This window comes from Corynebacterium sp. LK31 (genome assembly GCF_014335015.1).
Classification (GTDB): Bacteria; Actinomycetota; Actinomycetes; order Mycobacteriales; family Mycobacteriaceae; genus Corynebacterium; species Corynebacterium jeikeium_D.
This window is the reverse complement of the sequence record NZ_PDGW01000014.1, coordinates 1-57,671: the sequence shown is the minus strand read 5'-3', so window position 1 is coordinate 57,671 and position 57,671 is coordinate 1. Positions and strand designations below refer to the sequence as shown.

Below are 57,671 nucleotides of genomic sequence, written 5' to 3'. Positions count from 1 at the left end.
GATTTTGCTGCCACGGATGATGCCTGCGTCGGCAAGCGATTCCCATGCGTCGGTGAGTGCAGTTTGCGCCTGGTGATGAACGGCGAACGATGTCGAGTCTGACTTTTCCATCGCGTCGATGGCTGATTCAAGGGATTCGACAGCCGCCATCTCGGGGCCATGCGGATTCCACAACCGCGGTGCCATGCCGATGACTATCGCGGAAAGCACGCCAACGGTAGCCCACATGGCGGTTTCCACCGGGTTGAAGCCAAGGCGGGCGACCATTGTTGTGCCGCCGGAGACCATCACAATAAAAAATGAACCCGGCGGTGGCAGGCGCAGTGCGTTTTGAATAAAAGCGCCGATGGTGGCCAGTATCGTCGTAAAAAGCGCAATGAGCAGCAGCCATAGATTGCTGCCGCCGGAAGCGATCTCACCGTGGACCACTGATCCGACAAAACTGCCGGACATAACTCCGGCGATCAGGCATAGCCCGGCGATGGCCATCACGCGCAGACGACTGCGGTAGGGGTGGCCTTCGCCATAGATGACCACGCACCCACCAGCGGCGATAAGGAGCATCTCCGAGCCATGTCCGGTGAGAAGTGCCACGGCACCCGGCAGGAATAGCGCGAGTGCTGCGCGGAGGGCGCCTGGCCATCTCTGTGCACGGGAGTGGAAGGCAGTAAAAAGTTGCCATGCACTTGGTTGTGGAGGAAGCTCAACCGTTTGGCTCAATGTTGGTGAAATCTCCTTAAAACTCTAGTCTGCGACCAGCGTCTCGAGCGTGAACTCCGGGTGCTCCTTCTCAATGAAGGACAGCTTCCACTTGTCCCCGAAGAGCGCGATGAGGGCGCCGTCGGAACGCGTGAAGATCTCCACGCCGCGCTGCTTTGCCAGCTCAGGCGCGGTCTCTTCGTCCGTGCGGCGGGCGACGGAGTAGGGGATGGGCTCGGCGATGGTCTCGACGTTGTACTCGTTTTCCATGCGTGCCATCATGACCTCGAACTGCATCGGGCCGACCGCGGCCATCACCGGGGCGGCATCGCCGCGGGCATCGTTGCGCAGAATCTGCACCACGCCCTCGGCATCGAGCTGATCGACAGCTTTGCGGAACTGCTTGTACTTGCCCAGGCTCTTGGCGCGCAGAGTGCGGAAGTGCTCGGGCGCGAACTGCGGCATCGGCTTGAATTGAACCTTGCGGCCCTCGTAGATCGTGTCACCCGGCGCCAGTGAACCCGCATTGACCAGGCCGACAATGTCGCCCGGGTAAGCCGTCTCCACGGTCGAACGTGTCCGGCCGAAAACGGTCAAAGCATACTTGGTGGAGAAACTACGTCCCGACTGCGCATGCGTGACCTGCATGCCGCGGTCAAACTCGCCAGAGACAACGCGCATGAATGCCAGCTTGTCGCGGTGGTGCGTATCCATACCCGCCTGCACCTTGAACACGACGCCCGAAAAATCATCCGTCGGCTCGCGCTTTTCGACGATAGCTCCCTGGCCGCCAGCCGCCGCAGCGGCAACGGCAGCCGGGTCGGACACGCGGGCACCAGGTGCCGGAGCCAGCTCGCAGAGAGTGTCCAGGATCTGGTGGACACCCCAGTTCAGCATGGCGGAGGCGAAAATCACCGGAGAGGTGTCGCCAGCGAGGTACATCTCCTGGTCGTGGTCAGCGCTATCGGCGGAGAGCAGCTCGGACTCCTCGGCTGCCGTCTCCCAGGCGTCGCCCTGCTCTGCGGCGGCCTCATCTGGGGTGAGGTGACGCTCAGCGGCAATAGTGGCGCCACCGGCAGTGCGCTCGAAGCCGATGAACTGCTTGGCTTCGCCGTCCTCACCACGCTCCAGCAGACCGCGGAAGTCGCCGGCCTCACCAACTGGCCAGTACAGCGGAGTCGGTTGCAGTCCAATCTCCGCGACAATCTCATCCATCAACTCCAGGGGAGCCTTACCCGGGCGGTCCCACTTGTTGATGACGGTGACGATGGGAATTCCGTTGGACTTACAAACCCGGAACAGCTTCAACGTCTGAGGCTCGAGACCCTTGGCACCGTCGACAAGCATGACAGCGGCGTCGACAGCGGTGAGCACACGGTAGGTGTCCTCGGAGAAATCAGCGTGACCAGGCGTATCGACGAGATTGATCATGTACGGCTCGCCGTCGTGCCCCTCTGGCTGGTACTCGAACTGCAGCGCGGAAGAGGCAATCGAGATGCCGCGATCCTTCTCCATGTCCATCCAGTCGGACACAGTCGACTTGCGGCCGGCCTTGCCGTGGACAGCACCGGCTTCGTTAATGACATGAGCATGTAGCGCCAGCGCCTCGGTGAGCGTGGACTTACCGGCATCCGGGTGTGCGATGACGGCGAATGTGCGGCGGCGTGCGGCTTCTTCGGCGAGAGTGGTCACAGGGAAACTACGCTTTCCTTAAAAAGAAAATCGGAATAAGGGAATCGGGTTCAACCTTTCTAACTTACCGCTCCAGTGGGGTAAGGGGTCAATTGCAGTTAGAGGTTGAACAGCTCGCGCAGCGTCGTGATGACGCCTTCCTCCGCGTTCGACGGTGAGATGTCGGTGGCGCGGCGTTTGATTTCCGGGTGACCGTTGGACATGGCAAACGAACGGCCTGCGTGGTCGATGAGCTCGAGATCATTCAGGTAGTCAACGAAGCAGACAGTTTCGGCAGGAGAGACACCTAGGGCCTCCTGCAGGGCGGCGAGTGCCGTGCCCTTGTTGGTGTTGGCATCGATGAGGTCGACCCAGTGGGCACCGGAGACTACCGCGCGCAAGTGCGAGCTTTGGGAACGCAGGTAATCGGCCGATTCCTCTTCGACGGAGTAAGGATCAAAGGCGGCAATTTTGACGATGCCGTCCTCGGCGGCAGCGGCGATGACATCATCGACCTTCTGCAGCTTCAGGTAGTACTTGGCGGCCTCGTTGAACTGCAGCTGCTGAACTTCCTCCGGAATATTGAAATGCGGCGGGAAAAACTCCACGTATGCGCTGGCAGCGCCGCAGATAATAACCGACAGGGGAGTACGGCCCGCCGCCACACGGTTGTCGTTGAACTGGCGGATCGCGTGTACCAACTGAGTGACGATGTCGTGGTCGATACTGGTAACCGAAACCACCTCGCCCGCATCCGCGACATAGTTGCCGTTTTCCGCAATGATTGGGATGCGGTGTGCAATGGGGGCGAACTGGTCGGCCAGAGTTGCGTACTGGCGGCCCGACGCGGGAGCGAAGTGGACACCGCGGTCGAGCAGCTCCGTGACTACCGGCCAAAAGGACTCCGGGATTTCCTTGTCTTCATTTAGTAGAGTCCCGTCCATATCCGTGACTACAAGGCGGTATGGCGGCTGGGCGGGAGATTGCTGCTGGATATCCAGGGGTTCCGTCATGGCTCTTATTCTAACGGGTAAGTAGGGTTCAATTTTCTTCCTTGAGGTGTCTCCCGGTGTCTCCCCCGATTGGGTGAAAGCTGGGCCACAATACGGGGTACCCAGTTGAGGGCGATAGCCGGTGAATAGCGTGTGCGGGGTATTTTGAGGGGGAACTCATACTCATTTAAGCCAGGAGGATTTATGTCGGATTCGGCCCCCATCAAGCGCAATGACTGGAATGAGCGCATCAGCCTTGCAGAGCAGATGATCCCCCTCCTGGGACAACTGCGCCGCAACAATGATGTCGTGACTTCAATCTTCGGCCGCCGACTGGAAAACGTTACCGAGACCGGCATCATTAAGTCGCACCGCTACGCCCGTCGCATCACCTCGCAGGAGCTGCCCCTGAGTCAGACCCTGCCGATTCTGCAGGAACTGGTGAAGATGGATCTCGGCACCGCCTCCATTGACCTGGGCGCCCTGGCTACCAGCTTCGAAGAGGAAGGCGGCGATCTGCGCGCATTCCTCGAGCGTGAGCTTGCCGACGTCATCGGTGCCGGGACACAGACCCCGAAGACCGACATTGTCCTCTACGGTTTCGGCCGCATCGGCCGTCTGCTGGCTCGCATTCTGCTGGCTCGTGAGGCACTGTTCAACGGCCCGCGCCTGCGCGCTATTGTGGTTCGCCAGAATGGTGAGGACGACATTGTCAAGCGTGCTTCGCTGCTGCGCCGTGACTCCGTCCACGGTGCATTCGACGGCACCATCTCGGTTGACCGCGAAAACAACATTATTTGGGCAAATGGCACCCCGATTCAGGTCATTTACTCCAATGACCCGGCAACTGTTGACTACACCGCCTACGACATTAACGATGCGATTGTCATCGACAACACCGGTCGTTGGCGTGACCGCGAGGGACTGTCACAGCACCTTCAGTCCAAGGGTGTTTCCAAGGTTCTGCTTACCGCGCCGGGCAAGGGCGATGTGAAGAACATCGTCTACGGAATCAACCACAACATCATCGAGGAATCTGACAACATTTTGTCGGCAGCTTCGTGTACTACCAACGGCATCACCCCGGTGCTGAAGGTCGTCAATGACAAGTGGGGTGTCGAGTTCGGTCACGTCGAGACCGTCCACTCCTTCACCAATGACCAGAACCTGATTGACAACTTCCACAAGGGTTCCCGCCGTGGTCGCGCAGCCACCCTGAACATGGTTCTCACTGAGACTGGTGCCGCAAAGGCCGTCGCCAAGGCTCTGCCGGAGTTCGAGGGCAAGCTGACCGGTAACGCCATCCGCGTTCCCACCCCGGACGTTTCCATGGCGGTGCTGAACCTGACCCTCGACACTGAGGTCGACCGCGACGAAGTCAACAACTACCTGCGTGAGGTTTCCCTCAAGTCCGTTCTGCGCCAGCAGATTGACTACATCCACTCCCCGGAAGTGGTTTCCACCGACTTCGTTGGCTCCACCCATGCTGGCATCGTCGATGGTCTGGCTACCATCGCCAACGGTAAGCACCTGGTGCTCTACGTCTGGTACGACAACGAGTTCGGTTACTCCAACCAGGTCATCCGCATTGCTGAGGAGATCGCAGGCGCTCGTCCGCGGGTCTACCCGAAGCGCAAGCACATCGACGAGCTCTAAGGCGGCGGACCTGAGCTTGAGCTGCTGAGCCCTCGAACGCCCTCTTCCCCCCTCCTAAACCACGGGGGTTGAGGCGATGGGGAGGGCAGGGGAGGGGGGCGGAGAGATTTTCCTGTCCATCGACGACGACCTGGATTCCGCGTATGAGCCGTTCGAGTTGGTGAGGATTGTGAACCTGCCGGAACTGGGCGACGAGGATCTGGTTTTCGGCCTCCAGTTCCGGGCCTCCGGCGACATCGAGCACCGGCGGGGGATGAAGATCCGGGAAAGTGATTTCGGGATCGTCGAATACGGCTCGGCGGAAGTGGCCCTGTTCGGCGTCTAGGTGACGGCCGCCACTCGGTCCCGATCCGCGTGGGGCCCTATGTGGATTGTCAATAGTCAGGCGGGACTTTCACGTACATCGTATGGGAGGGGTGTAGCCATGACTGATCGCCGGGCCGCATCGTGCGGGCCGGCGGTGATCAGCGCAGCGGTCTACGCAGCCGTGGCGATGGTTCTAGCAGGGATTTCTCGGAAGAACTCACGCCGAGTCAACAGGGCATAGATGTCGTTGCAGCGGCTCCGGGCAAGCCATATCACCGCGGCATTGTGCTTCTGTCCTTCAGCCCGTTTACGCAGGTAGTAGTCGCGCGATGCGGGATGGCAGTGCGACGCGATCCACGCCGATCGAAACATCGCGTTTTTCAACTGTTTATTGCCGGCCCTGGTGGGAAACTCGCCTCGGACCGACGTACCCGACTGCCGGGTGGTCGGCGTGATGCCGGCGTAAGCGGCCAAGTGCGCGGCGTCGGCGAAGTCCTGGCAATCGCCGATGGACAACACGATGTTAGAGGCGGTCTTGATGCCTACGCCGGGCATCGACATCAAGACCTGGGCAAGAGGGAACGATTCAAGCATCTCCTCGACTTGTCCGGCAATCGTGTCGCGCTGTGCTTGAAGCGCTTTGATGTTCGCCGCCAGCTGGGGAATGACCAATTCTGCTGCCGCAGTGTCGGGTACCGTGACGATTCGCTCGGCAAGGGCGGCGAAAAATGCGTCAACCAGGGCAGCAGGGTCCTTCTTGGCGCGGTTGCGCATCCACTTCAGGACCCGGCCTCGACCTGCGGCGGCCAGTTTTGTCGGACCTTCGTAGTGGATGAGCGAGTCCAGCACCAGCGTGCGGGAGAGAATCTCGCCTGCAAAGACGCGCTCGAGTACGGGGCGAATCTGTGTGAGCACGCTGGGAAGGCGGTTTTTCGTTCGGGGGGAGGCGGGGGTAATTTCAGTAAATTGAGCCTGGCGTAAGCCGATAAGCATTGCCTAACCTAATACTGTTTCAGGTGGTGTCCCCGATCGGGAATCGGCAACGGAAGCGAGGCGGCGACGATGAACGGAAAACGTGGATCGACCGGAGAACCCCTCTCCGGAGGGGGAGCCGGGGACGCGGTGGCGTCGCAGACGGATGACGGGTGGTTGGTGCACGTCGCACCGGTCGCAGCTGGTGGCCGACCATCCACCCGCGACATGCTCGTCGCCGCCGCGATCGGCGTCGCGGGGTCTCTCATCATCGTGCCCCTGACCTACCTGCAGGTGTTCGCCGGCATCGCCCACGTTTATCTCGTCGCGGCGACGCTCGGGTTGTGGTTCCTGCAGTGCGTTGTTCCCCTCATCGTCGTCCGCAAGCCTGGCGCGAGCCTTATCGCGTGCCTTGCCATGGGCGTCGTGTCCGCGGCGACCACCCCGTTCGGCGTCGCCGCAATCGGGGCGCTGACTATGGAAGGATTGCTCATCGAGCTTCCGTTCATGGTCACCCTGTACCGGCGGTGGACGCGTCCCCAGTTCGTGGCGTCGGCGATGTTGTTCTCCGCGCTGATGGGAACGATGGCCCCGCGCGCAGTCGGCGTCGACTCGCCGACCACGCCTATGACCCTGATTAGCTTCGCCGTAGCCTTGGCATCGAGCCTGGTGTTTTTGGTCCTGGGCTTTGCCGTCGCAAAGGGGCTTCGCAGCCGTGGGGTCACCCGGTGACCGGCGGAGCACCCGCGTGCGCCGGTGCGACACGCGGGACGGCCCCGGCCCGGTTACGGGTTAGTGGCGCGGGCGTCCGGCACGCCGATGGGCGATGGGCACCCGACATGGTGGATCTCTCCTTCGATTTCGGCACGATCAACGCCATCACGGGACCCGTGGGATGCGGAAAGACGAGCCTGGCCCACCTCATCGCTGGACTGATCCCCTCGCACATCCCCATCGACCATGCCGGATTCGTGCACATCGTCGATGCCGACGGCACCGAACGCCCCGTGGACGGGGACCGGGTCACCTTCGTCGGGCAAGACCCGTCGACGCAGGTGCTCACGCTCCGAGTCGTCGATGACGTGTCGATGGCCCTCGAGTTTTCCCTCGTGGAAGCCGGCATCGTCGCCAAGCAATCAGCCGAGGCCCTATCGGAGCTCGGGCTGTCAGAGCTCGCGGAGAAGGATCCGTGGGCTTTGTCGGGTGGGCAACGCCAGCGGATGGCCATCGCCGGTGCTGTGGCCAGGGCGCCGGAGGTCATGATCTTCGACGAGCCCGCGGCCCACGTTGACGAGGACGGTCGTCGGTCGCTGTTCGCCGCCATCCGTGATTTGCGGTCCCCGGGGCGCGTTATCCTGCTCATCGAGCACGACCTCCGCCCGTTCGACGGGTGGGTCGACACGGTGACAATCCTCGATGCGGACGGGAGCGTCGCCGCGCACGGAGCACCGGAGGGCATCGCGGTGAAGGGCATTGCGACGTCGGCCGCGCCCGCCGGAGCGCCGGACGCCAGTACGCCGGGCACGGGGGCACCGGACCGTCCCGATTTGGAATCGGAGGCGGATGCCGTTCCACTGCTGGCCTTGACCGGAACCCACGTGGCCCGAGGCGGGGAGAGGATTCTGGACGGGGCCGATCTGACACTGGAACGGGGCGAGATTCATGCCCTAGTCGGCGCCAACGGAGCCGGTAAGTCCACCTTGCTGGCGGTGCTGTCAGGCCAGATGAAGGCGGGAGCGAACTTCCGGATCGACGGCGCGTCCGCCCGGCGCGTCCCCGACGCCTTCGCGTCGTGGGCGTTCCAGAACCCCGAGCACCAGTTCACCCGCGCGACCGTCGCCGCGGAAATCGACTCCGCGCTGGCCGGCACGGACCCGCACGGACCACTCGGCGCCGATGAGCTGCGGAAACTGCGGGAAGCCCTGTGCCCCAGGGCACTTGACCCCGTCTCGCCGTTCGTCCTGTCGGGCGGACAGAAAAGACGGTTGGGCATCTTCCTGGCGGTGGCGGCCAATCGCCGTTTGCTGCTTCTCGACGAGCCGTTGGCGCACCTGGATTCGCCGAGCTCGCGCATCGTACTGGATGCGCTAGCGGAATACGCCGGGGCCGGCGGAACCGTTGTGTTCACGTGCCACGACCGCCGTGTCGCGCGAACGTGGGCAGATAGGGCGAGCATCGTCGCCGAAGGGAAGGTCGTCTGGTCCGGTCCCGCAGCCGACCTGCCGGCTTCCCCGGAGTCGTCCCGGCGGGATCGCCCACTGCCCGCGGCCGGTGCACGGACGTCCTTGGACGAAAGCCCCTGGACCAATGAATCCGCCGCTAGAAGGCGCGCGGGGTTGAACGCCATCACGATTGTCGCGGCGGTGATGTTCGTCCTCGTCGCCGGGCTGCTCTCCGGCGGAGACGCCGTTCTCGCCCTGACGGTGGTCGCGTTCCTCGCACTCGCTGCGATCGCGGAACGCGACGTTCGGGCGACGGCGGGGAAGGTCCTTTTTGTCCTGTTAATCGGGGTGTTCTTCGGCCTGCTCGGGTGGCGCTCCGAGTTCTACGGAGGTGGGGATGCGTCGGAAGCCGTCCGCCACGGCATCCATCACGGACTGCTGTTGATGGCCGTGTTCGCGGGGACGGTCCTGGTCTCCGCGTGCATGCGCGTCGAGGAGCTTTTCGACGCCATGGTGCAACGCCTCCGGGTGCCCTACACATGGTGCACCATAGCGATTTCCGGGGTGAGCATCGCAGCGTTCCTGCGCAGTGAAATCCCCCAGCTGACATGGGCGATTAGATTGCGCTCGATGCGACCGGAGCAGTCTTTCCGCTCCGGTTTCATTCGCGCGACGACGCCCGCGCGCATCGCTTTCCCGTTGTTCGTCAGCGCCGTGCGCTGCGCCGAAAAGCTGTCCCTGACCCTGGCGATGCGCAACTTCGGCCTCTATCCGCGGCGTACCTTCCGCACCGATCACCCCTGGCGAGTGCGTGACGGGTTCGCGGCCGCAGCGTCCGCCGCGGTCTTCGTCGCCGCCCTGGTGTCCGCAGTGACTTGACGGGCGCCTGGAACCGGCGGGTCCCGGGCCCGCGAGCGTTTCTGAGCTTGTGCGGAGACGCGCCCCACCCAGTTGCTTCACCCTTTCAACCCTTCAGACACATCCTCCGGGTCACGCCATGCGGGCCCGGTCCGCCCGGCACCGGCATGGCGCCGACAACCGAAAGAGGTACCAATGAACACGATCCGGACCATCAGCGACGTGCTTCGGGACAAGGCCGATGAGACGAAAAAGGGGATCACCTTCGTCGAGAATCGGCGGGACGTCTTCGTCCCGTATGGCCGGGTCCATGCGGAGGCGGTGGCGGCTGCGAATCGGTTGGCCGAAGCCGGCATCGGCCCCGGCGATCGCGTGATCTTCCAGGTTTCGGAGAACCGCGGGCTCATCCGGGCGTTCTGGGGCTGCGTCTACGCCGGCGCGGTTCCGGCGCTTGCGCCGCCGGTGTCGGGCCCGGTTGACGTCGACAGGGTGCGGACGCTCTCGGACATGATGCCCGGGGCCCCGATCCTGGTCGACGAACGCAGTTACACGCTGCTCACCGGCGCAAACGGTGCCGTGGTCGTGGGCGAGGATCGGCTGCTCGACGTGTCCATCGTCAATGACGCTGCCGCGGAACCGGATGCGGCGATGCCGGGTGATGCTGAATCGGACTTCTCTCAGGCGGGTGACGTGGATTCCGGGGATGGCGCCGGGGCGGTCCCCGCGTTCCCGGTGCGAGGTGGGACGGCAGGCGAAGCCCTCATCCAGTTTTCGTCCGGCTCCACGGGATCGCCAAAGGGCGTCATCGTAACCAACGAGTCCGTGCTGAACGGTCTGCGCGCGACGATCCCACGCCACGCGCACCGGTACGAGAACAAGATGCTCACGTGGCTGCCTTTGACCCACAACCTTTCGCTGATCGGCTTCCACGTCTACGCCCTTTTTCGTGGGTACGACCAGGTGTTGCTGCCGGTTTCCGAGGTGGTCGCCGATCCCCCGAGGTGGTTCGAGGCCGTGACCAGGCACCGGCCGACGGTGACAGTGTGCCCGAACTTCGCGTTCAAGCATTTCCTGCGCCATCTCGAGCGCCGGCCCCTCGGGGATGACCACGGTTACGACTTCTCCAACGTCCAGAAGCTGATGAGCGGTTCTGAGCCCATCGACGCTCCATTGGCCCGGAAGTTCCTCGCGGCGATGTCCTCCATGGGCCTCCGGGAGGATGCCCTGACCTCCGCCTACGGAATGTCCGAAGCTTGCCTGCTGGTCACGACCCGGGATATCTACTCGGGTCTGTCCACGGTGCGACTTGACCGGACGGGCATCGCCACGGGGCAGCGTTTCGAGGACATCGAGAGCGAGTCCGGAGCTGAGTTCGTCGCCTTGGGCAAGGCCGTCCCGGGGATTTCCTTGACCATCCGCGATGACGGGGGCGGGGTCCTCGGCGACGGCACCGTCGGTGAAATCCACATCGCCGGCGCTCCGATGACCCGCGCCGCGATCACAGCAGAGGGGATCGTGGAGCACGAGCTCACCGATGATGGGGCGTTCGCAACGGGGGACATGGGCATTCTCCGCGACGGCGAGTTGTTCGTCCTCGGCCGGAAGAAGGACATCATCTTCGTCAACGGCCGGAATTACTATTCGGCTGATTTGGAAGCCGTGCTGGAGAATGTGCTTGACCGCGATGTTGCCGTTCTCGGCCGGAGCAACCCAGCCACGGGCGAAGAGGAGATCGCCGTGTTCTTGGCCAGGCGGACCCCGACCGATCGTAAGGCCGACGATGCGACCGGTGCCGGGCAATCGGACGGGGATGAACCTCCGATCGATGAACAGGCGGTGGCCCGGTCCGCGACGACCGAGCTGATGCGCGTCGCCGGGGTGCCCGTCTCCAGGGTTCTGTGGGTCGACGAGCTGCCCGTCGCGTCGAACGGCAAGAAGCTCCGCCGCAAGCTCGAGGCTCTGCTCTGAGGCGATGACGATGACCAATGAAACGATCGCGCCGGCCGTCGCATCTACCGCCGTGGGAAGAGCCCGCACCGGGGCTCGAGTCGCCCCCGAACGGCTGTCGGAGTCCATCGCCGACGCCATCGGCGTGCACCTGGATTCGGCGGACGTGAAACTCCGCGACCACATCCCGAACTCCCTGACTTTCCTCCAGATGCTGCTGGCGCTGGAGGACGAGTACGGGGTCACCATCGATTACGCGGCGATGGACCCCGGGGTCACGGTCGCTGATTTGGCGGCCGTCATCGACGCCGCCCGGGGTGGCGCTGATGCCGGATCTGCCGCAGGCGCCGCTGCCGGGGCCGATCCCGCTGTAGCGACGGGTGAGTCGGATGACGGCTGTGCCGGCAAAAATGGGGCTGGTCCCGCGGATGCGGTCCCGCTCAATCCAATCCAGACCGCCTACCTGCTCGGCGCGGACGAGGACATCGAGCTTGGTGGCCAAGCGACGTACATCTACGCGGAATCCCGGCACGACTATTCGTTGCCGCAGGTGGAGGAGGCCGTGCGGGCGGTCTTCGGGCGTCACGACGTGCTGTTCCATCGGCTCGACGTCGATGCCGGGGTCTTGAGCCCGACCGGCGTGTGCCTCGCCACCGTCGAGGTAGTCGGGTCCGGCGACGATATCGACGCGGCGGTGGGGGAGATCCGTCGGGACATGCGAACCGCGGCGCGATCGTCGAACGAGGACGGCCCCATGGTCGCCGCGAGGCTGCTCGCAGATGCGGGCGGGTGCAGGATGTTCATCTACTTCAACATGATCGTCATGGATGCGGGTTCGGTGTACCTGTTCTTCGACGAGCTCGAATCCCTGCTGGCCGGGGAGCCGCCGGCTCCGGCTTCCAGATATGGGGATGCCCTGGCGGCAATCTCTGCGCGCCGGCGCGACGGGAAACGGGCCGAGGACCTCGCCTACTGGGAGAAGAAGGCCGCAGATCTGCCGCGGCGTCCGGAGTTCCCGGCGGCCGTGGGGGGTGGCGACGATTGGTCGACCCGGCGCTTGGGCACGGTGCTCGACGCGGAGGTCACCGCCAAGCTCAGCGAACGTGCCCGCCGCATTGGAGTTACCCTGTCGTCGCTGGTGATGGCCGTCAACGCCGCCGTCGTCTGCAGGTGGCTGCCCGAATCCGCGTTGACGGTCAACGTGACTGTCAGCGAACGCAGCGGCCTCGCCGCGGGCACGAGGGTGATGGGAGATTTCACTTCATCGATGCTTGTCGGCGTCGACGCCGGGAGAGCCGCGACCATCGACGGGTTGGCGGAGGCAATCGACCTGGACATCCGCGAAGGGCTGTCCCACCGCTGCGTTTCCGGTGTGGAGGTGCTACAGCGATTCCTCCGGGACGCGGCCAATCAGTCCCAGGCCACCGCTCCGGTGGTGTTCACCAGCTACCTCGGCGGCGAGCGGGGAAGCGGGCGCAGCCCGGTCATCGAACGCGTCTACACGCAAACCGCGCAGGTGTGCCTCGACATCCAGGTGATGCCGGCATCGGGCGGGATGGCGTTGTCGTGGGACGTGGTCGACGATTACTTCCCTGCGGTAGATGCGATGTTCGGAGCCGTTGCGGAGGCCCTGGACGTGGTGGCGGAGGGGGGAGAGGCTCTGCCCATCCGTCATGCGGAGACGGAGAGGGCCGTCGCCCGCTACAACGATGCTGCGGGCCCGATCCACAATGACACCCTGGTTTCGCTTGTCGAAGCCGCATGCGCGGCGACTCCGGATGCGCCGGCCGTGCGCCTAGCCGCCCGGGGCATCTCGTACACCTACGCCGAGGTCTGGGCCAGGGCCGGACGCATCGCCCGCCAACTCTCGGATTCCGGCGTCGGGGCGGGGGATGCGGTGATCGTGCGCTACACCAAGCATCCCGACGACATCGTCAACATGGTCGGCGCATTGCGTGCGGGAGCCGCATTCGTGCCTGTCGACGCGGGCATGCCGGCCCAGCGACAAGAATACGTAGTGGAAGCCTCAGGTGCGGCGGGCCCGATTCTGGACACCGGCGTGATCGATGAACTGGACCAAAGCGGAGTAGAGGGCGTCGGCAAGCCCGCAGCCGCGGAAGTCTGCGACCGCGCGGGCAGCGCGGGTGCGCACTCTTCGCCCGGCACTGCCCCTGACGACCTTGCCTATGTCATCTTCACCTCGGGGACCACGGGCCGGCCAAAGGGTGTGCGGATCAGTCATCGCAACTGTGTCAACACCATCCTCGACGTGAACCGGCGGTATGGGGTCACCTCCGCTGATTGCATCATCGGATTGTCGTCGCTGGGATTCGACCTGTCGGTCTACGACGTGTTCGGTGCGTTCGCGGCAGGCGCGACGGTGACGATGGTCGGAGACGAACGCAACGCCGATGAAATCCTCGACGTCTTGCGGGAAGAGCGGGTCACGCTGTGGAACTCCGCGCCCGCCCTGTTGGAGCTCGCCCTGGTCCGGGCGACGGACGACGACGTGTTCCCGGATGTGCGCACCGTATTGCTCAGCGGCGATCGCATCGCAGCGGGGCTTCCGGCGCGCGCCATGGACATGTTCCCGAACGCGTCGATTAATAGCCTGGGCGGTGCGACCGAAGGAAGTATTTGGTCCATCCAGTACCCGCTGCAACGCGACAGCCTGGAAAACCGCATTCCCTACGGGTACCCGCTGGCGAACCAGGGCATCCACGTGCTCGCGCCCGACGGGGTGCATTGCCCCGTCGGGGTGCCGGGGGAAATCCACATCAGCGGCCTCGGCGTCGCGCAGGGGTATGCGGCCGATCCGGAGCGGACCGCTGCCGCCTTCGGGTATGTCCCAGGCATCGGTCGCTGCTACCGGACCGGAGACGTGGGCATGTTCAACGCGGAGGGTTTTGTGGAATTTCTCGGCCGCCGCGATCGTCAGGTGAAAATCGCGGGCTTCCGCGTCGAACTCGGAGAAATCGAATCGGTCCTCGAGCGGTCCGGCCTGGTGACCGCGTCGATGGCGGCCGTCGTCGAATCGGGCGATCGGGGACTACTGGCGTGCCTCTACGTTCCGGTGGACGATATGACCGGCTCGCGGGATGCCGTCCGGGCCGAGCTTGCCCGCTGCTTGCCAGCGTACATGGTACCGACGGTCCTGCTGCCGGTGGCGCATCTGCCCGTTACCGTCAACGGGAAACTGGATCAGGAGGAAATTCGTAGGCACGTCGGCGCCGCGGGCGGCGGGGCAACGGCCGATGGCGAGGTCGCCGGGGCGGGGGCCGGAGCCGTGGGCTCGGCTGGTTCCGTCGCCGACCCCGGGGCGATCGAGTTGGTGTCCGGAGTCTTCGACGAGATTCTCGGGGAAGCCCCGTCGACGGGTGCCGCGGATCCGGCGTGCGGCGCGGGAGAGTCCTTCTTCCGCCGCGGCGGCGATTCCCTGCAATTCCAGGTTATGATGCGCGCGATCCGGCAGAAGACGGGAGTCCGGCTCCGTTTCCGCGACGTCATCGAAGACCCGACCATCGCGCACATCGCCGGCCTTGTCTCAGATGCCATGCGGGAGTCCGGGGCCGAGTCTGAAGCCGTCTCCGAGGCAGTGCCTTCCCCCGATTGTGCCGTCGGTGCCGGTTCAGCCGCAGGAGGCGCCCGAGAATGCCCCGCGAGTGCCCACGGAAAGGATCCGGTGGAACAATTCGGGGATGACCCCCACGCGCCGTTCCCCTTGACTGACATGCAGAAGGCCTACTACGTTGGCCGGAACTCTGGGTTCGAGCTGGGCGGCGTCACCGAGCACTACTACATCGAATCCGTCACCGAACCCGGTACCGACATCGATCGCCTGGAAGACGCCCTCGACAAGCTAATCCGCAGGCATCCGATGCTGCGCGTCGTGTTCACCGCACAAGCCACGCAGCGGATCCTGCCGGAGGTTCCGCGCTACCGTATTGATGTCGCCGACTACCGGACCGCCGATGAGGCGACCGTGGTCGAGGCGGTGCGGCGCAAGCGCGATGAGCTGAGCCACCAGGTATTCGATCTGGGCAGCTGGCCCTTGTTCCATCTGTCGGCGTTCGCGCTCCCGGACGGGCGGCACCGCCTGTTCTTCAGCGTGGACATGATCATCGGAGACGGGGCGAGCCAGCGGATTTTCATCGACGACCTGGACAAGCTGTACCGAGGAACGGAGCTTCCGCCCGTCACTGGCGACTACCGCACGTACGTCTTGGAGATGAAGCGTCGGGAAGCTTCGGCGGTCGGGCGGGGCGAAGAGACGTTGACTCGGACGGTGGTCGAGGAATTCCCGCCCGGCAACACCCTTCCATCAAGCGGTGCGGCCGCGGACGTGGATGTGCCGCGGATGCGTCGCCTGTCGTACACGTTCACCGCTGAGGAAACCGCACTGTTGCGGGAAAGGGCCAGCGCCGCCGACGGCAGCGTGTCCGCACTGCTTCTCGCCTGCTATGCGACGAGCCTGTCGCTGTGGTCGAAGGGGGATTCGGTCGGCATCAACATCACCACGTACAACCGTGATTCCGAAATCGCCGACGTCGCCGGCGTCTTCGGTGATTTCACCGGCGTCATTCTGATGCCTGTAAAAGCGGCCGCCGACCATGATCTCCGTTGGTGGACGGCGGAACTGCGCAACCGGCTGCTCGGGCACATGGCGGCCGGGTACTCCGGGGTGTCGTTGCTCGGCACCATCGCGCGCCACCGGGGTCTGCCCGTCGGACAGGCCATAGCGCCGTTCGTGTACACCTCGTTGCTGTTCGGCGAGGGGGCCGCGGCAGGCGATGGCTCGGGCAAGGATGCCCACGTCCTGGGAGACGTCGATTACGCCATCTCCCAGACTCCGCAGGTGCTGTTGGACAACCAGGTGATGGAGGTCGACGGGCGTATCAACGTCGCCTGGGATTTCGTCGAGCAGATCCTGAAACCGGAACTGGTGGAGGACATCTTCGACCATTACATCAGGTCGGTGTCGGGCTTCGCCGGGGGCTGCTCCGAAGCGGCGCCGCTGAGCGTCGGCCAGGTTCGGCACCTGCGCCTGGCGGTCGGGGGCACTTCTTCCGGCGGTGGGGTGATCGACGACGGCGTCGCGGGCGTGTTATCGGCAGAGCGCGACAGGGCGGGCGCGATCTCGAGGATCGCATCCGGGGACCTGATGGGCCGAGTTCGCGGATACCTGACGGTCATCACTGGGATAGTCCGGGCCGACCTCGGCGGCGCCGAAGCCGGCGCGGACGACAACCTGTTCCTCCTCGGCTACGACTCCCTGGGATTCGTGAAACTGATGCAGCGGATCCAGGACATCACCGGGGCGTCGGTGCCGCTCGCGGAAGCGCTGGCCAAGCCGACGCCACGTGGCGTGGCAGAGCTCGTCGGCCAGTCGACGGCCACGCCGACCGACCGGCGGGACGCGGATGACCCCGGCGCGTCGGCCACGGACCGTTCGCTGGTTCTATTGCGCAGCGGTGATGAGGCGCGCCCGATCTTCCTCGTCCACGGCGGATTCGGCACCGTCGACATCTACCGAGACCTGGCACTCGCGATCCCCGGTGGCGGGCAGGTGTGGGGTGTCGGCTTCGCGGAGTTCGAGAGACCATTCCCCCACGCTATCGGCATCGGCGATATCGCGGCCCACTACTCGGGCCGGGTCCGCGAGGTGCTCGTCGACGGTGCCGCCCCTGCGATCGTTGGATGGAGCCTCGGCGGCACCATCGCGGCCGAGATGGCGCTCCGTTTGGCCGATCTCGATCCTGCGCTGGTGTTTCTCGACAGCCTGGCTCCGGGGATCGCGGTCGACGTCGGGGATTTCGACGCGGAATCCGAAAAGGGGCTGCTGTCCCGGGTGATGCCCTCGATCGCCGATCTCCCGCACGGAACGCCGGTTGCCCGCCTCTGGGCGGAGTTCGGCGGGGTCGACGAGACCGATGAGGAACGAGGGGCCCGCCTGCGTGCCCTGGCCGCAGCGGTCGCACCGACGCTCCTGGAGGACCTTGGGCTTTCCGGCGACCGGGTGACAGCGACGGAGTTCAACTCGCTGCGCTCGCTCATCGATGCCCGCACTCGGTACCGGCCCGAGGGGCGGGTGAGGGAGGCGCTGTTCGTTTTCCCCGATGACGGCGAGGCTCACAACCACGACCAGTGGCGGGACCACCTCGTCGATGACCTCTGCGTCGCCGGCGTCGCGGGAAACCACTATTCGTTCGTCCTCGGAGAGGATGCCGCGCTGACTGGGGCTCTCATCGGGGAGTACATCGAACACCGGCGCCGGGCGCCGGAAACGGACGACAGGGCAGTGGACCCGTCGTCCGATGGAATCGACCGGTCGCGGGACCGGGGAAACGAGATGGAAAGTGACTGATCGACGAAACGGCGGGGAAGCACGGGACCGCGACGCGGGCGAACCTGTGAAAGTGCTGGTGGCCGGAGGTACCGGCGTCACCGGACGGCTCGTCCGGGGGATGCTCGGCGCCGTCGACGGGATCGAGCTGGCCTACACTTCCCGAAAGAAACCGGACGATGGCCCGGGGCGGCACTTCCCGCTGAGGATCGCCGCCGGCCACAACGAGATCTGCAGGGTATTCCGCAAACACGATTGGGTGGTCAACTGCACCGGCCCGTTCGAGGTGCACGCAGACTCACTCGCCCGTGCTTGCATTGACTCAGGCACCGGATACATCGACGTCAACGATTCGATCGACGCCCGCCGCGCAATCATGGCCCTCGACGGGGATGCCCGGCGGGAGGGGGTTCCCGTGCTCACCGGGTTCGGCCTGTGCCCGGGCTTGTCGACGGCACTGTTGATTCTCGGGGCCCGCGCTGCGGGGGTCGAAGAGGTCCGCGATGTGCGGGTCGATCTGAGAATCGGCGCCGACCAGGAATCCGGGGCCGCGTCGGTCGAGTCGATGTTCCGGACCATTCGCGGCGGATACCGCGCGATGCTCGGCGGCGCCATTGTCGAAGTGCGGCGCAACCCGGTGTCGTCGCAAAGCGGAATCGGCTACGAATGCCCGGACGTCGACGTCGTACGCGAGGTGTGTCCTTCGATCCGTGGATATTCCTACCACGTCGCCTTCGATGCCCTCCCCGATGCGTTGGTGGAGAAGATCTGCACGTCGAGACTGTACGCGATGCCCGTTGTCTCCGGTCTGCTCGCCCGTCTCGGGGCGGCCGTGACATCGCGGAAGGCGCGGGCGAAGGGCACTCCGCAACCCGCCGAGCTGGTCGCCGCACTGTCGTCCGCCGGCGCGGGCGATGCGGGGCCGTCGGCCGAGACGACCGTCGTCCGGGCGACCGGCCCAGGTTCCTACAAAATGACCGCGGCGATTGCTGCCGCCACCGTTGTGGCGGTGGCGGGGAAGCCGGTCACGCCGGGGTGCCGGGATCTCGTCGGCCACCCCCGGCTCCTCGAACCGGTCCTCGCCTTCGCCCGCGATGCGGGCATCCATATCGAGGTGCCGCATGACAACCCGACCACGGGGCCGCTGCCGACAGCGGCCCACTGCGATACCAAAGAAAAGGGGAAACGATGACGGAGAAAGCTGAACGAGGTGCGGCGATCGTCGTCCGCAACCTCACGAAGAGCTACCCGATTGCGGGCAAAGCGGGCACCGCGCCCGAAGGCGGTGCAGGTGCCCCGCCGGACGGCGGGCGTAAGGGAAAGCGCGGTGCCCGGATGCGCAAGCATGTGCTCGACGGCGTGAGTTTCACCGTGCCCGCCGGGGCGATTGTGTCGTTCCTCGGCCACAACGGCGCAGGCAAGACCACTCTCATCCGAATCCTGTCGACGCTCATCACCGCAGACTCCGGCGAGGTGAGCATCTTCTCGCGCGATGTGAAAGAGGATCCGGTGGGCGTGCGCGCCGACATTGCCACCACCGGCCAATTCGCGGCGATCGACGAGAACCTCACCGGCCGGGAGAACCTGGAGTTCTTCGGGCGGCTGCGCGGACTCGACCGCGCCGACGCGGCCGCCCGCGCGACGGAACTACTCGCGCAATTCTCGCTCGCAGACAGTGCCTCGACGTTGGTGTCGGCCTATTCGGGTGGCATGCGGCGGCGCCTCGACATCGCCGCGTCGCTGTGCGTCGTGCCCAGGCTGCTGTTCCTCGACGAACCCACGACGGGGTTGGACCCGGTCAGCCGCGAAGAGCTGTGGGGCTTCATCCGGCAGCTGCGGGACGACGGAATGACCCTGGTGCTGACCACCCAGTACCTGGAAGAGGCGGAGGCGCTGGCAGACCACGTCCATCTGCTCAAGGACCGCCGCATCGTCGCCAGCGGAACGCCGGAGGAATTGCGCCGCGACTTCGGGTCGCACGTGCTCCGCGTGTCCTTCGCCACCGCCGCCGGGGCGGAGGCGTTCGCCCGCTGCCTCGGGGGAACGTGCCTGGACCGCGCCCGCGTCGCGGGGAAGTCGGTGTCCCTCGACGTCGACCCCGGGCCACGGATCCTCGAGGCGGTGGCGCGGGCGATGGAGGCCTCGGAAGCGTTGCCGGATTCGCTGAGCGTGTCGCCGCCCACCCTCAACGAGGTGTTCATATCGATGAACGCAGGGGGTGCGGCGCGATGAGTGCGACGTCGGTCGCGGCGTTTCTCCGTCGGGATCTGCTGCTGTTGCGACGCAACACCGCGTCGCTGATCTCCATGTTCGTAGTTCCGCCCCTCTTCCTGCTGTGCCTGTACGCGGTGTTTGGGTACTCGGCGGGGCAATCCGGCTTCGGGTACCTGCGTTTCGTGCTCGGCGGCTGCCTGTTCCAGGCGGCGATGTTCACCGCCGCGGCGTCGGCGATGGCGGTGGGACAGGACGTCGAATCCGGGCTTGTTGACCGCGTGCGCGTGTTGCCCGGGGCCACAGGCGGCTATGCCGCCGGCAGGCTCGCCACCGATTTGCTGCGGATGTCCGCGTCGATCGCGGCGCTGCTGGTCGTCGCGTGGGCCTGTGGCCTCGACATGGCTGTCGGTGACGTCGCGTGGACTGTCCTGTGGTCACTGCTCGCCGCAGCGGTTCTGTCCCTGGTCACGGACGGGGTGATCCTGATGGTGCCCGCCCCGGTGTCGACGGCCTCATCGATCCAGGCGCTGGAAATGCTGCTGCTTATGTTCTCCACCGCGTTCATTCCGGAGACCGCTTTGGACGGCTCCCTGCGCGACGTCGTACGTCACATGCCGTTTTCGCCGATGATCGAGGTGATCAGGGCGGCGTCCCCGGACGCCTTCCCGGATAGCGTCGGGGAAGAGGCAGCCCTGTGGCTCGGCGTCGCGGTGGTCGCCGGAATCGTCCTGTTCATCCGCCGGTTCACCTCGAGGAGCGAATCATGATCGACGCCATCTTCGTGCATTTGCGGCGCATCGCCCACATTTGGCTGCGGCGCCCCGACTTCTGGTTCATGACGTTCATTGCTCCGCTCGTGTACCTGTTCATCGTCAACCGCATGTTCGGTGGCCTGGTCAGGCAGCTCACCGGAGAGTTCGAACTCCGGAACGCGGTCATCCTGGTCGTGACGGCGTGGGCGTTCATCCTGGCCATCACGGGATCGTCCACCGTGTTCGTTGAACGCAGCAATGGCTTCCACGAGCGGTTAATCACCATGCCGTCACCGTACGCGGCCGTGCCGGCCGCACGGATTATTGCCGAGTTCATCCGGATCATGGCGATGACGGTCGTTGTCGCGGCGGTGGCCGCCTTGCTTTCCGACGGCCCCCCGGAGGTGTCCTGGTGGTGGAGGATCGCGGTGACCGGCGCGATGGTTGCCGCGGCGGCCGCATGCACCGGCACGTACATCGCGTTCTCCATCACCAGCCCCCAGGGTTCCGTGGCCCTCATCCCGTTAATCATCGTTGCGATGTTCGTCAACACGGTGCTCATGCCCGCCGACCACTTCCGTCCTCTCCTGCGCGGAATCGCCGGGCACACCCCCGTATCCGCGGCCGGCGAGGCCGTCAACGGCACCGGGGCTGCGGGTCTGGTGGTCTGCGCGGCCTGGTTCTTAGGCATCGCCGTGCTCGCGGCGTGGGGCATCGCCGTGAAAACGAGGCCGGGGGAGTCTGCATGACGGGCACGTCCACGGGCGCGGCGCCGCCGACGACGGCCCGCGAACCCGAGCACCTAACCCGAAACCGCCGCGTGGACGCGGCCCACACACCCGGAGACAGAACCAGATGAAGTCGATTGCCCAGATCGTCCAGAACAACCGCAGACTCCTCGTGGCCTACGAGGACAAGGTCCAGCCGAGGTTCCTCAGCCGCTATGCGCGTGAACCGATGGACGCCGCCGCCGTGTATCGGCAGCTCCGTGCGCTGGATCCCGGGCCGGATGCGCCGGCCCGGGTTCTCGACCTCGGTTGCGGAACCGGGTGGCTCTCCCGCATGCTCGCCGCCGAGCCTCGCTATCGCAGGGCGAACATCGTCGGCTACGACCTGTCGCCCAATGCGATCCGCATCGCCCGCGAACGCGCCGCCGTCGAAGGGCTCGGGGCCCGGACGGAATTCCACGTCGCCGACGTCCTCGCGCCGCTCGCGGGAGAGACCGGCGGGGCCGATGAAATCTGGGTGTGCGGCGCGCTCCACCAAATGAAGGATGCGGGTGCCGCGCTCGGCAGGGTCGCCGGGCTGCTCGCCGACGACGGCATCGCTTACGTGCAGACGTTCGCCGAGGATCCCGACGTGAACGAGCGGGTCGACATGGCCATCATGGCGAAGATGGGCCACCGGGTGTTCCGGGACAGCGAGCTCGAGGACCTCGCCGAAGCCAACGGGCTGAAGCTGGGCGGAGCCTCACACGCCGGCATGGTGTACTTCTGTACTCTCACGAAGAAAAGCGCAATCGGGGAGGCGGGCAAGTGAGCGCCGTGGACGGGACTGTAGGCCCGTGGTCGCTGCTCGCCCCGATCCGGACCCGGATGCGTGCGGTGGTCGCGTTATCCGTCCTGTCGTCGGTGGCTACCGTCGCTTCGCTGGTCGGCATCATCGACATCGCGATGACGTACCCGGAGGCCCCGGAGCATCGGACGTGGTTGGCCGTGGCTGTCATTGTCGTCGCCGCAACGGTGCGCATGGCCGCGGACGGCGCCGCCGGCATGCTCTCGCACCGGGCGGATAACGACCTGCAGCTCCACCTTCGGCGCCGGCTGGTCGCCCAAATCCGGAAGTTGCCGCTGGGCTGGCTGGACGCCCGGCGCTCGTCGGGAATCATCGGGTCGGTTGAGAAGGACGTCGCGGCTGTCCACCAGCTCATGGGCCACACCGTCGGTGAGACCGTGGTGGCGGTGCTGGTTCCTATGCTTTCCCTCATCGCGCTCGTCGCGGTGGATTGGCGGATTGCGGCGGTGGCGGTCGTCCCGGTGCTGGTCACCTTCGCCCTGATGGGTGTGATGATTTCGCGCGGAGCCGGTCTTCAGCGCGACTACGAGCGAGCCTCCGAAGGAGTGATGGCCGCGGTCATCGAGTTGGTGCGAGGTATCTCAGTGATGAAGTCCTTCGGACGCGCCAACCAGGGCGCGGGTCGCTACGATGCCGCGGCGCTGTCGTTCGTCCGTGCGTGGTCTGCCTGGTCCCGGCAGTCGAACATCTATCTCGGGGTCATCGACGTGGTGACGTCCCCGATCACAGTCCTCGCAGTGGTGTGCGGGGCCGGCCTCGCTCTGAGGGACGCCGCGGGAGGTCTACCGGAGGGGCTCGTCGCCGGGCTGGTTCTCGGCCTTGGACTCTCCGCGGCGATCGTGCGGGTGGCCATGAACTCCGAACCCATCATCGCGGGGATCGCTGCCCTGAAGTCCATCGCGGAGGTGCTGGGCACGCCGCCGATCGTCGAGCCCGCCGATCCGGTGCCCGTGCGCGGAGGCGCGCTCGAGGCCCGGAACCTGGTCTTCTCCTACGGCGATGGGCCGCGGGTCCTCGACGGGATGTCCGCGACGTTCGAACCGGGGACCCTCACTGCGCTGGTGGGGGCCTCCGGTTCCGGAAAGTCCACCGTCGCCCGGCTGTTGGCGCGTTTCTACGACCCCGTTGAAGGCTCGGTGCTGCTGGGCGGCGCCGATCTTCGCGACATTGCCGTGCGTGACGTGCACCGCTCGGTGTCGGTGGTGTTCCAAGATCCGCAGTTGCTCACGCTGCCGTTGCGGGAGAACATCCGGCTGGCCAGGAGAGACGCCACCGACGGCGAAATCATGGCGGCCGCGAAGCTCGCGAACCTCGATGCGGTCATCGCGGCGCTGCCGAAGGGCCTGGATTCGGTGGTCAACGTCGACGTGACCTTTTCCGGTGGTGAGGCGCAGCGCGTGGCCATCGCGAGGTCGATCGTCACGGACGCGCCGGTGCTCATCTTCGACGAGGCAACCGCTTACGCGGATCCGGCTTCCGAGGCCCTCATCCAGTCCGCAATCGAGCGTTTGGCCCGTTCACGGACGGTGATTGTGATCGCGCACAGGTTGAGCACGATCCGAAACGCCGACCGCATCCTCGTTCTCGACGGGGGAGCGGTTGCGGAGGCGGGTACTCACGACGAGTTGCTTGCGCGCGGTGGCCGCTACCGGGATTTGTGGCGCGCGTTCGCGCTCGACGACGAACCATCCGCCCCGCGGGGCACTGAATTAGACGATGAAAAGGCGGGGAACCGATGATTCGGGACTTGTGGTCGATGACGGATCGGCGCTCGAGAATGACGCTGGCGTGGCTCATTGCGTTGGCCGCGCTTGCCGCGCTGGCTCAGGGAGCGGCGTTCGTCGCGCTGCTGCCGCTGCTGTCGGCTCTGGCCGAGGGAGATGATGCGACGGCGTGGCGTTTCACCGGCGTCATCGCCGGCCTCGCGGCCGCCCATGCGGTGCTGTCTCTCGCCGCGGGGACGGTCGGCAGGGCGAATTCCGCAGCGGTGCTGTCGTCCCTACTGCGTTCTCTGGGCGAACGCGTGCTGACGTTGCCACTCGGGTACGTCACCAAGTCCACGGCCGGCCGCTTTTCGGAGATGGCATCGTCGGGTATCGCGTTCGCGGCGTCCGTGCCGCACGTGATCCTGCGGCCTGTCATCGCCGCGGCGGTTGCGCCGACCGTCATCGCCTTCGGAATTCTGGCGGTGGATTGGCGCGTCGGTTTGGTTCTCGTCGCGTCGGCGCCGGTGATCTTCTTCGCCTACCGGGCCATTGGTCGCGTCGGCGGGGAGTCGGACGAAGCGCATGCTGACGCCGTCGCTGCCGTCTCCGGCAGGCTGATCGAGTTCACCCGCTGCCAGCAGGCGATTCGCGCCGCGGGCGACGGTTCGGCGGCGGACGCGATGGTGGATGAGGCAATCCGGGCCCAACACGATGCGTTCGCGAAGGCGACGTCGACGCAGGGGGCGGCCATCGGACGGCTGGGTTCGGTCGTCCATGCGGTGTTCACGGCGGCGGTGATAGTCGCCGTGGCAGTCGCCGCGACGGGCGGGATGGCGCCGGCGCATTTGGCGCCGATGCTCATCGTGGTCGTCCAGTTCACCGGACCGATCACCACGGCGGGAGCGTTGTCCGGCGGTTTCGGTGCGGGCCGCAACACGTTGGCTGCGTTGCGTGACCTGCGGGCAATCCCCGCCCTTCCCGAACCTGCCGCACCGGAGCTGCCCGACGGGCATGACGTGGAGTTCCGCGACGTGAGCTTCGGGTACGGGGATAAGAAGGTTCTCGACGGCGTCAGCTTCCGTGCCCCTCAGGGAGCGCTGGTTGCCGTAGTGGGACCGTCGGGGGCGGGCAAGACGACGGTCATGCGGCTGCTGTCGCGTTTTCATGATCCGGACTCGGGGGAGGTCCTCATCGGCGGGGTACCCTTGCCTCGGATTGGCACCGACGGCGTGAACTCGCTGGTGACCCCGGTGTTCCAGGAGACGTTCCTTTTCGACGCGTCCGTGCGGGACAACGTGGTCTTCGCCGATCCCGGATTCGGTTCCGAGCCCGGTGACGGGGATCGCTTGCGCGAGGCCGCCCGGCGTTCCGGGGTGGACCGCATCGTGGAGCTGCTGCCTTCCGGGTGGGATACCCCGGTGGGGGAGGAGGGGACGCTGCTGTCGGGAGGCGAGCGGCAGCGCCTCGCCATTGCCCGGGCGCTTCTGAAGGATTCCCCGGTGGTGCTTCTCGACGAGCCGACGTCCTCGCTGGATGCGGCCACTGAGCGGGCGATCGTCGGCACGATGGAGGCGTTGCGCGGCGATCGCACCGTGATTGTCGTCGCCCATCGCCTGCACACCGTTCGCGATGCCGACCTCATCGTCGTGCTTTCGGAGGACGGGACGGTCGCAGAACGGGGCACGCACGATGAATTGCTGGCGAAGGGCGGCCGCTACGCCGAGTCGTGGGCGTGCCGGACGGGGAGCTCCTCGGGCGCCTGATCCTCATCACCTGGTCGATGCCCTCACGGGCGCCCTGCCGCAGCTTCCCGAATCCCACCGCCAGGCGCTCGGTGGACAGAGCGAAAACGCCGACGAAAACGCCGAGCAGCACGAACACCGACGAGCTGTAAAGACTGAAGCTCCCGGGAACGTGAAAATAGCCCCCCTTCCCGCTACTGCTACCGCCCGTGAATCTGGTTCTGCGCAATCTCCAGCCCGTGGCTGGCGATTAGCTCCACCGCCTCCGCAGCAGTGGGCAGAGTGAAAGCGAGCTCCTCGCGTTCCTTAGCATTGAAATTACGCAGCACGTAGTCCGCCGGATCTTGGCGGCCCGGAGGACGGCCAATGCCAATACGCACCCGCATGTAGTCCTTCGTGCCCAACGACTTCGTGGTCGAGCGCAGGCCATTGTGGCCATTCTCGCCCCCGCCGCGCTTAAGCCGTACCACGCCCGGGTCCAGGTCCAGCTCATCGTGGACTACCACGACGTCGGTAGGCGCGACGTTGAAGAACTTGGCCAGCGCCGCAATCGGACCACCCGACAGATTCATGTAGGTCCGGGGCTTAGCCAGAATCACCTGTCGCTCGCCGCCATCGGAGGTCTTAAACCGAGTCTGCACAATCTCAGCGTTGGACTTCTTATGCACGCTAAACGACGAAGGCATCGGAGAAGTGCGGCTCGCTAGTTCATCTAGCACCAGATGCCCGACGTTATGGCGGGTGAGTTCATATTTGGGCCCAGGGTTGCCGAGCCCCACGACAAGCAGAGGTGTGGTGGAGGCGTTCATGAATTCAATCTTGGCACACGGTGCGCGGTCTGTTGGCTTCGGGGAGTTTCAAGAACAAAAAAGGGACGGACCAGAGTGTCCGTCCCTTTTTAGCTAAACGTGAAAGCCTGTACTGGTTCAGTCAGATAGAGCCATTCAGCGTTTGAATTACTCAGCCTCTTCCTCAGCCGGCTCATCCGGGGTCTCAGCCTTGCCCATGCCCTCGATGTCGGCATCGACGTCGCCAGCCGGCTCTTCCTCCGGCTCGACAATGTTGAAGATGAGCAGGTCAGCGTCGTCGGTGAGGACCAGGCCCTCCGGCAGGGTAACGTCGCCGGCGTGAACCATGGTGCCGACCTCTGCGCCCTCGACGGAGACCTCGATCTCTTCCGGAATAGCCAGAACCGGTGCGTTGACCAGAATGGTTTCGGCATCCTGCATGAGCAGGGCGCCCGGAGCGAGCTCGCCAGTCGGAACGACCGGAACCTCAACCTCAACCTTCTCGTCACGGTGAATGGCGAGCAGGTCAGCGTGGTCGATGTCGAGGGTCAGCGGGTTCTGGTCAACAGCCTTGACCATGGACAGCTGGGACTCGCCCTCGATGTTGACGTCCAGAACAGCGTTGACACCGTGGTTACGGATGACAGCGTGGAAATCCAGAGTGTCAACGAGGATGTGCTTCGGGGCATCCAGGTCAGCGCCGTAGATGACAACCGGGATGTCGCCAGCAACGCGGGCACGGCGAGCGGCACCCTTGCCGAACTCGGTGCGGTTACGGGCATCAATCTTGATGATGTTGGGCTTTGCCATGAAAATGGACTCCTAAACGATTCGATATTGAGTCGTCGAGTCGAGCACGTGCCGCATCCATGCCACCGTGGGCGCAAAAGTTGGGCTGCGAGCGTCGCGTCGATAACGGCAACCACCTACTGTGGCCGCCCTCGCCGAGACTTACCGGAGAAATTGTAGTGGACTAACAGGTCAAACAGCAAACCCCGCCACCACCAGCAAAACTAGGTTGCTGGTCGCGGCGGGGTGCCCGTCGGCAAGCGGAAAGAACTTATGCCTGACCCTCGAAGAGGGTGGTGACGGAACCGTTTTCGAAGATCTCGTGGATCGTCTTAGCCAGCAGTGGTGCGATTGGCAGGACGGTCAGGTTGTCCCAGCCCTCGGTGGACTGCGGCAAGGTATCGGTGGTGATGACCTCGCGGGCACCGCACTTCGACAGGCGCTCGCGAGCTGGGTCGGAGAAGACGCCGTGCGTGGTAGCGATGATGACATCCTCAGCGCCAGCCTCACGCAGCACCTTGACAGCGCCGGCGATGGTGCCGCCGGTGTCAATCATGTCGTCGATGAGCAGACAGGTCTTACCGGAGACCTCGCCGACCACGCGGTTGGCGACAACCTGGTTCGCGACATCGACGGAACGGGTCTTGTGAATGAAGGCCAGCGGGGCGTCGCCCAGGGTGTTGGCCCACTTCTCGGAAACCTTCACACGGCCGGCGTCAGGGGAGACCACGACCAGGTTGTCCAGGGAGTAGTTCTTCTTGATGTACTCCGACAGAATCGGCATGGCGTGCATGTGATCGACCGGGCCGTCGAAGAAGCCCTGGATCTGGTCGGTGTGGAGGTCCACGGAGACGATGCGGTCAGCGCCGGCGGTCTTGAGCAGGTCTGCGACCAGGCGAGCGGAAATCGGCTCACGGCCACGGTGCTTCTTGTCTTGGCGGGCGTATGGGAAGAACGGCAGGATAGCGGTGATGCGCTTGGCCGAACCGCGCTTGAGCGCGTCAATCATAATCAGCTGCTCGATGAGCCACTTGTTCAGCGGTGCCGGGTGCGCCTGCAGTACGAAGGCATCGGAACCGCGGACGGATTCCTCGTAGCGCACGAAGATTTCACCGTTGGCAAAATCACGAGCGGTCATCGGAGTCAGCTCTGTGCCGAGCTCCTTGGCAACTGCCTCGCCCAATTCCGGGTGTGCCCTTCCGGAGAAGAGCATGAGGTTCTTTTGGTTATCGATCCACTGGCCGGTCATCTGCCGTCTAGCCTTCCTGGTCTTCCTTGTTGTTGTCAGCGTTGTCAGCTACCTGCGCCGCCTGCGCTGCCTCAGCAGCAGCGGTACCTGGACGCTTCCGCTCGACCCATCCCTCGATGTTGCGCTGACGGCCACCACTGACCGCCAATGCTCCCGGAGGAACGTCGTCCTTAATAACAGTACCTGCACCTGAGTACGCACCATCACCCACGGTCACCGGAGCGATGAACATGGTGTCGGAGCCGGTGCGAACATGCGAGCCGATAACGGTGCGGTGCTTGTTGACGCCGTCGTAGTTCACGAACACGCTGGAGGCACCAATGTTGGAGTGCTCGCCAATCTCCGCATCGCCGACGTAGGTCAGGTGCGGAACCTTCGAACCGTTTCCAATCTGCGCGTTCTTCGCTTCTACGAAGCCGCCGAGCTTCGCGCCGACACCGAGTTTGGTGTTCGGGCGAATGTAGGTGAACGGTCCGACCGTCGCATCCTCGCCGATCTCCGAATCGGAACCGTGTGTACGTACGACGCTGGCGCGCTTGCCGACGACCATGTTGGTCAGCGTCGTGTCCGGTCCCACGGTGGCCCCGTCGCCAATCACGGTCTTGCCGTGCAGCTGCGTGCCCGGCAGAATCGTGACGTCGCGGCCGATTTCCACCTCAACGTCAATCCACGTGGTGTCCGGATCGACGATAGTGGCGCCCCCGCGCATAGCTGCCTCGCAGGTGCGACGGTTGAGCTCACGGCCAAGGGTAGCCAGCTGGACGCGGTCATTGACACCGGCGACGACGGTGGCGTCGGCGAGGCGGTGACCGCGTACTGAGCGGTCGGCCTCACGGGCGATGCCGATGACATCGGTGAGGTAGAGCTCGCCCTGGGCATTGTTGGTGTCCAGCTGCTTGAGAGCGTTTGCCAGGGTCTCGGCATCAAATGCGTAGACACCGGAGTTGACCTCGGTGATCTCGCGTTCCTCGTCGGAGGCGTCCTTTTCCTCCACGATGCGCAGAACTTCGCCGTCGGCGTTGCGAACGATGCGGCCGTAGCCGTGCGGGTTGTCAGCAGTGGAGGTCAGCACAGTCACGGCAGCGCGTGGCTTGCGGTTGTGCTCTTCGAGCAGTGCCTGGAGCGCTTCGGAATCCAGCAGCGGAACATCGGAAGTGGTCACCAGAATGGTGCCATCGAAGTTCTGCAGCTCGGGGTGCTCCAGCGCGCACTGAACAGCGTGGCCGGTACCGTTTTGCTCGTCCTGGTGGGCAATGACGACACCGTTGGAGTGCTCGGTATCCGAAGCCCAAGTCCCGATGGCGTCGATTACCTTTTCGCGCTGGTGGCCAACGACAACAGCAATCTCATCCGGATTAATGCCCTTGGCGGCATAGAGCGCGTGCTCCAACATGGTACGACCGCCGATAGCGTGCAGCATTTTCGGCGTATCGGATTTCATTCGGGTGCCTTGACCCGCGGCGAGAATGACCACAGCGGTGGCCGAACCGTTCGACATGAAACTTGCTACTCCTCGGTCAGGGTGCATCACGGTCACGGCGGGGCGAAAAGTCACTTCTTAATTAAGGGGCCGGCCCCCCGCTTGCTCTCCCACCAGGACTCGAACCTAGAATGCCGGTACCAAAAACCGGAGTGTTGCCATTACACCATGGGAGAATGGGGCAAACGCGAAAAATTGCATGGCTGATTCGACGCTGATTCGACTCAGCCAACTCGCTTGCGCCTGCGATATACGATAGCAAGACTTTAGCCACTAATCTAAAAGCATGGCCTCTAATTCTCCGAGACGACGTATGACCGGTCCACAGCGCAAAGCTCAGCTGACAGAAGTCAGCCGTGGAATCTTTGCCGCCAAGGGGCTTGATGCCGCCTCAATGGAGGAGATCGCTGCCGCAGCCGGGGTGTCAAAGCCGGTTGTCTACGAGCATTTTGGTACCAAAGAGCGGCTCTACCAGGCAGTCGTCGACCAGGAGATGAAGACCCTGGAGGCCACGATTAGGGAAGCGTTGTCCCTGGGGCGCTCGCGTTACCGCATCGAACAGGCGGTGTTGGCACTGCTGACTTATGTCGAGGAAAACCCGGAGGGATTCTCCATTATTTCTCGCGACCCCGGTGTGGCGGGTGGCTATGAGACGCTGCTGAATAATGCCACTGAGTCGGTTACGCCTATCCTCGCCGAGGCTTTCAAACGCGCTGGCTTCGACCCGGCCATGTCGGTGCTCTACGGAAACTGCATGGTCGGTATGGTTTCGCAGACCGCTCGCTGGTGGATGGAGAAGCGCAGTCCGGATAAGGAGACGGTGGCGGCGCACATCGTGAACCTGTGCTGGAACGGGCTGGCCGGCATGGAGGGGGCCCCGACTCTGCATGGCTCCGCTGATGTGCCAGCGGCCGCTGAGGGCGCGAAGTTCGGAGCAGGTGCTGCAGCAGACCCGATGCAGGTGGCGGAGAACGGCTAACCAGCACGCAGGGTGAATCCGGGGTGCATGGTTATATTGGGGCTATGCCAACTTCTGCATCTTCCTCGGCGAAAGCCACACCAAGCATTCTGCCGAACCCGCTGTCGGGGCTGGAAAGCCTCGTTGTCACGGATTCCCAATTTGTCGGCGTGCTCGGGCGCATCGGCGAAGACGAGCTGGCGCTCACGGGTGCGGACCCGGTGCGTTCGCACCTTATTTACGCCATGTCCACGAAGGTGCCGGTGCTGGTCGTCACGGCTACTGGCCGTGAGGCGGAGGACCTGACTGCCGAGGTCAAGTCGATGATCGGCGACCGTGTAGCTATGTTCCCCTCGTGGGAGACACTCCCGCATGAGAAGCTTTCGCCGGCCGTGGATACCGTGGCGCAGCGTCGTAAGGCGCTTTACGACGTTCGCCGGGGCAAAGTCGACGTTCTGATTGCGGCGGTGCGCTCGTTGGTGCAGCCGATTGTGGACGACCTCGAGGCTGAAGCCAGCGCGCCCATCCACATCCAGCTGGACCAGGACTGCGAGAACCTGGTTGAGCGGCTGGTGCATCACGGCTATTCGCATGTGGACATGGTCGGCAGGCGTGGCCAGTTTGCCGTGCGTGGCGGCATCGTCGATGTTTTCCCTGCGACCGAAGAGCTGCCGGTACGTATCGAGCTCTGGGGTGACGAGGTCACCGACCTGCGCGCCTTTTCCGTCGCTGACCAGCGCACGATCTCTGAGGTAGAGGTCGACCAGCTGGATATCTTCCCGTGTCGTGCACTGCTTATCGACGACGACGTGAAGGCCGCCGCGGAGAAACTCGCCACCACGCGCTCTGGCCAGGTCCAAGAAATGCTCACCCGCATCGGCGATGGCCAGTGGGTGGAGGGCATGGAATCGCTGATTCCACTGATTAGTCAGCATCCTATGAAGATGCTCACCGAGGTCATGCCGGAGAAAACTCATGTGCTCATGTGCGGGCCGGAGCGCATTCGCTCTCGCGCACAGGACCTTATCAGTGCAGGCGAGGAGTTTATGGCCGCAGCGTGGGAAACTGCTGCGATGGGTGGCTCGGCGCCAATCGCCACGGATGGGCTGGAGCCCAGCGCGTACCGCAGCTTGGCCTCTATCCCGATGCCCACTTCGTGGCATATTTCCCCGCCCGGCATGCTGGAGGCGGGAGTCACCGAAGATGATGTGCTGCCACTGACCTTCGAGCCTGGGCCCGCGCCACGCGGCGACTTAAAGGAAATTGGTCACCTGATGAAGCAGCTGCGCGATGCCACGGTCGCGGGGGAGCGAGTGGCGTACGTGGCGGCGACGCCCGCGGGGGCGCGTCGGCAAGCGGAAAAGTTTAGGGAAGCCGGAATTGCGACGCGCATGGCGGCAGGCCCGGAGTATCCCGAGTCCGGAAGAATTACCGTCTACCAGGGTGTTTTGCACGGTGGTCTGGTATTCCCGCGTATTCCCGGTGGCGCGCTGACTCTGATTACCGAGCAGGACATCACAGGTAACCGCATCGCGGAAGGTGCGCTTGGTGGGCGCCGCAAGCCGGCGAAGCGCCGTGGTCGGGTGGATCCGCTGGCGCTGAAGGCCGGTGACTATGTCGTACACGACACGCATGGCATTGGTCGGTTTGTGAAGCTCACTGAGCGCACCATCGGCACGGGCGAGGATCAGGCACGCCGCGAGTACGTGGTGCTCGAGTACGCACCGAGCAAGCGCGGAGGTCCCTCTGATCAGCTCTACGTGCCGATGGAGAGCCTGGATTTGCTGTCGCGCTATGTCGGCGGCGAAAAGCCCGCGCTGTCGAAGATGGGCGGCTCGGACTGGAAGTCCACCAAGCGCAAGGCCCGTGGTGCTGTCCGCGAGATTGCGGAAGAGCTGGTCAAGCTCTACGCCGAGCGCCAAGCCGCGCCGGGCCACGCGTTCGCGCCGGATACGCCATGGCAGCAGGAGATGGAGGATAACTTCCCCTTCACCGAGACTGAGGACCAGCTGCAGGCCATCGACGAAATCAAGTCTGACATGGAAAAGCCGGTGCCGATGGATCGCGTGCTCATCGGCGATGTCGGCTACGGCAAGACCGAGGTGGCACTGCGTGCTGCCTTCAAGGCTGTTCAAGATGGCCGTCAGGTAGCAGTGTTGGTGCCAACTACGCTTCTGGCGCAGCAGCATTTGACCACTTTCACTCAGCGTATGGAGGGCTTCCCGGTCACCATCCGTGGGCTGTCCCGCTTCACCTCGCCGAAGGACTCCAAGGAGGTCCTCGAAGGGTTGAAGAACGGGACGGTCGACATTGTTATCGGCACGCATCGTCTCCTGCAGACCGGCGTGCAGTGGAAAGAACTCGGCCTGGTCATCGTTGACGAGGAGCAGCGTTTCGGCGTCGAACACAAGGAACACATCAAGGCGCTACGGCACCACGTCGACGTACTCACCATGTCCGCAACGCCAATTCCGCGCACGCTCGAAATGTCGATTGCTGGCATCCGCGAGATGAGCCAGATTCTCACCCCGCCGCAGGACCGTCACCCGGTGCTGACATACGTCGGCGCGCAGTCCGACAAGCAGGTCGCCGCTGCTATCAGGCGAGAGCTGCTTCGCGACGGCCAGGTGTTCTACCTGCATAATAAGGTGGAAACCATTGACAAAGTCGCCCAGACTATCCGCAATTTGGTGCCCGAGGCCCGCGTGGTAGTGGCCCACGGTCAGATGGGGGAGGAGCAGCTGGAGCGCACGGTCGATGGCTTCTGGCAGCGCGAGTACGACGTGCTGGTGTGTACCACCATCGTGGAGACCGGCCTGGATATTGCCAACGCCAATACGTTGATTGTGGAAAACGCGCACCATATGGGCCTTTCCCAGCTGCACCAGCTGCGTGGTCGTGTGGGCCGTTCCCGTGAGCGCGCCTATGCCTACTTCCTCTACCCGGAAAATCAGACGCTGACGGAGACTTCCTACGACCGTCTGTCCACGATCGCGCAGAACAATGACTTGGGTGCCGGTATGGCTGTGGCCATGAAGGACCTGGAAATGCGCGGTGCCGGAAATATCCTCGGTGCGGAGCAGTCCGGTCACATTGCCGGTGTCGGCTTCGATATGTACGTCCGACTGGTTGGCGAGGCCGTGGCCGCGCTGAAGGCAGTGGCCGATGGTGAAACTCCGGATGCTTCCGATAACGAACCGAAGGAAGTGCGGATCGATTTGCCGGTCGATGCGAATATTCCGGCCGAATATGTGTCGTCGGAACGCCTACGTCTAGAGGCGTACCGCAAATTTGCTGCCGCCAGTGCGCTGGACGATATCGACGTAGTGCTCGAAGAGCTTGTTGACCGTTACGGAACCCCACCCATTGAGGTGGAGAGACTGGCGGTTATTTCACGACTTCGAATTATTTGCCGGGAATTCGGCGTGCATGAAGTTCAAGCCATGGGTGCGCACATTAGAATAACCCCTATGGAGCTTGCTGACTCCAAGCAGGTGCGTCTCAAGCGCCTGTATCCACAGGCGACCTATCGTGCGGCAACGCGCACGGTTTCCGTCGGAATGCCGAAGGAAGGGCGAGGGTTGCGGGCAAAACCTGTCCGCGATATTGCATTGGTGCAGTGGGTAGCAGACTTCTTGACATCGATGGCGGGAATTCCACGTATGGATATCTCGCACATGGGAAAGGACTAGAAACCGTATGACTATCATCAAGCTCGATAGCCGCTTTCCAACAGCGATTCCGCTGGAAGCCGCTAGCCTGCTGACCGGTGAAGTCAGCTACACCGAAGAAGTCCCGATCCGTGTGCGCTGGGCAATCGCCGACGCCGGTGGGCACTCGGTGTCCCAGGCGGAGATTCTGGTCACCACCGATATGGAAAACGACGAGGTACTCGATCGCCTCGATGCGGGCGAGAAGGTCTACTCGGTCGAGCTGGATGATGCGCAGGACCCAGCAGCTCCGGCAGCTCAGGTTGCGGCGGCTCCCCAGCAGGACTCGGTGAAAGAACCTGAGTCAGAACCGGTTGCAGAGCCAGGGGCAGAGCCTGTTGCAGAACCGCTGACTCCGCAGGAACAGCTTGCCGCAGCTCGTCTGCCCCACGTCGTCGAGGCCGTGGACATCATGGCGGCAGCACGGCGCACGGGGCAGTGGGAAGCTCGCCAGACGCACAAGAGCCTGCTGCCGTATCTCATTGAAGAGACCTACGAGCTTGTCGACGCAGTCAACGAGGGCGGTGACATTCGTAGCGAGCTGTCAGATCTGCTGCTGCAGATCCTCTTCCACGCTGAAATCGCGGAGGACTTCGACTTCGACGATGTGGCGACCGACTTTATTTTGAAGATGCGCGCTCGTCAGCCGTACCTCTTCGACGGCACTGTGGCCGAGGGAGAGATGGTGTCGGAGGAAGAACAGGAGCGACTGTGGGCTTACGGCCGCGGACGTCCGCGCTCGAACCCGGCCACACAGCTGCCAGCTCTGACTTTGGCTGAGGAAGCCATCCGCCGCGCACGTGCACTGGGACTGTCCGATGCAGACATTCCAGTGGAGATTCTGGTCCCGACCCCGGGGCTGGAGACTGAGTCCGGTGCGGAAGAACGGACCCGACAGGCTTCACGCGCATTCCTGACTGAGCTGGCCCAGATGGAGAATCAGCAGGCCGGCAGTGCTGAGCAGTGGGCAGCGGGCAGCGAAGATAACGAAGAGGCTGAGGACTTCGGCCCGTCGGAAAGCGACAGCTAGTTTCCAGCAAAAGTGATTTCTGTCCTCGAGTTTGAGTGATTTTTACGGTCTACCCCGTAGAGTAATTCCCCATGCCTTCTAATTCTCCCTTTGATGAATACGCGCACCCCGCACCCCGCGGGGCGAAGCCGCGTGGCCGCAGTAAGGGGAAAAAGAAGTCCTCGAGAGGCTGTGGCTGCCTCGGTCTAACCTCCCTGGCGGTGCTGATCATCATTGGCACGGTTGGGGCGTTGGCTATGTTCACTGGACCCGTAATCCCGTCGTTGACCAAGAAGCCGATTCCGGATAATGTGCCGCCTGCTGCGGCTGAGCCACCGCCGATGATTGATGTCAACGCGCCCGGGCGCACCTCGGAACAGCTCCGACAGTGGGCGCAGCAGATTTCCCCGAAGACGGGTATTTCTGAGGACGCTCTCCGCGCCTACGGCAACGCATATGTGATTGCGGCAGAACAGTTCCCGAACTGCCACCTGGAGTGGAACACGCTTGCAGGACTGGGCAAAGTGGAGACTAATCACGGCACGTACTCGGGCAATTGGCTCAAGCCGGCTCATATCGGCGCCGATGGGGTAGTCAGTCCGACGATTATCGGTCCGCCGCTGGACGGCACGAGTGGGTTTGCTGAGGTTCTCGATACTGACAACGGCGAACTCGACGGTGACACAGAGTATGACCGCGCTGTGGGGCCGATGCAGTTTATTCCCGAGACCTGGCATCGTTTTGCGATGGATGCGTCTGGTGATGGTGTCGCCGACCCCAACAACATCGACGACGCAACTGCGACCACCGCACGGATGCTCTGCAGTGGGGAACGCGACCTCGCCACCCCGGAAGGGTGGGCATCTGCAATTCGCTCATATAACCAGTCTGAGCAGTATCTTCGCGATGTTCGGGACGCTGCGGCGAACTATGCGCTGAATCAGCCCGCATAGGGTGAAAAGGATTTAAGGCGAAGGTTGGCAAACCGTGCCACAATTGGAGTCATGTGCCGGAACGGTTCCGGCGGAAAGGTGACCTATGGCTGCAATCATCGAGTTGAACGCACGCGAAATTCTGGACTCCCGTGGTAACCCGACCGTTGAGGTTGAGGTGCTGTTGGAAGACGGCGCTGTGGGCCGCGCTGCGGTTCCGTCCGGTGCCTCCACCGGCGTTCATGAGGCACACGAGCTCCGCGATGGCGGAGACCGTTACCTGGGCAAGGGTGTCGAGAAGGCTGTCCGCGCTGTGCTCGAGGAGATTGAGGACGCAATTATTGGCCTCGAGGCTGAGGACCAGCGTCTGGTTGACAAGACCATGATTGAGCTGGACGGCACCGACAACAAGTCCCGCCTGGGTGCTAACGCAATCCTGGGTGTTTCCATGGCTGTTGCCAAGGCTGCTGCTGAGTCCGCTGGCCTGGATCTGTTCCGCTACGTCGGCGGCCCGAACGGTCACGTTCTGCCGGTTCCGATGATGAACATCCTCAACGGTGGCGCACACGCTGACTCCGGCGTTGACGTCCAGGAGTTCATGATTGCTCCGATTGGCGCCCCGACCTTCAAGGAAGCACTGCGCGTCGGTGCTGAGGTCTACCACGCACTCAAGAAGGTCATTAAGGACAAGGGCCTGTCCACTGGCCTCGGTGATGAGGGCGGCTTCGCTCCGTCGGTTGACTCCACCAAGGCTGCACTGGACCTGATTGTTGAGGCAATTGAGGCCGCAGGCTACAAGTTGGGCGACGATGTCGCTCTGGCTCTCGACGTCGCTTCTTCCGAGTTCTTCAAGGACGGCAAGTACCACTTCGAGGGCGGCGAGCACACCGCTGAGGAGATGGCAGCTGTCTACGCTGACCTGGTTGAGAACTACGCCATCGTCTCCATCGAGGATCCGCTGCAGGAGGATGACTGGGAGGGCTACACCACCCTGACTGCTCAGCTTGGTGACAAGGTCCAGATCGTCGGCGACGACTTCTTCGTCACCAACCCGAAGCGTCTGGCAGAGGGCATTGAGAAGAAGGCCGCTAACGCTCTGCTGGTCAAGGTCAACCAGATTGGTACCCTGTCCGAGACCTTCGAGGCCGTCGCAATGGCTCACAACGCCGGCTACAAGTCCATGATGTCCCACCGCTCCGGTGAGACTGAGGACACCACCATCGCTGACCTGGCTGTCGGCCTGAACTGTGGCCAGATCAAGACCGGTGCTCCGGCTCGCTCCGAGCGCGTTGCTAAGTACAACCAGCTGCTGCGCATCGAGGAGTACCTGGGTGACGCTGCTGTCTACGCTGGTCGCAGCGCATTCCCGCGTTTCAAGTAAAGAGCTGAGGCGCTGCGAAAGCTGCGTCTAGCACTGCCCGTCCGCACCACGCACGTGGTTGTGGGCGGGTTTTTGTTATTTCATCGGCTGGCGGTCGGGTAGAGTGTGGGGCATGAGTGCATCGGACCGATCTCGCCGCGGAACACAGTCGCGCCCTGCAGGGGCGGGGCAGCGTTCGGCAGCGGCAATCGCATCGGGAATGCGCTCGCTGAGCACGGCACAGAAGATCGGTATTGGTCTGCTGGTGCTTTTCTTAGTATCTGTTCTCGCAATTCCGCTGCGGACTTTTGCACAACAGCAGGCGGATGTAGCCGCAACGCAGGACAATATTGCTCGCATGGAACAGCGAATTAAGCAGTTAGAGGATGAAAAGGAGCTTTACTCCAACCCTGCCTATGTTAAGGAGCAGGCACGTCTGCGCCTGGGGCTGGTAGAGCCGGGGGAGACCCCATTCCGTATCCTCGATCCGGCCGTGGGCGAACAGCCTGTGACGCAGCCGGAGGAAATTCCGCAGCACCAGGCTAAGAAGTGGTACGAGACTCTGTGGGATTCCATTTCCATCCCGCCCGAACCCGAAGAGACTCGCCCTAATCCGGGGCGCGATCAGGCAACGAGGCCAGAGAGCTTGCCGACGGTACCGGAGTCCTAAACCTCCGTAGGGCTACCTGGGGCCTCTCGGCGAGGTTGCATGCGCGGCGGAGTGTGCCGTCGTAAAGCGAAACAACGCGCTTGTAAGGCGACTGTGAGATTATGTGTCAGTAAAAACGGAAGCAAAAGGAGTGTGACCGATGTCTGTGGATACCGCAGATTTGGAAGTGATAGCGGAGCAGCTCGGACGTGAACCGCGGGGAGTAGTGGACATCTCTTACCGCAGCCCCGACGGCACTCCTGGTGTGGTCAAGACGAAGCCGCGCTTGGACGATGGCACTCCGTTTCCCACGCTCTTTTACCTAACTGATCCGCGACTCACCGCCGAGGCCTCTCGGTTGGAGACGACCGGCGTGATGAAAGAAATGACCGCGCGTCTGGAAAGCGACGAAGAGCTCGCCGCCGATTACCAGCGCGCGCACGAGGCGTTTCTGGCAGAGCGCAATGAGATGGAAGACCTAGGCACGGACTTCTCCGGTGGCGGAATGCCAACGCGCGTGAAGTGCCTCCACGTTCTTATTGCCTACGCGCTGGCCAAGGGGCCGAATCACTTCCGACTGGGTACTGAGTCGGTGGCGCTGGCGGCGGAGAACGAGAAACTGCGCGGCACCGCGATTCCCGCAGATTGGCCCACGATTGCCGAGCTCGGTATTGCGTATCCGGGGGTGGAGGGATAAATGACGACCCTCGCTGCCGTCGACTGCGGCACTAATTCGCTTCGCCTGCTTATCAGCCGGGTCGAGGTAGTCGATGGAGTTCTCGAAATCACAGAACTGCACCGACTGATGGAAATCGTCCGCCTTGGCCAGGGCGTGGATGCCACTGGCATGCTGGCTCCAGAGGCGCTGGAGCGCGTGCGGGAGGCTCTGACGAAGTATGCGGAGCTGATGCAGGTCGAAAAAGTGCAAGCAGTCCGAATGGTGGCGACATCGGCGACGCGCGACGCAAGCAACCGCGACGATTTCTTTGCAATGACCCGCGAGATTCTCGCTCCGTGGGGTGCAGCGGCCGAGGTTATTTCCGGCGACGAGGAAGCGGCGCTGTCCTTTCGCGGGGCAGTCGATGACTTGGAGCCCGAACTAGGTCCGTATTGCGTCATTGACGTCGGCGGCGGCTCTACTGAGGTCATTGTTGGCGATCACGACGGCACTGTGGCCGGTTCCGATTCCGTGGCCATGGGCAGTGTGCGCTTGACCGAGCGGTTCCTGCAGACCTCGCCACCGACGGCGGAGCAGGTCCAGGAGGCGCGTTCGTATGTTGCGGAGCTGGCCGACGAGATTGTTGCGAAGGTGCCTGTCGACAAGGCTCGCACCATCGTCGGCTGCGCCGGGACCTTCACCACGCTGTCGGCGCTGGCACAGGGTCTAGAAACCTACGACCCGGAGGCAATCCACCTGTCGCAGCTGCGCTTTGCGGCGTTGCGTGCGCTGACCGCGTCCGTCGTCGAGACCGATGCGGAATCGCTCGCTGCGAATCCGGTCATGCATCCGAAGCGCGCGGATGTCTTCGCCGGTGGCTCGATCATTGTGGACGGGCTGATGGACATGTTTGAGGCTCTGCCGGGTGCCGAAGGGACGCAGGAAGGGCAGCGCTTCTTCTACATCAGCGAGAAGGATATCCTCGACGGGATTGTGGCGAGTTTGGTAGACACCCACATCGCCCATTAATCTTTGCAGAGGGCCCCTATAGCCCAATTGGCAGAGGCAGAGGACTTAAAATCCTTTCAGTGTGGGTTCGAGTCCCACTGGGGGCACCAAAAGGCCAGGTCGGAGAGTTTTCTGACCTGGCCTTTTGCTATCTGTGTGCGCTACATGCGGATTACGGCAGGACGTTGAACTTCTTGCCGAGGACAAGTGCCGTGTTGAACACCTTCGAGTACAGCTCACGCGGCATCTGTGGCATCGACACAGGGGAAAGGCGCTGCACGGTCACTGTCTGCTCATCGGTGTACTTCAGCAGGCCGCCCGCTGCTTGACGACGGCCCACACCCGAATCCTTGAAACCACCCATCGGGGCATCGACAGACGCGAAGGCCGCAGCAAAACCATCGTTGACATTGACGGTACCGGCCTCAAGCTGTGGAGCCAGCTCCTTTGCGCGACGCGGGGAGGTCCACAGCGAAGCGTTGAGGCCATAACGGGAATCGTTGGACTTGGCGATAGCCTCATGGACGTCCGAGACACGCTGGAGGACTACCACCGGGCCGAATACCTCTTCGGTCAGCAGGGCGACGCCCTCCGGGACGTCGGTAAGCACGGTCGGTTCGTAGAACAGCGGTCCCAGATCCGGGCGAGGACGACCGCCGGCCAGCACGGTGGCGCCGGCCTCGATGGCCTCGTCGACCATGGACTTGACGATGTCGAACTGGCCCTGCGACTGCAGACAGCCCATCTCGGTTTCCCACTCGTAGCCAGCGCCGATGGACATTGCCTTCACGCGGTCGGTGAATGCCGGGACGAACTCGTCCCAGACTGAGTCCACGACATAGATTCGCTCAATGGACACGCACAGGTGACCGGAGTTGGTGAAACAGCCGATGCGTGCGCCCTCGACCGCGCGGTTGATGTTGGCATCCTCAGCGACAATCAGCGGGTTCTTGCCGCCGAGCTCCGCGGAGAAACTGATCAGGCGTTCGCCGCACTGCTGTGCCAGCGAGCGGCCGGTCTCGGAGGAGCCGGTGAACATCAGGAAGTCACACTGGCCGACAATGCCCTGGCCGACAACGCGACCGGGTCCTGGAATGACCTGGAAGAGATCCTCCGGAAGGCCAGCGCGGTAGAGCAAATCGACAGCGAAGAGAGCGGTAAACGGAGTGGTGCTGTCCGGCTTGAGCACGATGGCGTTACCGGCCATCAGTGCAGCCAGCGCATCGGAAACCGCGAGGGTCAGCGGGTAGTTCCACGGAGCAATAACACCGACGACGCCCTTTGGGTGGTGGTAGACGGTGGTCTTGGAAAGTACCGGGACCGCGCCGTGCGCTCGCTTCGGCTCAAGCAGTTTCGGGCCCTGATTGCCGTAGTAGCGGGCGGTGATAGCGGTGTGTACGAGCTCCTCGTGGGCACTGGCGCGGTTTTTACCGGTCTCGGCCTGCAGCAGGTCCAGCACCTGGTCGCAGTGGGTAAAGAGCAGGTCGTGGAAGTGGTGCAGCACTTCGCCGCGCTTTTCCGGCGCCATGCGGGCCCACTTCTTCTGCGCGGCACGGGCACGCTTGAAGGCCTCGTCGACATCGGCCTGGGTACCGACAGGAATCTGCGCCAGCTCCTGGCCGGTAAATGGTGCCGAGATAGTGGCGGTCTTCGACTTATCAGCTACCGTGACGCGCTGAAGAAGGCGGGCAACGAGCTCGTCGTTAAGCGGATTGCGGATGGTAGTTCGGTTTGTCGTAGCAGTAGATGCTGTCATGGCACAGATACTACTGTTGCGCGGCGCCCCGAGATAGTAAATTTGGCAAAACTACAAAAACTTAGAAAACTTTAGTAAGTAGTCCAGCCCATCCGACGGTTGCGGTCCGGGTCGCGCGGGCCATCGTTGCCGAACTCGAACGGTTCGTGGCCGTCGACATCGCCGTAACGCATCTCCGGGTCATCATCCAGATCGTCGTCGACGTCGATGTCCGGCTTTTCCTCGGCCAACCGCTTGCCGAGGGTGTCATGCGGAGAAGCGCCCCGCCAGCGGTCCGGCGGATCCATTACATAATTCTCGCCATCACCGGTGAGGAAGTCGCCATCGAGCCCTTCCGAGCCATCGAGCGTGGTCTCGTCGAAATCACCAGTGGTATCCGGATCGTAGTCAAGGCCATCAGACATCTTGACCAACCTCCTGTTTCATAATCACTCATGTGGTGCCCACGCCTGGCGACTGTGAGTGTTTCCGCGATTACAAAATCACCGCCAGCAGGCGAGGAATTACCTTGATACTAACTGTTTTTCAGGGTTGGGAACAATACCTTTACATCGCCCGTTGTAGAAAGTGTAGGCAAACGTACGCGCGTGTGCCTGAATACAAAACGTAAGAAAAACTGAGAAAAGAAAGAAGGACGACGTGCGCGAAAGCAGCAATCCTGCATTCAGTTCACTTACTAAGACCGTCGCCCGCGGACAGGCGGGCGCACATCACTACGGCCAAGGTCAGATGGGCGCTGGCTACGGGGATAACCCGTACCAGTCGCAGGTTGCCGCCGACTACCGTCCGATGACGGTCGACGATGTCGTTTCCAAGACCGGCATCACGCTGGCAACCATCATCGTTTTGGCTGCGGTCAATTTCTTCATTGCCGTCAGTGTCTCCACCAGCCTGGCCATGATTCTGACCATTGTCGGCGCCATCGGTGGTCTGATTACTGTTTTGGTTTCCACCTTCGGCAAGAAGTACGGCTCCGCGCCGGTTACCCTCACCTACGCGGCCTTCGAGGGCCTCTTCGTCGGTGGCATCAGCTTCATGTTCACCGCTCCAATTCAGGGCGTTGCCGCAGGTGCGCTGATTATGCAGGCAGTGCTGGCCACCCTGGGTGTCTTCATCGGTATGCTCTTCGTCTACAAGTCGGGCGCTATCCGCGTGACCCCGAAGTTCACCCGTTTTATGAGCGCGGCTCTGATCGGTGTGCTGGTCCTCATGCTGGGCAACCTGGTGCTCTCCCTGTTCGGCCTGGGCTTCCCGCTGCGTGACGGCGGCATGCTGTCGATCATCTTCTCGCTGGTCTGCATCGGCCTGGCAGCCTTCAGCTTCCTGATTGACTTCGATCAGGCTGACCGCCTGGTCCGCGCTGGCGCTCCGGCTCAGTACGCCTGGGGTGTCGCCCTCGGCCTGGCTGTGACCCTGGTCTGGCTCTACACCGAGATTCTGCGTCTGCTGTCCTACTTCAGGGACTAAACGCTAGAAAACTAACTAACGCACAAGCGCCGGTTAGCCCGTTATTACGGGTTGGCCGGCGCTTTGTTGTTGGCAGTCGACGTATTGACCGATAGGGTTGTGCAGTGTGACGTCGTAAAGCGCGATATCGAAGCGGGAGAGGGCACAAAAAATGGACCGATAGGCCATATGGGCTTCTATCGGTCCAAGAATCGGGCACTGTGGTCCGAAGTTGCCGCCTGGGTTGAGGCGGTCTAACGCCGGGAGCGCTTAGGCGTCCATCTCCGGGTCGTACGGCTCAGCCTTGACCACAGTGACAGACACTTCGTCGCCGCTCGGGGAAGCGTAAGTGCGGGTCTCGCCCTCCTTAGCGCCGACCAGAGCCTTGCCCAGCGGGGAATCGGTGGAGTAGGTCTCCAGGTTCGGGTTGGAGGAGTCAGCGCCACGGGTACCGATGAGGAAGGTCTCGGTGTCGTCTTCGTCGCCGTCGTAGTAGACGTGGACCACGGTGCCGACCAGAGCCACACCGGACTCCTGCGGAATCTCGCCGACGGTGGCGCGCTGGAGCAGGTCTTCGAGGTAGCGGATGCGTGCCTCTTCCTGTCCCTGCTGCTCGCGGGCGGCATCGTAGCCGGCGTTTTCCTTCAAGTCGCCCTCTTCGCGGCGCTCGTTAATCTCGGCGGCGATGACCGGGCGGTTTTCATATAGCGCCTCAAGCTCGCCCTTGAGCTTGTCGTAGGACTCCTGGGTGAGCCATGGGCTATTGTTCTTTGCCTCAGTCATGGTTCCTCCTGTGTTTTGGCTATTTAATACAAAAGCGGCCCCGCTTGGGGCCGTCGGCTGCGTCACAGGATAGCACTGTCACGCCACATGGCAATAACAGGCGCGTCGGAGTGTTGTTGCGCACGCTTTACGACGTGCCGTGAAAGCGCATAATCCTCAGTTGCGAAAGGCGGTTACTTAGCAGGTGCGAGGAACTCCGGAATGTCGGTGGAGCAGCCGTAGACATCGCCTGCGACGGCCAACTCGCGGGTGGCAATGGGGACGTCCATACGCACCGTAGCGGGGCCGCCGCCCGGAATGAATACGTCGCGACGGCCGACCTCTGCCACGTCATAGTTCAGCGCGTAGATAATGCAGTAGCTATCCAGCTCCGGCTTTTCGCGGGTGACGTCCAGGGTGAAGATGAACTGCTCATCTTCCTTACCTGGAGTGCGGCTCCAGCCCGCTTGCGTTGCAGAGACATCCGGGGCGGAGACGCGGTTCATCTGAACGAAGATGTATGCGCCGGCGATGACGAGCATGCCAACAATAGCGATGACAACCAATTTTGCGGGGAGAGTGCGACTGTTGTCCCCATAGCGCTCGCGCTGCCCGTTAGGCGCTGCGGTATTTCGGGTGTTTCGCTCCGAACTTTCAGCCATGCTTTTTAGCCTATCGGAGTTCTTGGTCGACGTGGTAAAATGTTGACAGTTAAACAATCTTTCTGGTGTGGCGCAGTGTCCTGCTGCTATGTTGTTCCACCGAGTAGCGATGCTGCGTGGTCATATGATGGTGCAGCGCTATAGTGGGGCGGTATTGAAACGGTGCTGTAGTAGCATCGTTGCGGTCGAAGGGCCCCGGCCTCGGCCAGAAAACATGGACTGAGATAGTAGCGGGAGTGACTTCAATTGGCACTTCGTCTGATGGCAATTCACGCTCATCCTGATGACGAATCGAGCAAGGGCGCCGCAACAATGGCCCGATATGCGGCGGAAGGGCATCGCGTCAAAGTGGTGACCTGCACCGGCGGTGAGGCCGGTAGCATTCTCAACCCGGCGATGGATCGGCCGGAGGTGCGGGAGAATATCGCCGCGGTGCGTGTTAACGAAATGGCTGCAGCCGCTGAGATTCTCGGTGTTGAACATGAGTGGCTCGGCTTTACCGACTCCGGTCTGCCTGCGGGCAACCCGGTGCCGGTGCTGTCGCACGGTGTGTTTGCTCGCCAATCGGTCGAGGATGCGACGAAGCCTCTCATCCGGGCAATCCGCGAGTTCCGTCCACACGTCGTCATTACTTACGACGAAAACGGTGGCTACCCGCACCCGGACCACATCATGACCCATATCGTGTCCATGCGCGCCTGGTTGGAGTCCGGAACGGATAAGTACCCCGAGCTCGGTGAACCATGGGAGATTTCCAAGCTCTACTACGCCCACGGTTTCATCAAGGCGCGCCTCATCGCGCTGGATAACTACTACCGCGACAACGGCTTGGAAAGCCCGCTGGCCGAGTCCTTCCGTCGTTGGACTAAGACTCCCGGCGACATCATGACCCGCGTGACCACGCAGGTCGAGTGCGGCGATTACTTCCAGCAGCGGGATCAGGCGCTGCTGGCGCACGCCACGCAGATCGATCCGAACGGGCCATTCTTCGCCGTGCCGGTAGACATTCAGCAGCGCGTTTGGCCGACCGAAGAGTTTGAACTCGCCCGCACTCGCGTGCAGACCGAGCTGCCAGAGACCGATCTCTTCGCTGGTATCGACCCCGACGCGGAATAGTCCGGAATTAACGCTAAGCTGGAACTCATGATTGAAAGCTTCGATGCCTTGGCGGCTCGCACGACAATTTTCCTGGCGCAGAACCCCACTGGTCCGCGGGGTGCTGACTTCGGTAAGGCCTCTCCTATTGGCCTGCTCATCATTGTCGTTTTGCTCATCGTCATCCTGGCTCTCGGCTGGGATCTCTCGCGGCGCGCGAAGCGCATGGCCGCTCGCCGGAAGTTCGCCGAGGCGCACGACATGGATCCCTTCGATTCCGAGGCTGTGGATAAGGCGATGGCTGCAGCAGAGCAGCGTCGTGAAGCGGAGTAGTCAGCGTCAAGGTGTGTGCGCGTCGCTTGACGACGGGCAGTTGCGCGCACCCCTGATTGTTTCCCGTGTGGCGGGATTTGGAGTTCGAATTGCGGGATTCTAGGCAGTGCGCTACAGTCAAGCACATGCGTATGTGGCGATTTTATTTTTCGAAGGCTCCGGAGGCAGTGACGACATAGTCACAGCCGGCGGCTAATCGTCACGTCGCCACCAACCGGAGCCAAAGGCAGCAGCCCCAACCAATCGGGGCGCTGCCTTTTGTCGTATCTACAGCCAAAATGCGCAACTAATCACCCAGAGAAAAGAGACCTCAGATGACCCCTCCAACTTCCCTCGAAGCCCCCGCCTCGACCGCGAACCGCCGCGTCGTAGCCTTCCACGACCTGCCCTCCCCAGAAGAGGTCATGGCCAAACAGCCACTGACCCCAAACCTGGTTAACGAGGTAGAGCAGTCGCGACTCGACGTCGCCCGCGTCATCGCCCGTGAAGACGATCGTCTGCTGGTCGTTGTCGGCCCGTGCTCCATTCACGACCCTGAGGCCGCCATCGACTACGCCCGCCGCCTGAAGGCCACCGCCGATGAGCTCGACGAGGACCTGCTGGTCGTCATGCGCGTCTACTTCGAAAAGCCGCGCACCACCGTCGGCTGGAAGGGACTCATCAACGACCCCGACCTGGATAGCTCCTTCAAAATCAACAAGGGCCTGCACATGGCCCGCGAGGTACTCATCGAGGTCCTGCGCACCGGCCTGCCCGCCGGCGCCGAATTCCTCGAGCCCAACAGCCCGCAGTACATTTCCGACGCCGTCTCCTGGGGTGCAATTGGTGCGCGCACCACGGAGTCGCAGGTCCATCGTCAGCTCGCTTCCGGACTTTCCGTGCCCATCGGCTTCAAGAACGGCACCGACGGCAACGTCCAGGTCGCCGTGGACTCGCTGGTCTCCGCAGCAAACCCGCACTTCTTCTTCGGCATGAACGACCAAGGCCGCGCCGCCGTCGTCGAAACCGCCGGCAACCACAACTGCCACATCATCCTCCGCGGCGGCACCTCCGGCCCGAACTGGGACGAAGAATCGCTTAACGACGCCGAAGCCCGCCTGAACAAGGCCGAGCAAACCGTCAGCATTATGGTGGACGCCTCCCACGCCAATTCCGGAAAATCCGAGGTGCGCCAGGCCGAGGTCGTTGAGGAGCTCGGCAAGCTCATCGGGGGCGGCGACGAGCGCATCACCGGCATCATGATGGAGTCCTTCCTCGAAGCCGGCGCGCAAAAAATTACCGATGGTCGTAAGGGCCTCGTATACGGCAAGTCCGTCACCGATGCGTGCATGGATTGGGAAACCACCGACCGGCTGCTGCGTACGCTTGCGGCAGAAGTTCGGAAGCGTCGGCAGGCACGCGACTAAGCACAAAGTGGCCGTGCCCATTGGGTAGGGTTACATATGTGAAAGAAAACCAGCCGTCCTCACTCCGGCGGATCGCCTATCCGCTCTACGAGCGCAAACTAGCCCAAGAGCTAGAAGGAAAACCTCGCCCCAAGCACGTTGCCATCATGGCCGATGGCAACCGCCGCTGGGCGAGGGAGGCTGGATTCACCGACGTCAGCCACGGCCACCGCGTCGGCTCCCGCAAAATCGCAGAATTCGTCGGCTGGTGCGCCGAGCAGGAAATCGAGCTGGTCACCATCTACCTGCTCTCCACCGAAAACCTCGGGCGAGACCCCGAAGAGCTGGAATTACTGTTCGACATCATCGCCGACGTCGTCGACGAATTGGCGCAATCGCCTAACGACGTGCGCCTGCGCATGGTCGGCCACCTCGAGCTCCTTCCGGAAAGAATGACCGCCCGGCTGCGTCACGACGAAGAAGTCACCGCGAACAACACCGGCATCCAGGTCAACATCGCCGTTGGCTACGGCGGCCGGCAGGAAATCGTCGACGCAGTACGCAGAATCATCCGGGAATCAGTCGCCGAGGGAATCGATGCTTCCGAGCTTGAGGAGCGCATCACCACCGATGCCATTTCTCGCCGCCTCTACACATCCGGACAACCGGACCCCGATCTGGTCATCCGCACTTCCGGAGAACAGCGGCTCAGCGGCTTCCTCCTCTGGCAAACCGCCTACTCCGAGATTTGGTTCACCGATACCTACTGGCCCGAATTCCGCCGCATCGACTTCCTCCGCGCACTTCGAGACTTTTCGCAGCGCTCACGCCGCTTCGGCAAATAACCTCCCTACATCCGGAAAAATTTCCGGATGTTAGAGTTTGCGCATCCGGACCCTCGAAACCTTGTGGTCCCGAGACTTCGTAAGAACTAATGACGCCCGCACTCGAGTGGGCAAAATATTTTCCGTCAGGTTCGGCAAGTTCACCTGCTGCCAAATGCGTCGGGCCACCTCGGCCGCAGCTTCGTCGTCAAGCGTGGCGTAATCCGCGAAGTGCGCGCCCGGAGCGCGAAACGCCGTCTGGCGGAGACTGAGGAAACGATTAATGTACCAGCGTTCGATGTCCGCGCGCGGGGCATCGACGTAGACACTGAAATCGAAAAGATCGGAAATCATCAGCGTCGGGCCCGTCTGCAAAACGTTGAGCCCCTCGAGAATGAGAATGTCCGGACGATCGACATCGACGAACTCATCCGGCACCCGGTCATAGAGCGTGTGCGAATACACCGGCGCCTTCACATGCCGCGCCCCCGACTTCACCGCCGTGACAAACCGCATCAACGCACGCTGATCATACGACTCCGGATACCCCTTGCGCTGCATAATCCCACGGCGATTCAATTCCTCAGAAGGATAGAGGAAGCCATCAGTAGTAACCAAGTCCACCCGCGGATTAGTCTCCCAGCGCTCGAGCAGGACCTGCAGCAAACGCGCCGTCGTTGACTTGCCGACCGCCACCGAACCCGCGACGCCGATAATAAACGGCACCGACGCCCCCTTCGAAGGATTTTCCCCAAGAAAGTTCGACGTTACGGCGTTCAGCTCCCGATGCGCCGCCACACGCATGTGAATCAGACGAGAAAGCGGAAGATAGACCTCGGCGACTTCGTCCAGGTCGATGTTTTCACCGATACCGGAAAGTCGTTCAGCTTCCTCTTCCGTCAGCACCAGAGGCATATTCTTGCGCATTTCGCGCCACTGCTCGCGTTTGAACTCGACGTACGGGCTGGGGGATGTTGCGCGCGTCATACTTCCAATTGTGCCAAGGGGGTGCCGAAAACCGGAAAACGAGTCAATAAAGGGGGCATACCTGAATGGTGCTGCTTTCGTGGTTTGCCCCATAAAGGGCTAGCATGGCCTGTGGCATTGAAGTTTCATTGAAAGGTCGAAAACCTACTCATGACCGGGTCTAACAATAACGATGTCCGCTACCAATCGCTGCGTGAACTCGATCCCGACCTCGCAGAGGCAATGGCAGGGGAGCTCTCTCGTCAGCGTGACATGCTCGAAATGATTGCCAGTGAGAACTTTGTTCCACGTGCAGTGCTGCAAGCTCAGGGCTCGGTTCTGACCAACAAGTACGCCGAAGGCTACCCGGGCCGTCGTTACTACGGTGGCTGCGAATACGTCGACGTCGTCGAGGACATGGCACGCAACCGCGCCAAGGAGCTCTTCGGCGCTGAGTTCGCCAACGTTCAGCCACACGCAGGTGCGCAGGCCAACGCTGCCGTTCTGCATGCGCTAATCAACGCCGGTGACAAGATTATGGGCCTCGACCTGGCACACGGCGGTCACCTGACCCACGGCATGAAGCTGAACTTCTCCGGCAAGCTCTACCACGTCGCCGCATACGGTGTGGACAAGGACACTATGCGGATCGATATGGACAAGGTGCGTGAGCAGGCGCTCGCAGAAAAGCCGGATGTTCTCATCGCAGGTTGGTCGGCGTACCCGCGCCACCTCGACTTCGAAGCTTTCCGTTCCATCGCCGATGAGGTCGGTGCGAAGTTGTGGACGGACATGGCGCACTTCGCAGGCCTGGTTGCCGCCGGTCTGCACCCGTCGCCGGTTCCGCATTCTGACGTTGTGTCGACTACCGTTCACAAGACCCTCGGTGGTCCTCGTTCGGGCATGATTTTGGCTAAGCAGGAGTACGCCAAGAAGCTGAACTCCGCTGTTTTCCCGGGGCAGCAGGGGGGTCCGCTGATGCACGCCATCGCCGGCAAGGCCGTGGCGCTGAAGATTGCTGGTACCGAGGAGTTCAAGGAGCGCCAGGAGCGCACTCTGGCTGGTGCCCGCATTCTGGCTGAGCGTCTCACCGCTTCCGACTGCGCCGAGGCTGGCGTCGATGTTCTCACTGGCGGCACCGATGTCCACCTGGTTCTGGCGGATCTGCGCAATTCTGAGATGAACGGCCAGGAGGCCGAGGATCTGCTCCACGCTGTTGGCATTACCGTCAACCGCAATGCTGTTCCGTTTGACCCGCGTCCTCCGATGGTTACATCCGGACTTCGTATCGGTACTCCGGCGCTGGCCACCCGTGGTCTCGACGAGAAGGCCTTCACCGAGGTCGCCGATGTCATCGGTACTGCTCTCGCCGCCGGCAAGAATGCGGATGTTGACTCCCTGCGTGCTCGTGTTTCGAAGATTGCTCAGGAATTCCCGCTTTACGACGGCATCGAGGACTGGAACCTCATCTAATTCTGCGTTTTTGCAGCGCAAGTACCCGTTCTAGCAGTGCGCTAGGACGGGTTTTCCCGTACATCCGGGTTTTGGTCCGGAGGTGGTGGCTCCGGCCCGAGCTGTTTCGTCGTGCCTGCCCGGTATCCGGCGTAGGACCTCCCGGACATTGATGTCACGAATGAGTTGCTAAACAGCGGCGGCCGAGTCTTGTCAGGTGGGCGCCATCGAATATGTCCGGATGTGGGGATGCGTTCGAGGTGGCCGTTGCGTCCTTCCCGGTCGTCGTCGTTAAGCCCGTTGTGTTCGCGGCAGACCATGGTGAGGTTGTCCAGCGTGGTTGTGCCGCCGTGTTTGTGGGCGACTAGGTGGTGCGCTTGTCCGCTATAGGCGGGGCGTTCACAGCCGGGCCAGGCGCAGATGGGGTTGTCGATGAGCATCGCGATGCGCTGCTCTTCAGTCGCCAGGCGGGGGTTGCCGATGGGAAATAAGTCCGTAATGGCGCTGTGTTCGTCGTAAAGCACGGCCCACCCGGTGTCGGCGAGTAGGGCGTTGAGGAAGACGTCGGGGGCGAGCGCAGAGCCGTTGGTGGTGGCGGCGAATCGCGGGCTGTAGTCGATGAGGTCTTGTGCGGTGATGATGATGGCGGGTTGGTAGCGCATTTCATCGAGCTTATCGACGGGCGTTGCGGCATCGGCATGCTCGAGGCGCTCGGCAAGCGCTTGGCCGACGCAGCGGTCGTGGGAAAACTCCGGATGGGACTTCCGGATTTCTGCGGCACGGATGGTAAGCGGCGACAGGAGATTGTCGAGCATATCCGAGGGACCGGAGATGTGGAAGTGCTTCATTCCCCGGATGTCTACCTTCCGGGAAAATCGGGCGCGCAGGTGCTGGGGTGGCTCGTCTTCGGTGTTGAGCTCGGTGAGAGTTTCCCGCATGTAGAGATCGAGTTCTTCGAAGCCGAGGCGTTCGGCGGCAGCGACGAATGTGAGGCGGAGGTTGTCGTGGAGTTCGGCGTTGTTGGCTTGGCGGCTGCGCTTGTCGATAAGCACGCAGGTGTCCAGGCTGAGGCCGAGCTGGCGCGCAAGGGCGGTGGCGTCTTCGCGGGCTTTGGTGTTTTCCTCGGTGTCAGCGGGTTGGAGATAGTGGGCGGCGACGCGTAGCAAAAGCCGGAGGCGCGCCGGGTCAAGGCCGAGGGTTGCCGCCAAGTGGGAGGTGGCGTCGTGGCCGTCGGGACGCGCGGCGTGGAGTTCCGCTAGCGTGTCCATTCCGCGCGAGGCCAGTGCGGCGAGCGTCCCAAGAACTGTCATGCCTTTGAAGGTAAAAGTCCGGATGTAGGGGGACAACGCCTACGAGGGCAGGCTGTGGATAAGTCAGCCGGTTTAGCAGTTATCCACATCCGGACTTTTCACCGCGCAAACGCACCGCAGCTGCACCGCCGTACCGCCGCACCACGCGCTGCCGTCTGTTACGCCCCGAAGTCACGCAGGGCGCTGCCGGTGAGGCGGAAGGTGTCCCATTCGTCCATGGGGAAGGCGCCGAGGGAGCGGTAGAAATCGATGGAGGGTTGATTCCACTTGAGGACGCACCACTCGACACGTGAGTAGCCTCGCTCCACGGCAATTCGCGCGAGGTTCTGCAGCAGTGCTTTGCCCTTGCCGGTGCCGCGTGCCTCGGGGCGGACGTAGAGGTCTTCGAGGTAGATGCCGTGGGTGCCTTCCCAGGTGGAGTAGTTGAGGAACCACAGTGCAATGCCGTCGAGGCGCGGGCTGCCGCCACCAACACCACCAACACCGCCATCACCGCCACCAACACCGCCATCACCGCCACCGGCGCCGTCGTCCAAATTTCCGGATGTGGAGTCGACGACGTGGCAGAAAATCGCAGGGTTGTCCCCGAAGAGCTGTTCGCGCAGGCGCTCGGGGGTCAGTCGGACGGCATCGGGTTCTTTTTCGTAGGCCGCCAGGTCTTTGATGAGGTCGACGATCTCGTGGACGTCGTCAGGCGTGGCGGGGCGTGGAAGTGTCATGTGTCCCTTGTTACTCGCGGCGGGTGATTTGGTGCAAAAGTGCGTCCGGGGCGGGGGAGATTGCGATAACCTGCGAGGTTATGAGCAACGTTACTCAAGACTTTTCCGACGGCATTCTAGCCATCACCATCGACCGCCCGGATGCCTATAACTCCCTGGATAAGAATCTCCGCTTGGAGCTGAAAGCCGCTTTTGAGCGTGCGCAGGAGCCGGATGTGCGCGCTGTTATCCTGCTCGGCGGGCCGAAGGCGTTTTGTACGGGCCAGGATTTGAAGGAGCACATTTCTGACCTGCAGTCCGGCGCCGGCATGGGCAAGGTTGTCGAGGAGTACAACCCGATGGTCGCGGAGCTGACCGCGATTAACGTTCCGGTTATTGCAGCTATCGAAGGTGCTGCGGCGGGTGCCGGCTGGTCGTTGGCGCTGCACTGTGATTTCCGTATCGCGGGCCCGAAGGCGTCGTTCAAGGCGGCGTTCCCGTCGATTGGCCTGGCCACGGACTGTGGCATGTCGGCGCTGCTGCCGCGCATGGTCAGTGACGCGAAGGCGCGTGAGCTGTTGTTCTTCGATAAGAAGGTGCTTGCCGACGAAGCCCTGAGCCTCGGCCTGGTCACTGAAGTGGTGGATAATCCAGCGACTCGGGCACGTGAGTTGGCTGTCCAGTTTGCGGCGGGGCCGACGGCCGCGCTGAAGGAGATTAAGGCTCTGCTGCGCCGGGATACCTTGTCTGCTGCTGCGGCGGAGGCGGACGCGCAGGCTCGTTTGGCGGTCTCGGCCGACCATAAGGAAGCGGTGGCCGCGTTCTTGGAGAAGCGACCACCGCATTTCGTAGGTGAGTAAGACAGATACCTGGAGTGGCAGGGGAGAGATAGTAGTGAAGAACTACTGCTCTTCCTGTGCTCCTAGTACTTCACTGGTGAGCTCTGGGTGATCTCCCAGCTCACCGGAAACCTCGTCAGGGTGCTTGGATAGGCTGACCAGCGAGACCGCCAGACCGCCCCAGATGACGATGATGAACAGTGCCATCATGACAATTGCGATACCGGACATTTGGCTTAAACCTCCTCAGTTTCCGGAGTGTGCTTGCGTGGCAGGTGTGAGGACCGCTTGAAATCTGGCGTCACACCGAAGTCCGAGCCCGGAGGGCCATCGAGACGGTGTTGGCCGCGCCAAGGCAGGATGGCCATAATCAGAGCGCCGATGAGAATCACGCCGATGACACCCCAGCCAAAGATGTCGATTTGGGTGTCGGAGTAGCCTTCGTAGTTTTCCCGGAAAAGTCCAATGAGCTCCTGGAACAGGATGACGGCGAGAATGACCGGCGTGATGTTTCCGACGAAGATCTGCCACATGGTGCCGACCTTGAACGAGGAGACGGCGTTGAGGTGCATGGCGAACTCGTTGGTGCGGCGCAGGAGCCAGTCGATTGCGATGATGGTCAGCAGTGCAACCAGGACGATACCGACGTTGTTGGTGAACTTATCGACAATGTCGAGGGTTACCAGACCTGAGGTGGTCGGGAAGGCCAGCAGCGAGATGACGGCCATGGCGCCACCGACGGTGAGGGTGGCCTGGACGCGGCCGAGGTTCAGCTTGTCCTTTACTGCGGAGACAACGACCTCGAGCAGCGACATCAGGGAGGTCACACCGGCGATTGCCAGGGAGAGGAAGAACAGCAGCCCGAAGACCGAACCGATGACCTTGGGCATCTCAGAGATGACCGTCGGGAAGGCGATGAAGGCAAGACCAATACCGGAGGTTGCGACCTCGTCAACGGCCTGACCTGACTGCGCTGCCATGAAGCCCAGGGTGGCGAAGACACCGATACCGGCGAGAACCTCGAAGGAGGAGTTTGCGAACGCGGTGACCAGGCCGGAACCGGTGAGGTTCGTGCGTGGCTTCAGGTAGGAGGCGTAGGTCAGCATAATGCCGAAGGCCACGGACAGGGAGAAGAAGATCTGGCCGTAGGCGGCAATCCATACGCTGGAGTCAGTCAGTGCGGACCAGTCTGGGGTGAAGAATGCATCCAGGCCCTTTGCAGCGCCGTCGAGCGTCAGGGAGTAGATGACCACTGCGACGAAGAGGATGGTCAACAGCGGGATGAAGATAATCGAGACCTTGCCGATGCCCTTGTCCACACCAGCGGCCAGAATGCCGATGACGAGTACCCAGACAATGAGCAGGACGATGGAAATCGAGGGGACGAAGTCCAGAGAGAAGACGCTCTCGGTGTCTACTTGGAGGAAGTCCTTCATGAAGTGGGTCTCGGCATCTGGGCCCCAGCTCTTGCGGATGGACTTCCAGGCGTAGATGAAGGACCACGCGATAATAACGGCGTAGTAGACGGTAATGAAGAAGGCGATACCGACCTGAATCCAGCCAATTGGCTCAGCCCAGGGCTTGATGCGACGCATCGACTTCGGTGCGGACCCGCGGAAGCGGTGTCCGATGGCGAAGTCGAGGAAGAGCAGTGGGATACCTGCGGTCAGAAGTGCGACCAGGTAGGGGATAAGGAAAGCGCCACCGCCGGAGTCATACGCGACATAGGGGAAACGCCAGATGTTTCCAAGCCCGACTGCCGAGCCGATAGCGGCGAAAATGAAGGCTGCTCGGGTGGAAAACACCTCCCTTCGCTGAGGGGTAGCGGTCGAGTTGGTTGTGCTCATACCTCTGGAACTCCAATCCTTCATCTCCGGTCACGCGCTCGCGCGGCCTAGGAGGGAATTTGGTGAAGTGCATCACCATTACCTAACAGAATCTTAGTATATGAGATGGGTATCTCATTGTATAGTTTCGGTTTTGTAGGGGGTAATGGTTTTGGTGAGGACTGTGGCCCAGGGGAGGCCAGCTCCAATCAAGCCTCGTAAATAATCACCAGCCATCCACTTTGGGGTATGCAAAAACCCCGCCCGGAAAACCTGACGGGGTGTGGGGGCGAATCGGCTAGGCCGACGTGCGCTGTTTACTCTGCGCCGCCCTTGGCGATACGACGGAAGATGATCTCCTTCATGATCTCGTTGGTGCCACCGTAAATGGTCTGGACCTTGGAGTCGAGGTAGTGAGTGGAGATTGGGTACTCGAGCATGAAGCCGTAGCCACCGAACATCTGCAGGCAGCGGGTAACGATGTCTTGCTGCTCCTCGGTGGTCCAGTACTTGGCCATGGAAGCACCGGTCTCGTCCAGCTGGCCAGCGTTGTGGGCCATAACGGCCTGGTCAACGAAAGCCTGCAGGGCGGTGACGCGGGTGGCGATGTCAGCCAGGTAGTGGCCGTGGACCTGGTGCTGGATAATCGGGCGACCGAATGCCTCGCGCTCCTGAGCGTACTTGTAAGCCAGGGTCCAGGCGCGGCGGGAAGTTGCGACAGAGCCGCAAGCCAGGGTCAGGCGCTCGTGAGCGAGGTTGGTGCGCAGGTAGCCGAAGGCAGCGCCCTCTTCGCCGAGCAGGTTCTCGGCCGGAACGCGGACGTTGTCGAAGTTGAGCTCAGCGGTGTCCTGAGCCTTCAGGCCGACCTTCTGCAGCGGGCCAGCCTTGGTGAAGCCCTCGAGATCAGCGTCGACGATGAACATGGAGACGCCAGCGCGGCCCTTGGATGGGTCGGTGATAGCTGCGACGAGAGCGAAGTCGGCCATCATGCCGTTGGAGATGAAGATCTTGGTGCCGTTGAGGACGTAGTGGTCGCCGTCCTTCTTGGCGAAGGTGCGCATACCTGCCAGGTCAGAACCGGCGCCCGGCTCGGTCATAGCGAGGCAGCCGATGGTGTCGCCGGCGTTCATGGAAGCCAGGTACTTCTGCTTCTGCTCTTCGTTACCGAACTTGGCCAGGTACGGAGCGACCAGGTCGTTGAGAACGCCGAAGGAAACGACGATGGAGCCACAGTCAGCGTTGGAGAGCTCCTCGTTCAGGACCTGGTTGTAGCGGAAGTCCATCTCTCCGCCGCCGCCGTATGCCTCCGGGGTGGACATACCAATCAGGCCCAGCTCACCGGCCTTCTTGAAGATTTCGCGGTCCGGCTGACCTTCCTTGTGCCAGCGCTCTACGTTCGGGGTGATTTCCTTCTCGACGAAGCCGCGAACCATGTCGCGGAACATGTTGTGCTCTTCTTCGAAGTGAGTACGGGGCAGAAAGTCCTTCATGACATGCTCCTAGAAATATTGTCGTGGAATTTTTGTCTTAAGGCCTTTTCGTACGTCGCAGATAAACGCTGCAGATAAACGCGATGGCCTCGGTTCATCGTCATAGTGACTATGACTGTTGTACCCCATTATGCATGAGTGTGATGAGAGACACTTGTTTTTTTAAAAGTTTTTTCCCGATTGATGACGTGAAATCGCTTGACGACGGATATTGTGCCCAACCTTCCCGGAAAACTACCCCCGTTGCGGTTGGAGGTTGCTATTGAATCCAGACTATCCTCGACAGTCGGCAATGTTAGGTAATGCTAACCTACAAAGCCAGGTGAATGGCTATTTTTGTCATATCTGACAGGCGGGACCCTGGGGCTTTGGGGTCGATAGGGTAGGCGTTTTGGATGGTCATCATGGGGGTGATTAACGAAACATTCTCGTTTTCTTATTCCCATTAGTGCTGGTGGTAGTTAGTATGAGCATCAGGTGGAGACCGGTTCCCTTGATTATCCGAGCTTCTTCCACTGCAGTCATAGCAACCTCCAATTGCACTCGAAAAAATGACGCGACCTGTGCGCCGTCCCCGTGGAATGGACAGCGAGCAGGTCGCGTTATTTTTATTTTTTATTGCTGCGATTAGGCGCTAGTCGG

46 protein-coding genes and 2 tRNA genes (1 of these 48 running past the window's edge) are annotated in these 57,671 nt (G+C 62.6%); 29 read left to right on the top strand and 19 right to left on the bottom strand.

Annotated elements, in window-relative coordinates; all coding sequences use genetic code 11:
* From CRD18_RS06830 to CRD18_RS06820, 3 genes are all read right to left on the bottom strand, one after another.
* Positions 1-720: the 5' portion of an FUSC family protein gene (locus CRD18_RS06830; RefSeq protein WP_070652791.1), read on the bottom strand. Its footprint begins 981 nt before the window's first position; only the first 720 of its 1,701 coding nucleotides appear in the window; its start codon is at positions 718-720; the stop codon falls past the left edge of the window.
* A 24-nt stretch (positions 721-744) separates the two neighbouring features.
* Complete coding sequence (locus CRD18_RS06825) at positions 745-2,391, bottom strand: peptide chain release factor 3 (RefSeq protein WP_070437491.1); 1,647 nt, start codon at positions 2,389-2,391, stop codon at positions 745-747.
* 98 nt (positions 2,392-2,489) lie between these two features.
* Positions 2,490-3,383 (bottom strand): Cof-type HAD-IIB family hydrolase, encoded by an 894-nt coding sequence (locus tag CRD18_RS06820; protein WP_049172207.1) that lies wholly within the window; start codon positions 3,381-3,383, stop codon positions 2,490-2,492.
* Between the two features lie 183 nt (positions 3,384-3,566).
* Between CRD18_RS06820 and CRD18_RS06815 the strand changes: the two genes are divergently transcribed.
* Together CRD18_RS06815 and CRD18_RS06810 are read left to right on the top strand one after the other, a co-directional pair.
* Positions 3,567-5,018, top strand: a complete 1,452-nt coding sequence (locus CRD18_RS06815) for a glyceraldehyde-3-phosphate dehydrogenase (protein WP_049172209.1) — start codon at positions 3,567-3,569, stop codon at positions 5,016-5,018.
* Positions 5,019-5,094: 76 nt separating this feature from the next.
* Entirely contained in the window at positions 5,095-5,343 is a 249-nt protein-coding gene (locus CRD18_RS06810; protein WP_187406606.1) for a hypothetical protein, read from the top strand.
* 152 nt (positions 5,344-5,495) lie between these two features.
* Here the strand turns inward: CRD18_RS06810 and CRD18_RS06805 are convergent, their stop codons facing one another.
* Positions 5,496-6,239 (bottom strand): transposase, encoded by a 744-nt coding sequence (locus CRD18_RS06805; protein ID WP_242458685.1) that lies wholly within the window; start codon positions 6,237-6,239, stop codon positions 5,496-5,498.
* Positions 6,240-6,446: 207 nt separating this feature from the next.
* Here CRD18_RS06805 and CRD18_RS06800 point away from each other — a divergent pair, with 207 nt between their 5' ends.
* The 11 genes from CRD18_RS06800 (at position 6,447) to CRD18_RS06750 (ending at position 25,616) form a co-directional block, all read left to right on the top strand.
* On the top strand, positions 6,447-7,028 hold the full coding sequence (locus CRD18_RS06800) for an ECF transporter S component (protein ID WP_224784316.1): 582 nt from the start codon (positions 6,447-6,449) through the stop codon (positions 7,026-7,028).
* Positions 7,029-7,135: 107 nt separating this feature from the next.
* Positions 7,136-9,337 (top strand): ATP-binding cassette domain-containing protein, encoded by a 2,202-nt coding sequence (locus CRD18_RS06795; RefSeq protein WP_239660039.1) that lies wholly within the window; start codon positions 7,136-7,138, stop codon positions 9,335-9,337.
* 174 nt (positions 9,338-9,511) lie between these two features.
* Positions 9,512-11,284 (top strand): AMP-binding protein, encoded by a 1,773-nt coding sequence (locus CRD18_RS06790; RefSeq protein ID WP_187406605.1) that lies wholly within the window; start codon positions 9,512-9,514, stop codon positions 11,282-11,284.
* Between the two features lie 10 nt (positions 11,285-11,294).
* A complete protein-coding gene (locus tag CRD18_RS06785) occupies positions 11,295-17,627 on the top strand; it encodes a non-ribosomal peptide synthetase (protein ID WP_049172315.1) in 6,333 nt (2,110 codons plus the stop codon).
* Entirely contained in the window at positions 17,620-18,798 is a 1,179-nt protein-coding gene (locus tag CRD18_RS06780) for a saccharopine dehydrogenase (RefSeq protein ID WP_239660040.1), read from the top strand. Before CRD18_RS06785 ends, CRD18_RS06780 begins: the two co-directional genes overlap by 8 nt.
* On the top strand, positions 18,795-19,838 hold the full coding sequence (locus CRD18_RS06775) for an ATP-binding cassette domain-containing protein (protein ID WP_049172221.1): 1,044 nt from the start codon (positions 18,795-18,797) through the stop codon (positions 19,836-19,838). Before CRD18_RS06780 ends, CRD18_RS06775 begins: the two co-directional genes overlap by 4 nt.
* Positions 19,835-20,587: an ABC transporter permease gene (locus tag CRD18_RS06770; protein WP_187406604.1), complete on the top strand. Its 753-nt coding sequence runs from the start codon at positions 19,835-19,837 to the stop codon at positions 20,585-20,587. The genes CRD18_RS06775 and CRD18_RS06770 overlap by 4 nt, the downstream gene beginning before the upstream one ends.
* Positions 20,584-21,321: an ABC transporter permease gene (locus CRD18_RS06765; RefSeq protein WP_070653326.1), complete on the top strand. Its 738-nt coding sequence runs from the start codon at positions 20,584-20,586 to the stop codon at positions 21,319-21,321. Before CRD18_RS06770 ends, CRD18_RS06765 begins: the two co-directional genes overlap by 4 nt.
* A 106-nt stretch (positions 21,322-21,427) precedes the next feature.
* Positions 21,428-22,111 carry a cyclopropane-fatty-acyl-phospholipid synthase family protein gene (locus tag CRD18_RS06760; protein ID WP_049172229.1) on the top strand — a complete coding sequence of 228 codons (684 nt, stop codon included), beginning with the start codon at positions 21,428-21,430 and terminating at the stop codon, positions 22,109-22,111.
* Positions 22,108-23,886, top strand: a complete 1,779-nt coding sequence (locus tag CRD18_RS06755; protein ID WP_070653328.1) for an ABC transporter ATP-binding protein — start codon at positions 22,108-22,110, stop codon at positions 23,884-23,886. The genes CRD18_RS06760 and CRD18_RS06755 overlap by 4 nt, the downstream gene beginning before the upstream one ends.
* Positions 23,883-25,616, top strand: a complete 1,734-nt coding sequence (locus tag CRD18_RS06750; protein ID WP_016423209.1) for an ABC transporter ATP-binding protein — start codon at positions 23,883-23,885, stop codon at positions 25,614-25,616. Before CRD18_RS06755 ends, CRD18_RS06750 begins: the two co-directional genes overlap by 4 nt.
* Positions 25,617-25,795: 179 nt before the next feature.
* Here CRD18_RS06750 and pth read toward each other — a convergent pair whose 3' ends face one another.
* The 5 genes from pth to CRD18_RS06725 form a co-directional block, all read right to left on the bottom strand.
* On the bottom strand, positions 25,796-26,404 hold the full coding sequence (gene pth, locus CRD18_RS06745; RefSeq protein WP_016423208.1) for an aminoacyl-tRNA hydrolase: 609 nt from the start codon (positions 26,402-26,404) through the stop codon (positions 25,796-25,798).
* 147 nt (positions 26,405-26,551) lie between these two features.
* Positions 26,552-27,193 (bottom strand): 50S ribosomal protein L25/general stress protein Ctc, encoded by a 642-nt coding sequence (locus CRD18_RS06740; protein WP_049192845.1) that lies wholly within the window; start codon positions 27,191-27,193, stop codon positions 26,552-26,554.
* A 250-nt stretch (positions 27,194-27,443) separates the two neighbouring features.
* The gene (locus tag CRD18_RS06735; protein WP_016423206.1) at positions 27,444-28,421 is read right to left on the bottom strand and encodes a ribose-phosphate diphosphokinase; all 978 of its coding nucleotides are present in this window, start codon (positions 28,419-28,421) and stop codon (positions 27,444-27,446) included.
* Positions 28,422-28,428: 7 nt separating this feature from the next.
* A complete protein-coding gene (gene glmU / locus CRD18_RS06730; RefSeq protein WP_049172238.1) occupies positions 28,429-29,919 on the bottom strand; it encodes a bifunctional UDP-N-acetylglucosamine diphosphorylase/glucosamine-1-phosphate N-acetyltransferase GlmU in 1,491 nt (496 codons plus the stop codon).
* 87 nt (positions 29,920-30,006) lie between these two features.
* Positions 30,007-30,077, bottom strand: a tRNA-Gln gene (locus CRD18_RS06725).
* Positions 30,078-30,187: 110 nt separating this feature from the next.
* Between CRD18_RS06725 and CRD18_RS06720 the strand changes: the two genes are divergently transcribed.
* The 9 genes from CRD18_RS06720 (at position 30,188) to CRD18_RS06680 (ending at position 40,295) form a co-directional block, all read left to right on the top strand.
* On the top strand, positions 30,188-30,880 hold the full coding sequence (locus tag CRD18_RS06720; RefSeq protein ID WP_141750501.1) for a TetR/AcrR family transcriptional regulator: 693 nt from the start codon (positions 30,188-30,190) through the stop codon (positions 30,878-30,880).
* A 44-nt stretch (positions 30,881-30,924) separates the two neighbouring features.
* Complete coding sequence (gene mfd / locus CRD18_RS06715; protein ID WP_070827262.1) at positions 30,925-34,551, top strand: transcription-repair coupling factor; 3,627 nt, start codon at positions 30,925-30,927, stop codon at positions 34,549-34,551.
* 7 nt (positions 34,552-34,558) lie between these two features.
* A complete protein-coding gene (locus tag CRD18_RS06710; RefSeq protein WP_070827261.1) occupies positions 34,559-35,599 on the top strand; it encodes a MazG nucleotide pyrophosphohydrolase domain-containing protein in 1,041 nt (346 codons plus the stop codon).
* Between the two features lie 71 nt (positions 35,600-35,670).
* Entirely contained in the window at positions 35,671-36,531 is an 861-nt protein-coding gene (locus CRD18_RS06705; protein ID WP_049172246.1) for a lytic transglycosylase domain-containing protein, read from the top strand.
* Positions 36,532-36,616: 85 nt separating this feature from the next.
* Entirely contained in the window at positions 36,617-37,891 is a 1,275-nt protein-coding gene (gene eno / locus CRD18_RS06700; protein WP_048733955.1) for a phosphopyruvate hydratase, read from the top strand.
* 112 nt (positions 37,892-38,003) lie between these two features.
* Entirely contained in the window at positions 38,004-38,540 is a 537-nt protein-coding gene (locus tag CRD18_RS06695) for a septum formation initiator family protein (RefSeq protein WP_048733957.1), read from the top strand.
* 139 nt (positions 38,541-38,679) lie between these two features.
* Positions 38,680-39,216, top strand: a complete 537-nt coding sequence (locus tag CRD18_RS06690) for a DUF501 domain-containing protein (RefSeq protein WP_048733959.1) — start codon at positions 38,680-38,682, stop codon at positions 39,214-39,216.
* Positions 39,217-40,206, top strand: a complete 990-nt coding sequence (locus CRD18_RS06685; protein ID WP_070642116.1) for a Ppx/GppA phosphatase family protein — start codon at positions 39,217-39,219, stop codon at positions 40,204-40,206.
* A gap of 12 nt (positions 40,207-40,218) precedes the next feature.
* Positions 40,219-40,295, top strand: a tRNA-Leu gene (locus CRD18_RS06680).
* Positions 40,296-40,357: 62 nt separating this feature from the next.
* Here CRD18_RS06680 and CRD18_RS06675 read toward each other — a convergent pair.
* Positions 40,358-41,941, bottom strand: a complete 1,584-nt coding sequence (locus CRD18_RS06675; protein WP_049190697.1) for a succinic semialdehyde dehydrogenase — start codon at positions 41,939-41,941, stop codon at positions 40,358-40,360.
* Positions 41,942-42,012: 71 nt separating this feature from the next.
* Positions 42,013-42,345 carry a hypothetical protein gene (locus CRD18_RS06670; RefSeq protein WP_048733964.1) on the bottom strand — a complete coding sequence of 111 codons (333 nt, stop codon included), beginning with the start codon at positions 42,343-42,345 and terminating at the stop codon, positions 42,013-42,015.
* Positions 42,346-42,580: 235 nt separating this feature from the next.
* Between CRD18_RS06670 and CRD18_RS06665 the strand changes: the two genes are divergently transcribed.
* Positions 42,581-43,408: a Bax inhibitor-1/YccA family protein gene (locus CRD18_RS06665; RefSeq protein ID WP_048733966.1), complete on the top strand. Its 828-nt coding sequence runs from the start codon at positions 42,581-42,583 to the stop codon at positions 43,406-43,408.
* Between the two features lie 249 nt (positions 43,409-43,657).
* Here the strand turns inward: CRD18_RS06665 and greA are convergent, their stop codons facing one another.
* Positions 43,658-44,170, bottom strand: coding sequence for a transcription elongation factor GreA (gene greA / locus CRD18_RS06660; protein ID WP_049192847.1), 513 nt, complete (start codon positions 44,168-44,170; stop codon positions 43,658-43,660).
* A gap of 173 nt (positions 44,171-44,343) precedes the next feature.
* A complete protein-coding gene (locus tag CRD18_RS06655) occupies positions 44,344-44,811 on the bottom strand; it encodes a DUF4307 domain-containing protein (protein ID WP_048733970.1) in 468 nt (155 codons plus the stop codon).
* Positions 44,812-45,072: 261 nt separating this feature from the next.
* Between CRD18_RS06655 and mca the strand changes: the two genes are divergently transcribed.
* The 4 genes from mca to CRD18_RS06635 all read left to right on the top strand — a co-directional run bounded on the left by mca (position 45,073) and on the right by CRD18_RS06635 (position 48,469).
* Positions 45,073-45,927 (top strand): mycothiol conjugate amidase Mca, encoded by an 855-nt coding sequence (gene mca, locus CRD18_RS06650; RefSeq protein WP_187406603.1) that lies wholly within the window; start codon positions 45,073-45,075, stop codon positions 45,925-45,927.
* A gap of 27 nt (positions 45,928-45,954) precedes the next feature.
* Positions 45,955-46,239, top strand: coding sequence for a hypothetical protein (locus CRD18_RS06645; RefSeq protein ID WP_070827260.1), 285 nt, complete (start codon positions 45,955-45,957; stop codon positions 46,237-46,239).
* Between the two features lie 314 nt (positions 46,240-46,553).
* Positions 46,554-47,645, top strand: a complete 1,092-nt coding sequence (locus tag CRD18_RS06640) for a 3-deoxy-7-phosphoheptulonate synthase (protein ID WP_049172260.1) — start codon at positions 46,554-46,556, stop codon at positions 47,643-47,645.
* Between the two features lie 38 nt (positions 47,646-47,683).
* Positions 47,684-48,469, top strand: coding sequence for an isoprenyl transferase (locus CRD18_RS06635; RefSeq protein ID WP_016423188.1), 786 nt, complete (start codon positions 47,684-47,686; stop codon positions 48,467-48,469).
* Positions 48,470-48,499: 30 nt separating this feature from the next.
* On the opposite strand, the gene coaA is transcribed toward CRD18_RS06635, so the two are convergent.
* Entirely contained in the window at positions 48,500-49,435 is a 936-nt protein-coding gene (gene coaA, locus CRD18_RS06630; protein WP_038626177.1) for a type I pantothenate kinase, read from the bottom strand.
* A gap of 150 nt (positions 49,436-49,585) precedes the next feature.
* Between coaA and glyA the strand changes: the two genes are divergently transcribed.
* A complete protein-coding gene (gene glyA / locus CRD18_RS06625; protein ID WP_005510713.1) occupies positions 49,586-50,887 on the top strand; it encodes a serine hydroxymethyltransferase in 1,302 nt (433 codons plus the stop codon).
* Between the two features lie 41 nt (positions 50,888-50,928).
* Here glyA and CRD18_RS06620 read toward each other — a convergent pair whose 3' ends face one another.
* Both CRD18_RS06620 and CRD18_RS06615 read right to left on the bottom strand, forming a co-directional pair.
* Complete coding sequence (locus CRD18_RS06620; RefSeq protein ID WP_239660041.1) at positions 50,929-52,176, bottom strand: HNH endonuclease signature motif containing protein; 1,248 nt, start codon at positions 52,174-52,176, stop codon at positions 50,929-50,931.
* 158 nt (positions 52,177-52,334) lie between these two features.
* A complete protein-coding gene (locus tag CRD18_RS06615) occupies positions 52,335-52,895 on the bottom strand; it encodes a GNAT family N-acetyltransferase (RefSeq protein WP_187406602.1) in 561 nt (186 codons plus the stop codon).
* Between the two features lie 80 nt (positions 52,896-52,975).
* On the opposite strand from CRD18_RS06615, the gene CRD18_RS06610 reads away from it, so the two are divergent.
* Positions 52,976-53,734, top strand: coding sequence for an enoyl-CoA hydratase-related protein (locus CRD18_RS06610; RefSeq protein WP_070642105.1), 759 nt, complete (start codon positions 52,976-52,978; stop codon positions 53,732-53,734).
* Between the two features lie 42 nt (positions 53,735-53,776).
* On the opposite strand, the gene metS is transcribed toward CRD18_RS06610, so the two are convergent.
* The 3 genes from metS to CRD18_RS06595 form a co-directional block, all read right to left on the bottom strand.
* Positions 53,777-53,944 carry a methionine/alanine import NSS transporter subunit MetS gene (gene metS, locus CRD18_RS06605; RefSeq protein WP_048733989.1) on the bottom strand — a complete coding sequence of 56 codons (168 nt, stop codon included), beginning with the start codon at positions 53,942-53,944 and terminating at the stop codon, positions 53,777-53,779.
* Between the two features lie 5 nt (positions 53,945-53,949).
* Positions 53,950-55,560 carry a sodium-dependent transporter gene (locus CRD18_RS06600; RefSeq protein WP_187406601.1) on the bottom strand — a complete coding sequence of 537 codons (1,611 nt, stop codon included), beginning with the start codon at positions 55,558-55,560 and terminating at the stop codon, positions 53,950-53,952.
* 296 nt (positions 55,561-55,856) lie between these two features.
* The gene (locus tag CRD18_RS06595; RefSeq protein ID WP_005510658.1) at positions 55,857-57,029 is read right to left on the bottom strand and encodes an acyl-CoA dehydrogenase family protein; all 1,173 of its coding nucleotides are present in this window, start codon (positions 57,027-57,029) and stop codon (positions 55,857-55,859) included.
* Between the last annotated feature and the right edge of the window lie 642 nt (positions 57,030-57,671).

What these genes read in the sequence shown, in the direction of transcription:
- CRD18_RS06690 (WP_048733959.1), top strand. Translation starts at nt 38,680, where the DNA reads ATGTCTGTGGATACCGCAGATTTGGAAGTGATAGCGGAGCAGCTCGGA.
- CRD18_RS06705 (WP_049172246.1), top strand. Translation starts at nt 35,671, where the DNA reads ATGCCTTCTAATTCTCCCTTTGATGAATACGCGCACCCCGCACCCCGC.
- eno (WP_048733955.1), top strand. Translation starts at nt 36,617, where the DNA reads ATGGCTGCAATCATCGAGTTGAACGCACGCGAAATTCTGGACTCCCGT.
- CRD18_RS06695 (WP_048733957.1), top strand. Translation starts at nt 38,004, where the DNA reads ATGAGTGCATCGGACCGATCTCGCCGCGGAACACAGTCGCGCCCTGCA.
- CRD18_RS06620 (WP_239660041.1), bottom strand. Translation starts at nt 52,176, where the DNA reads ATGACAGTTCTTGGGACGCTCGCCGCACTGGCCTCGCGCGGAATGGAC.
- glmU (WP_049172238.1), bottom strand. Translation starts at nt 29,919, where the DNA reads ATGTCGAACGGTTCGGCCACCGCTGTGGTCATTCTCGCCGCGGGTCAA.
- CRD18_RS06790 (WP_187406605.1), top strand. Translation starts at nt 9,512, where the DNA reads ATGAACACGATCCGGACCATCAGCGACGTGCTTCGGGACAAGGCCGAT.
- CRD18_RS06770 (WP_187406604.1), top strand. Translation starts at nt 19,835, where the DNA reads ATGAGTGCGACGTCGGTCGCGGCGTTTCTCCGTCGGGATCTGCTGCTG.
- CRD18_RS06655 (WP_048733970.1), bottom strand. Translation starts at nt 44,811, where the DNA reads ATGGCTGAAAGTTCGGAGCGAAACACCCGAAATACCGCAGCGCCTAAC.
- greA (WP_049192847.1), bottom strand. Translation starts at nt 44,170, where the DNA reads ATGACTGAGGCAAAGAACAATAGCCCATGGCTCACCCAGGAGTCCTAC.
- CRD18_RS06765 (WP_070653326.1), top strand. Translation starts at nt 20,584, where the DNA reads ATGATCGACGCCATCTTCGTGCATTTGCGGCGCATCGCCCACATTTGG.
- CRD18_RS06735 (WP_016423206.1), bottom strand. Translation starts at nt 28,421, where the DNA reads ATGACCGGCCAGTGGATCGATAACCAAAAGAACCTCATGCTCTTCTCC.
- CRD18_RS06600 (WP_187406601.1), bottom strand. Translation starts at nt 55,560, where the DNA reads ATGAGCACAACCAACTCGACCGCTACCCCTCAGCGAAGGGAGGTGTTT.
- CRD18_RS06795 (WP_239660039.1), top strand. Translation starts at nt 7,136, where the DNA reads ATGGTGGATCTCTCCTTCGATTTCGGCACGATCAACGCCATCACGGGA.
- CRD18_RS06815 (WP_049172209.1), top strand. Translation starts at nt 3,567, where the DNA reads ATGTCGGATTCGGCCCCCATCAAGCGCAATGACTGGAATGAGCGCATC.
- CRD18_RS06740 (WP_049192845.1), bottom strand. Translation starts at nt 27,193, where the DNA reads ATGGCAAAGCCCAACATCATCAAGATTGATGCCCGTAACCGCACCGAG.
- pth (WP_016423208.1), bottom strand. Translation starts at nt 26,404, where the DNA reads ATGAACGCCTCCACCACACCTCTGCTTGTCGTGGGGCTCGGCAACCCT.
- glyA (WP_005510713.1), top strand. Translation starts at nt 49,586, where the DNA reads ATGACCGGGTCTAACAATAACGATGTCCGCTACCAATCGCTGCGTGAA.
- CRD18_RS06645 (WP_070827260.1), top strand. Translation starts at nt 45,955, where the DNA reads ATGATTGAAAGCTTCGATGCCTTGGCGGCTCGCACGACAATTTTCCTG.
- CRD18_RS06685 (WP_070642116.1), top strand. Translation starts at nt 39,217, where the DNA reads ATGACGACCCTCGCTGCCGTCGACTGCGGCACTAATTCGCTTCGCCTG.
- CRD18_RS06750 (WP_016423209.1), top strand. Translation starts at nt 23,883, where the DNA reads ATGATTCGGGACTTGTGGTCGATGACGGATCGGCGCTCGAGAATGACG.
- mca (WP_187406603.1), top strand. Translation starts at nt 45,073, where the DNA reads ATGGCAATTCACGCTCATCCTGATGACGAATCGAGCAAGGGCGCCGCA.
- CRD18_RS06675 (WP_049190697.1), bottom strand. Translation starts at nt 41,941, where the DNA reads ATGACAGCATCTACTGCTACGACAAACCGAACTACCATCCGCAATCCG.
- CRD18_RS06720 (WP_141750501.1), top strand. Translation starts at nt 30,188, where the DNA reads ATGGCCTCTAATTCTCCGAGACGACGTATGACCGGTCCACAGCGCAAA.
- CRD18_RS06610 (WP_070642105.1), top strand. Translation starts at nt 52,976, where the DNA reads ATGAGCAACGTTACTCAAGACTTTTCCGACGGCATTCTAGCCATCACC.
- CRD18_RS06775 (WP_049172221.1), top strand. Translation starts at nt 18,795, where the DNA reads ATGACGGAGAAAGCTGAACGAGGTGCGGCGATCGTCGTCCGCAACCTC.
- CRD18_RS06670 (WP_048733964.1), bottom strand. Translation starts at nt 42,345, where the DNA reads ATGTCTGATGGCCTTGACTACGATCCGGATACCACTGGTGATTTCGAC.
- CRD18_RS06710 (WP_070827261.1), top strand. Translation starts at nt 34,559, where the DNA reads ATGACTATCATCAAGCTCGATAGCCGCTTTCCAACAGCGATTCCGCTG.
- CRD18_RS06615 (WP_187406602.1), bottom strand. Translation starts at nt 52,895, where the DNA reads ATGACACTTCCACGCCCCGCCACGCCTGACGACGTCCACGAGATCGTC.
- mfd (WP_070827262.1), top strand. Translation starts at nt 30,925, where the DNA reads ATGCCAACTTCTGCATCTTCCTCGGCGAAAGCCACACCAAGCATTCTG.
- CRD18_RS06595 (WP_005510658.1), bottom strand. Translation starts at nt 57,029, where the DNA reads ATGAAGGACTTTCTGCCCCGTACTCACTTCGAAGAAGAGCACAACATG.
- CRD18_RS06640 (WP_049172260.1), top strand. Translation starts at nt 46,554, where the DNA reads ATGACCCCTCCAACTTCCCTCGAAGCCCCCGCCTCGACCGCGAACCGC.
- CRD18_RS06810 (WP_187406606.1), top strand. Translation starts at nt 5,095, where the DNA reads ATGGGGAGGGCAGGGGAGGGGGGCGGAGAGATTTTCCTGTCCATCGAC.
- coaA (WP_038626177.1), bottom strand. Translation starts at nt 49,435, where the DNA reads ATGACGCGCGCAACATCCCCCAGCCCGTACGTCGAGTTCAAACGCGAG.
- CRD18_RS06760 (WP_049172229.1), top strand. Translation starts at nt 21,428, where the DNA reads ATGAAGTCGATTGCCCAGATCGTCCAGAACAACCGCAGACTCCTCGTG.
- metS (WP_048733989.1), bottom strand. Translation starts at nt 53,944, where the DNA reads ATGTCCGGTATCGCAATTGTCATGATGGCACTGTTCATCATCGTCATC.
- CRD18_RS06785 (WP_049172315.1), top strand. Translation starts at nt 11,295, where the DNA reads ATGACCAATGAAACGATCGCGCCGGCCGTCGCATCTACCGCCGTGGGA.
- CRD18_RS06820 (WP_049172207.1), bottom strand. Translation starts at nt 3,383, where the DNA reads ATGACGGAACCCCTGGATATCCAGCAGCAATCTCCCGCCCAGCCGCCA.